Origin of the sequence: Marinobacter sp. UBA2688 (assembly GCF_002352785.1) — a bacterium.
In the GTDB taxonomy this organism is placed as follows: Bacteria; Pseudomonadota; Gammaproteobacteria; order Pseudomonadales; family Oleiphilaceae; genus Marinobacter; species Marinobacter salarius.
Genome location: NZ_DELU01000021.1, coordinates 31,272 through 88,049, shown reverse-complemented (window position 1 = coordinate 88,049; position 56,778 = coordinate 31,272). Strand labels below are relative to the sequence as shown.

Annotated in this window: 58 protein-coding genes (1 of these 58 cut by a window edge); 12 read left to right on the top strand and 46 right to left on the bottom strand. The window is 58.4% G+C overall.

All coding sequences use genetic code 11. The features are described 5' to 3' along the window. A protein-coding gene (locus tag B3M52_RS09860) for a hypothetical protein (protein WP_075194757.1) crosses the window boundary here: on the bottom strand, positions 1 to 37 show its start. It extends 878 nt beyond the left edge of the window; the window shows 37 of its 915 coding nt (coding positions 1–37); its start codon is at positions 35 to 37; the stop codon falls past the left edge of the window. 229 nt (positions 38 to 266) lie between these two features. On the opposite strand from B3M52_RS09860, the gene B3M52_RS09855 reads away from it, so the two are divergent. Then, on the top strand, positions 267 to 881 hold the full coding sequence (locus B3M52_RS09855) for a riboflavin synthase (RefSeq protein WP_041333724.1): 615 nt from the start codon (positions 267 to 269) through the stop codon (positions 879 to 881). Here B3M52_RS09855 and B3M52_RS09850 read toward each other — a convergent pair. From B3M52_RS09850 to B3M52_RS09825, 6 genes are all read right to left on the bottom strand, one after another. Continuing rightward, positions 860 to 2,002 carry a class I SAM-dependent methyltransferase gene (locus tag B3M52_RS09850; protein WP_075194756.1) on the bottom strand — a complete coding sequence of 381 codons (1,143 nt, stop codon included), beginning with the start codon at positions 2,000 to 2,002 and terminating at the stop codon, positions 860 to 862. The two genes, B3M52_RS09855 and B3M52_RS09850, sit on opposite strands and share 22 nt — an antisense overlap. Positions 2,003 to 2,166: 164 nt before the next feature. Next, positions 2,167 to 3,018, bottom strand: a complete 852-nt coding sequence (locus B3M52_RS09845; protein ID WP_041333720.1) for a UDP-2,3-diacylglucosamine diphosphatase — start codon at positions 3,016 to 3,018, stop codon at positions 2,167 to 2,169. 82 nt (positions 3,019 to 3,100) lie between these two features. Then, positions 3,101 to 4,147 (bottom strand): class I SAM-dependent methyltransferase, encoded by a 1,047-nt coding sequence (locus tag B3M52_RS09840; protein WP_036204936.1) that lies wholly within the window; start codon positions 4,145 to 4,147, stop codon positions 3,101 to 3,103. A gap of 107 nt (positions 4,148 to 4,254) precedes the next feature. Then, the gene (locus tag B3M52_RS09835; RefSeq protein ID WP_164732115.1) at positions 4,255 to 4,428 is read right to left on the bottom strand and encodes a hypothetical protein; all 174 of its coding nucleotides are present in this window, start codon (positions 4,426 to 4,428) and stop codon (positions 4,255 to 4,257) included. A gap of 124 nt (positions 4,429 to 4,552) precedes the next feature. Further along, on the bottom strand, positions 4,553 to 5,230 hold the full coding sequence (gene can / locus B3M52_RS09830; RefSeq protein ID WP_036204933.1) for a carbonate dehydratase: 678 nt from the start codon (positions 5,228 to 5,230) through the stop codon (positions 4,553 to 4,555). Positions 5,231 to 5,295: 65 nt separating this feature from the next. After that, the gene (locus tag B3M52_RS09825; protein ID WP_036204931.1) at positions 5,296 to 10,182 is read right to left on the bottom strand and encodes an NAD-glutamate dehydrogenase; all 4,887 of its coding nucleotides are present in this window, start codon (positions 10,180 to 10,182) and stop codon (positions 5,296 to 5,298) included. 144 nt (positions 10,183 to 10,326) lie between these two features. On the opposite strand from B3M52_RS09825, the gene B3M52_RS09820 reads away from it, so the two are divergent. The 6 genes from B3M52_RS09820 to B3M52_RS09795 are packed head-to-tail and all read left to right on the top strand — an operon-like array spanning position 10,327 to position 17,299. After that, entirely contained in the window at positions 10,327 to 11,289 is a 963-nt protein-coding gene (locus B3M52_RS09820; RefSeq protein WP_036204929.1) for an AAA family ATPase, read from the top strand. Between the two features lie 10 nt (positions 11,290 to 11,299). Next, entirely contained in the window at positions 11,300 to 12,244 is a 945-nt protein-coding gene (locus B3M52_RS09815; RefSeq protein ID WP_041333713.1) for a DUF58 domain-containing protein, read from the top strand. A gap of 19 nt (positions 12,245 to 12,263) precedes the next feature. Continuing rightward, on the top strand, positions 12,264 to 12,734 hold the full coding sequence (locus B3M52_RS09810; protein WP_075194755.1) for a DUF4381 domain-containing protein: 471 nt from the start codon (positions 12,264 to 12,266) through the stop codon (positions 12,732 to 12,734). Further along, a complete protein-coding gene (locus B3M52_RS09805; protein ID WP_075194754.1) occupies positions 12,728 to 13,750 on the top strand; it encodes a vWA domain-containing protein in 1,023 nt (340 codons plus the stop codon). The genes B3M52_RS09810 and B3M52_RS09805 overlap by 7 nt, the downstream gene beginning before the upstream one ends. After that, a complete protein-coding gene (locus tag B3M52_RS09800) occupies positions 13,743 to 15,554 on the top strand; it encodes a vWA domain-containing protein (protein WP_178380759.1) in 1,812 nt (603 codons plus the stop codon). Before B3M52_RS09805 ends, B3M52_RS09800 begins: the two co-directional genes overlap by 8 nt. Further along, the gene (locus tag B3M52_RS09795) at positions 15,548 to 17,299 is read left to right on the top strand and encodes a BatD family protein (RefSeq protein WP_075194753.1); all 1,752 of its coding nucleotides are present in this window, start codon (positions 15,548 to 15,550) and stop codon (positions 17,297 to 17,299) included. The genes B3M52_RS09800 and B3M52_RS09795 overlap by 7 nt, the downstream gene beginning before the upstream one ends. A gap of 4 nt (positions 17,300 to 17,303) precedes the next feature. Here the strand turns inward: B3M52_RS09795 and ccmI are convergent, their stop codons facing one another. Genes ccmI through ccmA form a run of 9 tightly spaced genes read right to left on the bottom strand, consistent with a single transcriptional unit; the run spans position 17,304 to position 24,528 of the window. Further along, the gene (ccmI, locus tag B3M52_RS09790; RefSeq protein ID WP_041333707.1) at positions 17,304 to 18,581 is read right to left on the bottom strand and encodes a c-type cytochrome biogenesis protein CcmI; all 1,278 of its coding nucleotides are present in this window, start codon (positions 18,579 to 18,581) and stop codon (positions 17,304 to 17,306) included. A gap of 42 nt (positions 18,582 to 18,623) precedes the next feature. Beyond that, complete coding sequence (locus B3M52_RS09785; RefSeq protein ID WP_075194752.1) at positions 18,624 to 19,103, bottom strand: cytochrome c-type biogenesis protein; 480 nt, start codon at positions 19,101 to 19,103, stop codon at positions 18,624 to 18,626. Further along, positions 19,103 to 19,639, bottom strand: a complete 537-nt coding sequence (locus B3M52_RS09780; RefSeq protein ID WP_075194751.1) for a DsbE family thiol:disulfide interchange protein — start codon at positions 19,637 to 19,639, stop codon at positions 19,103 to 19,105. Before B3M52_RS09780 ends, B3M52_RS09785 begins: the two co-directional genes overlap by 1 nt. Continuing rightward, positions 19,636 to 21,648 carry a heme lyase CcmF/NrfE family subunit gene (locus B3M52_RS09775; protein ID WP_075194750.1) on the bottom strand — a complete coding sequence of 671 codons (2,013 nt, stop codon included), beginning with the start codon at positions 21,646 to 21,648 and terminating at the stop codon, positions 19,636 to 19,638. The genes B3M52_RS09780 and B3M52_RS09775 overlap by 4 nt, the downstream gene beginning before the upstream one ends. A 38-nt stretch (positions 21,649 to 21,686) precedes the next feature. Next, positions 21,687 to 22,163 (bottom strand): cytochrome c maturation protein CcmE, encoded by a 477-nt coding sequence (gene ccmE, locus B3M52_RS09770; RefSeq protein WP_075194749.1) that lies wholly within the window; start codon positions 22,161 to 22,163, stop codon positions 21,687 to 21,689. A gap of 14 nt (positions 22,164 to 22,177) precedes the next feature. Beyond that, positions 22,178 to 22,405 carry a heme exporter protein CcmD gene (gene ccmD, locus B3M52_RS09765; RefSeq protein WP_036204894.1) on the bottom strand — a complete coding sequence of 76 codons (228 nt, stop codon included), beginning with the start codon at positions 22,403 to 22,405 and terminating at the stop codon, positions 22,178 to 22,180. Between the two features lie 4 nt (positions 22,406 to 22,409). Then, positions 22,410 to 23,156: a heme ABC transporter permease gene (locus B3M52_RS09760; RefSeq protein ID WP_227544358.1), complete on the bottom strand. Its 747-nt coding sequence runs from the start codon at positions 23,154 to 23,156 to the stop codon at positions 22,410 to 22,412. Between the two features lie 18 nt (positions 23,157 to 23,174). Next, complete coding sequence (ccmB, locus tag B3M52_RS09755; RefSeq protein ID WP_371915652.1) at positions 23,175 to 23,906, bottom strand: heme exporter protein CcmB; 732 nt, start codon at positions 23,904 to 23,906, stop codon at positions 23,175 to 23,177. Further along, the gene (gene ccmA / locus B3M52_RS09750; RefSeq protein ID WP_036204889.1) at positions 23,890 to 24,528 is read right to left on the bottom strand and encodes a cytochrome c biogenesis heme-transporting ATPase CcmA; all 639 of its coding nucleotides are present in this window, start codon (positions 24,526 to 24,528) and stop codon (positions 23,890 to 23,892) included. Before ccmA ends, ccmB begins: the two co-directional genes overlap by 17 nt. Positions 24,529 to 24,637: 109 nt before the next feature. On the opposite strand from ccmA, the gene B3M52_RS09745 reads away from it, so the two are divergent. Both B3M52_RS09745 and B3M52_RS09740 read left to right on the top strand, forming a co-directional pair. Further along, on the top strand, positions 24,638 to 26,011 hold the full coding sequence (locus B3M52_RS09745; RefSeq protein WP_256713535.1) for a flagellar hook-length control protein FliK: 1,374 nt from the start codon (positions 24,638 to 24,640) through the stop codon (positions 26,009 to 26,011). Continuing rightward, positions 26,008 to 26,310, top strand: a complete 303-nt coding sequence (locus tag B3M52_RS09740; protein WP_075194746.1) for an EscU/YscU/HrcU family type III secretion system export apparatus switch protein — start codon at positions 26,008 to 26,010, stop codon at positions 26,308 to 26,310. The genes B3M52_RS09745 and B3M52_RS09740 overlap by 4 nt, the downstream gene beginning before the upstream one ends. Positions 26,311 to 26,327: 17 nt before the next feature. Here the strand turns inward: B3M52_RS09740 and B3M52_RS09735 are convergent, their stop codons facing one another. The 14 genes from B3M52_RS09735 to flhA form a co-directional block, all read right to left on the bottom strand. After that, entirely contained in the window at positions 26,328 to 26,720 is a 393-nt protein-coding gene (locus B3M52_RS09735) for a DUF2802 domain-containing protein (RefSeq protein WP_007153947.1), read from the bottom strand. A 68-nt stretch (positions 26,721 to 26,788) separates the two neighbouring features. After that, positions 26,789 to 27,277 (bottom strand): chemotaxis protein CheW, encoded by a 489-nt coding sequence (locus tag B3M52_RS09730; protein ID WP_007153948.1) that lies wholly within the window; start codon positions 27,275 to 27,277, stop codon positions 26,789 to 26,791. Positions 27,278 to 27,409: 132 nt separating this feature from the next. Then, positions 27,410 to 28,198 (bottom strand): chemotaxis protein CheW, encoded by a 789-nt coding sequence (locus B3M52_RS09725; RefSeq protein ID WP_075194745.1) that lies wholly within the window; start codon positions 28,196 to 28,198, stop codon positions 27,410 to 27,412. Next, positions 28,191 to 28,988, bottom strand: coding sequence for a ParA family protein (locus B3M52_RS09720; protein WP_041336586.1), 798 nt, complete (start codon positions 28,986 to 28,988; stop codon positions 28,191 to 28,193). The genes B3M52_RS09725 and B3M52_RS09720 overlap by 8 nt, the downstream gene beginning before the upstream one ends. Positions 28,989 to 29,234: 246 nt before the next feature. Then, positions 29,235 to 30,017 carry a flagellar motor protein MotD gene (motD, locus tag B3M52_RS09715; protein ID WP_075194744.1) on the bottom strand — a complete coding sequence of 261 codons (783 nt, stop codon included), beginning with the start codon at positions 30,015 to 30,017 and terminating at the stop codon, positions 29,235 to 29,237. 39 nt (positions 30,018 to 30,056) lie between these two features. Further along, on the bottom strand, positions 30,057 to 30,794 hold the full coding sequence (locus tag B3M52_RS09710) for a flagellar motor protein (RefSeq protein ID WP_007153952.1): 738 nt from the start codon (positions 30,792 to 30,794) through the stop codon (positions 30,057 to 30,059). Next, positions 30,794 to 31,939, bottom strand: coding sequence for a protein-glutamate methylesterase/protein-glutamine glutaminase (locus tag B3M52_RS09705; protein ID WP_041333682.1), 1,146 nt, complete (start codon positions 31,937 to 31,939; stop codon positions 30,794 to 30,796). The genes B3M52_RS09710 and B3M52_RS09705 overlap by 1 nt, the downstream gene beginning before the upstream one ends. 32 nt (positions 31,940 to 31,971) lie before the next feature. Continuing rightward, positions 31,972 to 34,137 carry a chemotaxis protein CheA gene (locus B3M52_RS09700; protein WP_075194743.1) on the bottom strand — a complete coding sequence of 722 codons (2,166 nt, stop codon included), beginning with the start codon at positions 34,135 to 34,137 and terminating at the stop codon, positions 31,972 to 31,974. A 17-nt stretch (positions 34,138 to 34,154) separates the two neighbouring features. Next, on the bottom strand, positions 34,155 to 34,943 hold the full coding sequence (locus B3M52_RS09695; RefSeq protein ID WP_036204866.1) for a protein phosphatase CheZ: 789 nt from the start codon (positions 34,941 to 34,943) through the stop codon (positions 34,155 to 34,157). A 21-nt stretch (positions 34,944 to 34,964) separates the two neighbouring features. Next, positions 34,965 to 35,348, bottom strand: coding sequence for a chemotaxis response regulator CheY (gene cheY / locus B3M52_RS09690; protein WP_036204864.1), 384 nt, complete (start codon positions 35,346 to 35,348; stop codon positions 34,965 to 34,967). A gap of 176 nt (positions 35,349 to 35,524) precedes the next feature. Then, entirely contained in the window at positions 35,525 to 36,256 is a 732-nt protein-coding gene (locus B3M52_RS09685; RefSeq protein ID WP_036204862.1) for an RNA polymerase sigma factor FliA, read from the bottom strand. 30 nt (positions 36,257 to 36,286) lie between these two features. Further along, positions 36,287 to 37,099 carry a MinD/ParA family protein gene (locus tag B3M52_RS09680; protein ID WP_036204860.1) on the bottom strand — a complete coding sequence of 271 codons (813 nt, stop codon included), beginning with the start codon at positions 37,097 to 37,099 and terminating at the stop codon, positions 36,287 to 36,289. A gap of 46 nt (positions 37,100 to 37,145) precedes the next feature. Continuing rightward, a complete protein-coding gene (flhF, locus tag B3M52_RS09675; protein WP_075194742.1) occupies positions 37,146 to 38,441 on the bottom strand; it encodes a flagellar biosynthesis protein FlhF in 1,296 nt (431 codons plus the stop codon). A gap of 60 nt (positions 38,442 to 38,501) precedes the next feature. Then, positions 38,502 to 40,676: a flagellar biosynthesis protein FlhA gene (flhA, locus tag B3M52_RS09670; protein WP_036204858.1), complete on the bottom strand. Its 2,175-nt coding sequence runs from the start codon at positions 40,674 to 40,676 to the stop codon at positions 38,502 to 38,504. A 225-nt stretch (positions 40,677 to 40,901) separates the two neighbouring features. Between flhA and upp the strand changes: the two genes are divergently transcribed. The 3 genes from upp to B3M52_RS09655 are packed head-to-tail and all read left to right on the top strand — an operon-like array spanning position 40,902 to position 43,655. Beyond that, a complete protein-coding gene (gene upp / locus B3M52_RS09665; protein ID WP_036204856.1) occupies positions 40,902 to 41,540 on the top strand; it encodes a uracil phosphoribosyltransferase in 639 nt (212 codons plus the stop codon). 2 nt (positions 41,541 to 41,542) lie between these two features. After that, entirely contained in the window at positions 41,543 to 42,799 is a 1,257-nt protein-coding gene (locus B3M52_RS09660; protein ID WP_007153962.1) for a uracil-xanthine permease family protein, read from the top strand. Next, positions 42,780 to 43,655, top strand: a complete 876-nt coding sequence (locus tag B3M52_RS09655) for a class I SAM-dependent methyltransferase (protein ID WP_227544166.1) — start codon at positions 42,780 to 42,782, stop codon at positions 43,653 to 43,655. Before B3M52_RS09660 ends, B3M52_RS09655 begins: the two co-directional genes overlap by 20 nt. A 366-nt stretch (positions 43,656 to 44,021) precedes the next feature. On the opposite strand, the gene flhB is transcribed toward B3M52_RS09655, so the two are convergent. The 16 genes from flhB to B3M52_RS09575 form a co-directional block, all read right to left on the bottom strand. After that, positions 44,022 to 45,158: a flagellar biosynthesis protein FlhB gene (gene flhB / locus B3M52_RS09650; protein ID WP_036204851.1), complete on the bottom strand. Its 1,137-nt coding sequence runs from the start codon at positions 45,156 to 45,158 to the stop codon at positions 44,022 to 44,024. 15 nt (positions 45,159 to 45,173) lie between these two features. Beyond that, the gene (fliR, locus tag B3M52_RS09645) at positions 45,174 to 45,956 is read right to left on the bottom strand and encodes a flagellar biosynthetic protein FliR (RefSeq protein WP_036204848.1); all 783 of its coding nucleotides are present in this window, start codon (positions 45,954 to 45,956) and stop codon (positions 45,174 to 45,176) included. A 6-nt stretch (positions 45,957 to 45,962) separates the two neighbouring features. Continuing rightward, a complete protein-coding gene (gene fliQ, locus B3M52_RS09640) occupies positions 45,963 to 46,232 on the bottom strand; it encodes a flagellar biosynthesis protein FliQ (protein ID WP_007155167.1) in 270 nt (89 codons plus the stop codon). 13 nt (positions 46,233 to 46,245) lie between these two features. Next, complete coding sequence (fliP, locus tag B3M52_RS09635; protein ID WP_051946660.1) at positions 46,246 to 47,010, bottom strand: flagellar type III secretion system pore protein FliP; 765 nt, start codon at positions 47,008 to 47,010, stop codon at positions 46,246 to 46,248. 1 nt (position 47,011) lies between these two features. Further along, entirely contained in the window at positions 47,012 to 47,428 is a 417-nt protein-coding gene (gene fliO / locus B3M52_RS09630) for a flagellar biosynthetic protein FliO (protein ID WP_051946792.1), read from the bottom strand. 64 nt (positions 47,429 to 47,492) lie between these two features. Beyond that, positions 47,493 to 48,008: a flagellar motor switch protein FliN gene (fliN, locus tag B3M52_RS09625; protein WP_036204846.1), complete on the bottom strand. Its 516-nt coding sequence runs from the start codon at positions 48,006 to 48,008 to the stop codon at positions 47,493 to 47,495. Then, complete coding sequence (gene fliM, locus B3M52_RS09620; RefSeq protein WP_007155171.1) at positions 48,001 to 48,999, bottom strand: flagellar motor switch protein FliM; 999 nt, start codon at positions 48,997 to 48,999, stop codon at positions 48,001 to 48,003. Before fliM ends, fliN begins: the two co-directional genes overlap by 8 nt. A gap of 103 nt (positions 49,000 to 49,102) precedes the next feature. Beyond that, the gene (locus tag B3M52_RS09615) at positions 49,103 to 49,612 is read right to left on the bottom strand and encodes a flagellar basal body-associated FliL family protein (protein WP_036204845.1); all 510 of its coding nucleotides are present in this window, start codon (positions 49,610 to 49,612) and stop codon (positions 49,103 to 49,105) included. Positions 49,613 to 49,779: 167 nt separating this feature from the next. Further along, positions 49,780 to 50,997, bottom strand: a complete 1,218-nt coding sequence (locus B3M52_RS09610) for a flagellar hook-length control protein FliK (protein WP_075194740.1) — start codon at positions 50,995 to 50,997, stop codon at positions 49,780 to 49,782. A 129-nt stretch (positions 50,998 to 51,126) separates the two neighbouring features. Then, on the bottom strand, positions 51,127 to 51,471 hold the full coding sequence (locus B3M52_RS09605) for an Hpt domain-containing protein (protein ID WP_036204841.1): 345 nt from the start codon (positions 51,469 to 51,471) through the stop codon (positions 51,127 to 51,129). After that, entirely contained in the window at positions 51,468 to 53,234 is a 1,767-nt protein-coding gene (locus tag B3M52_RS09600; RefSeq protein WP_036204839.1) for an ATP-binding SpoIIE family protein phosphatase, read from the bottom strand. The genes B3M52_RS09605 and B3M52_RS09600 overlap by 4 nt, the downstream gene beginning before the upstream one ends. Positions 53,235 to 53,266: 32 nt before the next feature. Next, complete coding sequence (locus tag B3M52_RS09595) at positions 53,267 to 53,572, bottom strand: STAS domain-containing protein (RefSeq protein ID WP_036204837.1); 306 nt, start codon at positions 53,570 to 53,572, stop codon at positions 53,267 to 53,269. Positions 53,573 to 53,696: 124 nt separating this feature from the next. Next, positions 53,697 to 54,137, bottom strand: a complete 441-nt coding sequence (gene fliJ, locus B3M52_RS09590) for a flagellar export protein FliJ (protein WP_075194739.1) — start codon at positions 54,135 to 54,137, stop codon at positions 53,697 to 53,699. Further along, on the bottom strand, positions 54,137 to 55,528 hold the full coding sequence (fliI, locus tag B3M52_RS09585; RefSeq protein WP_227517887.1) for a flagellar protein export ATPase FliI: 1,392 nt from the start codon (positions 55,526 to 55,528) through the stop codon (positions 54,137 to 54,139). Before fliI ends, fliJ begins: the two co-directional genes overlap by 1 nt. Then, entirely contained in the window at positions 55,500 to 56,351 is an 852-nt protein-coding gene (locus B3M52_RS09580; protein WP_036204831.1) for a flagellar assembly protein FliH, read from the bottom strand. The genes fliI and B3M52_RS09580 overlap by 29 nt, the downstream gene beginning before the upstream one ends. Beyond that, positions 56,351 to 56,778 (bottom strand): FliG C-terminal domain-containing protein (locus B3M52_RS09575; RefSeq protein ID WP_286749456.1); only part of this gene is annotated, 428 nt, incomplete at its 5' end. The genes B3M52_RS09580 and B3M52_RS09575, both read right to left, overlap by 1 nt.

Here is a 56,778-nt window from a genome sequence, read left to right as displayed (position 1 = left end):
CGATGGTTCTCTGACGTACGTTTTCGTTCTCTGCCATGGTTGATTGTCCGTCATGGATCACCGGGCCAATAGCTGTCATCGACACCCTGCCCTTACCGTTTATCGGCCAACGGCCCGGATCCTTGAGTCACAGAGACATGCCTGAGCGTGCCTGAGCATACCTGAGATGGTCACGATGGCTTGGCACCGACCCACAGGATCGCTATCCTTGCGACCATCAAGTGTGGCCCTATACGGCTACAGACACCAGTCGTCGAGGTTGAGACATGTTTACAGGCATTGTTCAGGGTATTGCCATCGTTGACGAGATTTCTGCCGTGCCCGGTCTGAGCACCTTCAGCATCCGCTTTCCGGAAAATCAGGCTCACAACGTGACCATTGGTGCGTCAGTGTCCATCGACGGCACCTGCCTGACGGTAACGCGACAGGAAGGCCAAAATCTTTATTTCGATGCCATGCAGGAAACGCTGCGCCTGACCACCCTGGGAAAGCTGAAGCCAGGGGATCGCATCAATTTCGAACGTGCGGCCCGGATAGGCGACGAAATCGGCGGGCACCTCCTCTCCGGCCACGTGCACACCACGGCCGATATCGTCGCGATCGACCGCCCCGAGAACAATTGCACCATCGAATTCGAGGTGCCGCAGGCATGGGCTCGCTATATCTTTCCCAAAGGCTACATCGCCATCAACGGCGCCAGCCTGACCATTGGCGACGTCAATGATAATCGCTTCAACGTTCACCTGATCCCCGAGACCCTGCGGGCAACCACCTTTGCCGATATGACGGTCGGCGACCGGGTTAACATCGAGATCGACAGTCAGACCCAGACCATCGTTGATACGCTGGCACGCATGGGTTACGACCGGCCACCCTCCTGAACAGAGGCTTCGAACACCACAAACTTTGGGTCTGCATCGAGTTGTCGCACCTGGCCAAAGTAGTGACGGAGACTGCGGTGATAACCCAGGTGCCGATTCCCCACCAGCAACATACATCCGCCAGGGGACAGGTGCCGAGCCACCTGACTGAAGAGACGAAGGGCAATATGGTCACCGACCACACCGCCTTCATGAAATGGCGGGTTTAACAGCACCAGATCATAACGGTCAGCCGCCTCCGGAATACCATCACTGTGATAAAAGCTCGCGACAGCGTCCGGGAAAGCCGTCAGGATATTTTGACGTGCGCTGGCAACCGCCTGACTGGAAACGTCCGCGAACGCAATCTCAAGCGCCGGATTACGGGCCAGGGCCGTCAGCCCAAGCACACCGTTTCCGCAAGCCAGATCCAGTACCCGTGCTCCAGGGGCGAGATCCGCAATCTTCCGCTCAATGACCGGCAGCAGCAACCGCGAACCGATATCCAGCTTTGCTCTGGCGAACACCGCTGGCATACCCGATAGCTCGTACCGGGACGACAACCTGTATCCCCGCCAGAAATCCGGCCACTCCCGCAACGTATCCTCACCCCGGGCGGCAACCACCACCCTCGCTTTTTTGCGCGCGGGACAGACTTCCCGGGTGTTGACCAGTTCCCCAAACACATCAGCGCTGTGTGACGGCAGGTGCTTGATCATGCCACCGGCAATCAGCTTGCCTTCGGGTGCCAGAACGCTGTTCACCCACCGCAACAGGCACGCCAGGTAGTCCAGTTGCCGGGGAATCCTCATAACAACAAGATCGAAGGGCCCTTCCGGCAGCTCCAGCCAGCTCTTTGGTGCCGGAATAGACAGATCGGCCGGAGCATTAATAACCAAGGATTCAGAGAGGAGACAGCTATCGGCAAAGGAAACAGGGAAGAAAGGCGCCAGACCCAGGGTCAAAGCCCCAAACTGGTCGTCAATGATCAACACCCGTGGGTGGCTCTGCGGCGTGCAACGCCCCAGAACCTGCTCCAGCAACTGCTCATCAGCGGCGTCCCAGGCCCGAAGGGTGTGGCCTCCACCGGGGCGTTTCAGGGGCAAGCGCCCGCCACTGAATGTTAGAACCTCACTTGTCATTTTAGGCATCCGCATCGTCATTCAGAAAACTGCGGACATTCTAGGCTGATTACTCTAGAAATTAACCCTACTCTGAAAGAACGATTTCAGGTTGCTCCGTTTGTTGTGGTAGCAAACCTTCTTGCCCCTCACCCCAGGGGCTTTTTTATGCCCGAAAAAAACCGCTATTTTGGCGTCGCATTGATGCTTTCGATAAACGCAGGCGACAGAACGTCGATGACGGGGCGCTGGCCGCCGCTGAACTCAGGGGCGGGCTGTGCAGGCTCCGAAGCAAGGATGCCCGGCTGTTCGGACCAGTGCAGGATATCCAGCTTACCATCGTGCCTCTCCACCAGCGCCGTACAGTGTTCCACCCAGTCACCGTCGTTGCAGTAGAGTCCTTCCTGACTGCGCAGAAAGCCAGCGGAGTGGATGTGACCACATATAAAACCGTCATAGTGTCCGCGTTCTGCCGCCGTCAGAGCAGCCAGTTCGAAGCGTCGAATGAATGACCGCGCCTTGCCGATACGGCTTTTGACCCAGGCCGCCAGGGACCAGTATGGCTTGCGGCGTAAGCGCCGCCAGGCATTGAACCAGCGGTTCAGGCGCAGCAGAAGGCCATGAGCCCTATCGCCTACCAGCAGCATCAAGGGGCTGCAGCGCACCACCTGATCAAACTGGTCGCCATGGCAGACCACGAACCGGCGACCGTCCGCCGTCGTGTGAATGGCTTTTTGCTTCAACTCGATACCTGCCAACGTCTGGCCGCAGAAGTGCCGCAGAAATTCATCGTGATTGCCAGGCACATAAACCACCCGCGTGCCGGCAGCGGCAATAGCCATAAACCGCCTCACAACCGCCTGATGGCTTTCCGGGAAGTGCACCCGCCGTTGCATAGCGATCAGATCAACGATATCCCCGACCAGGTACAGGGTCTCACAGCTAACGTTGTCGAGAAAATCCAGAAGGTAGTCCGCCTGACAATCGGCGGATCCCAGGTGAACATCGGAAATGAAAACGCTCCGGTACTGATGCATCGGCTTCCCCCACCGGCCTGCTCAAGGATTATTCATACCTTGTCCGATGGCAATGACGACCGTATGACAGCCAGACGACAATTCAGTGACGGCGGGCGCTCCACACCGTGAAGCGTCGGTCGCCGGCGATCGTCTTGACCGGCCCGACGTGACGACGGATCAGTGCTTCATAGGGAAGAAACGTGTTCGCCACCAGGCGCAACTCACCGCCGGGCTCCAGGTGCTTTGCCACACCCTGCAGGAACCGCTCAGTCATGGATGTATCGGTACGGATACCGGTATGGAATGGCGGATTAGTGACAACTGCAGCGTAGCGGCCGTCGACGCCGGACAACCCGTCGGAGGCGTGAATCAAGCCATCCACGCCCGCCTCCCGGTAGGTCGCACGAGCACAGGCAACGGCCTGGAACTGCACGTCTACGCCGTCGACCGGAAAAACGCCCTGCTCCGTGGCTCGTTGGTGCAACTGCAACCAGGTGCCGATAACACCTGCGCCGCAGGCAAAATCCAGCACGGGTCCTTTTTCCAGCGGTGAGTCAGCAAGGGTTTGCAACAGCATGGCGGTACCATCATCCAGCTCACCGTCACTGAATATACCCGGCAAGCCGGCCATCCTGAAGCCAACTCCCTCGCACTCAACCGGATGCCACTGAAGCCAACGTTGAAGGTCAAACACTGGGCGCCTGGGCAGGCTATCGGCTTGCCAGACCTGGCAGTGGCGGGCACTGTCTGCCTTCGATGCTTGCGGTGCAAACTCCTTCAGCTGCTTCACAGCGCCTGCAATACCTTCTTTCTTTTCGCCCACCAAGACCAGTCGAGCACCTTCGGCCGCCAGCCAAAGTGCCAACTCAAGCCTTACCGACAACTCAACTCGGGCCTTGGGGAGGAACACCACCAGGGTATCGGCCATGCCCGATGACAACTCCGGCGCATCATAGCCAAAAGCCGCCGTCCAGCCACTGACGGCCAGCAGTTGTTGGTAATTGCCAAAGTGTTCGGAAATCGTCAGTCCCCGGTCCGGCAACCGGGGAAGCAACGCGGGATCGACCATGCCAATAATGGCCAGGCGACCACGCAACAGATTCTGGTTCTTGAGCAGGACTTCGTGGGAATTAGGCAGTGCAGACATTGATCAGCGTATCCCGGCGTTCGTATCAGGCGGGATACTCTAACCGGAATTGAGCCCTGAGTCTTGGCCCGGGCGGTCAGAAACCGGCAGATTACAACTCCGGCCTCCTACTTGTAGCGGGCAACCGTGTTGGCTCGCAAAGCGTCTTCTGGCGACATACCCCAATCTTCCACTGATTCCGGCTGCGGCGTCGTTTCACTGGTGCGGCGACGAGCCTGGGTGGACTGCGTCGTTTTGCGCTGACTCATGGCACTGAGCGCTTTTTGAACGATCTCTCGCATGGTTAACCTCCTGATATGTTACGAATTCAGTGTAACAATCCTTCAGGAGGTTAACTGTGATGACGTGCCGGGTCAGAAAGTGACGCCTGTCACGAATAATTGACACAATTTGACATTTTTTGCGTCAATTTTTATGGCGACCCGCACGGACCGGCCTCAACACCAGTTCATCAATGCTGTTTTGTTTGACTGCCTCGTGATCGGCCTCGGAGCTAATGGACAGCCCCATATCCCGAAGGATGCCGTCGGCCACGTCGTAGACGAATCCGTGCACGGTCAACGCCTGCCCACGACGCCAGGCCTCCTGCACAATGTTGTTTTGACAGACATGGCCAACCTGCTCCACCACGTTCAACTCGCACAGGCGGTCCACGCGGTCCTGATCGGTCGCCAGGCCATCAAGAATGCCCTGGTGTTTGTCTCGAACGTCCTGAACATGCCGCAACCAGTTCGAAATCACGCCAAAGCCCTCATTGTTCAGGGCCGCCTTAACTCCCCCGCAGCCATAATGACCAACGACGAGGACATGCTTGACCTTAAGCACGTCAACGGCGAACTGAAGTACCGATAGGCAATTGAAGTCTGTGTGTACCACCACATTGGCCACGTTTCGGTGCACAAACAGCTCACCAGGCATCAGGTCAACAATCTGATTGGCCGGTACCCGACTGTCCGCGCAGCCAATCCAGAGGTACTCTGGTGCCTGCTGGTTGGACAGGCGGTCAAAAAACTGGGGGTCCTGGCTCTTGATGCCATCGGCCCAGGCCTTGTTATTGTCCAGCAAATGATCAAGCTGCCCCATCAAACCTCCTCCTAATGATCAACATTGCCCAGAATTGAACGGCAATCCGCGACATAAATCAATCATCAACTGGTCTGAGTCAGGTCGGAGTCGTGATGTTCGTGCATGGTGCTCTGAGCCAGATCCAGTAGCTCTCGCAACGCCACGGAAAACATCGCATATTCCGGTTCACGCACCCCTTTGAGTTCCGTCAGCATGGACTTCCAGCGGCTTATCATGGTGCTGTGCCGCGCCATCCAGTTATCAACAGCACCGCTGACATCCCCAGGCTTGGCAGCCAGCCTGAGTACACCCGTGGTCAACGCCCTCTGTTGCCAATCCAGGTCCTCACGGAAACTCTCCCTCGCAAGGGCCTGCCAGTGAGACGCGGGCACCAGGGCAGCAATGGCGTTGGCAAACCAGTTCAGGTCCAGCTTGTCGCCGAGATCGTAATAGAGGTTGGCGACGGTTTTCAGAGGCATGCCCGTTGCCTCGCGGGCCTCGATGATGCCGAGAGACGAATAGAGGTAGCTGGTACCTGCCGCCACAGAGGCCAGATCTTCCGGCAAGCCAGACTCGACCAGTTCGTTATGGCGTTTTTTCCAATCAGCACAAGCCTGTTCGCCGAGATAATCCGGCAGGTCGGCCGTGATCTTCCAGACGCTGTCGGCGAAACGCTCCATATGGCTCTGAATACCAAGTTCTGCCCGGCGGTTGCGCAGCAGCCAGCGAACAGCTCGGCGAATCAGTCGCATCAGGTCACCCATCAGATCCATCTGAACCTTGGCCGGGATAAAGTAATCCAGGTATTCCACCTTGTCCCACCAAGTGTCCAGCCGGAAGACATCACGAGCGATGATCCAGGCCAACGCAATCGACGCCGCGTCGGCCCCGGTTGACTGCTTCAACCGCTCCACGAAGGTGATCCCCATGTGGTTGACCATGTCGTTGGCAATCTGCGTCGCAATGATCTCACGGCGCAATTGGTGCTCACCCAGCTCTTTGGAGAACTTGCGGGTCAGGTCCTGAGGAAACACCTTGTACATTTCCCCAGCCAACAGGGGCTCATCCGGCAAACTGCTGTCGATCAGGGTCTGCTTCAGATCCCCCTTGACGTAGGAAATCAGCACGGACAGTTCCGGACGGGTTAACCCTTTCTTGTCCAGCTTACGCTCGGACAGGGTTTCGTCGTCAGGCAGGAATTCCAGACTGCGATTCAGCTTGCCCTCGCTTTCCATGGTGTTCATCAGCCGGCGGTATTCTTCGAGCCGGGTAATGGCCCCCACACTGGCAATACTGATGGCCTGGGTCTGCCGATAATTGTTCTTGAGCACCAGGGCGGCCACATCATCCGTCATTTCCTCCAGCATGATGTTGCGCTGTTTATCCGTTAGATCCCCCATCGCAACCGCCTGGTTCAGGAGGATCTTCATGTTCACTTCGTGGTCGGAGCAATCCACACCGCCGGAGTTGTCGATGAAGTCGGTATTGAGCCGGCCGCCGCGTAGCGCGAACTCGATACGCCCGAACTGCGTCAGGCCCAGGTTCCCACCTTCGCCCACAATCTTGCAGCGCAGCTCAGAACCGTTGATACGAACCGCATCGTTGGCCTTGTCCCCAACGTCCCCGTGGGACTCGCCCTGACCCTTGACGTAGGTTCCAATGCCACCCACCCAAAGCAGGTCAGCCTGGGCCTTCAGAATGTGGGTAATCAACATGTTGGGCGGCACCCGGTCGGATTTAATCCCCAGTAGTTTCTTCATTTCCGGGCTGACTGGAATGGATTTGGCGCTGCGATTAAAGATGCCACCACCTTTGGAAATCAGGCTGGTGTCGTAATCAGTCCAGGACGAGCGTGGTAGCTCGAACAAACGCTTACGCTCTTTGTAGCTTTTCGCCGCGTCCGGCGCCGGATCGATAAAAATATGCACATGGTTGAAGGCGGCGACCAACTTTGTCTTTTCCGATGAAAGCAGGCCGTTGCCGAACACGTCTCCCGCCATATCACCGATACCGATGGCGGTGAACTCATCCAGGGCCGGGTTGATGCCCAGCTCGCGGAAATGGCGTTCCACGGACACCCAGGCACCACGGGCGGTTATGCCCATTTTCTTGTGGTCATAACCGTTGCTGCCACCGGAGGCAAAAGCATCCCCCATCCAGAAGCCATACTCTGCCGCCAGACCATTGGCGATGTCCGAGAAGGTTGCAGTCCCCTTGTCCGCAGCCACAACCAGGTAATGGTCATCCTCATCGTGACGAATCACCGACGCTGGCGGCTGGATACCGGCGTCCACCAGGTTGTCGGTAATGTCCAGCAGGCCACGGATGAACGTTTTATAGGCCTCGATACCCTCGGCCTGGAAGGCCTCGCGATCCGACATGTCCGGAAGGCGTTTAGCCACGAAACCGCCCTTGGCACCGACTGGCACGATCACCGCGTTCTTGACCTGCTGGGCTTTCACCAGCCCGAGAATCTCGGTGCGATAGTCCTCGAAACGGTCGGACCAGCGCAAGCCCCCTCGGGCCACCTTGCCACCACGCAGATGCACGCCCTCAACCCGCGGTGAGTAGACGAAAATCTCGAACATGGGCATGGGCAGCGGCATATCCGGAATGCGGGAGGGGTCGAATTTCACACTGATATAGGGCTTTGTCTTACCTTCGCCGTCGGGCTGGTAATAGTTGGTACGCAGGGTAGCCTGCATCAGTTCCAGGAACAGGCGCAGGACCCGGTCTTCACTCAGGTTCTCTACCTCATCCAGCCCGGCGTTGAACTCGATCTCAAGCTTCTGTTGCGCAGCCGCACTTTTGCCCTCGCTCTGGTAACGCTCCGGATTGAAGCGCACCTCAAAGAATTCCAGCAACAACCGCGTCAGGTCCACATGGTTGACCAGGGTGTTGGAGATAAAGGTCTGGCTGTTGGAAAAGCGGATCTGACGCATGTAACGGGCGAAGGTCCGCAGCAAGGCGATCTCCCGCCAGCTCATGTAGGAGGACAGCAGCAGCCTGTTGAAGGCGTCATTCTCGGCATCGCCGTACCACACGCGACGGAACAGATCCTCGAAAATAGGCCGGATACGATGGATATCCACCACTTTCCCACTGTGCGCCTGCAGGGTGAAGTCGTGTATCCATACGGTCTTGCCTTTCCGGTCACTGACTTCAAAGGGGTGCTCGCCGATCACCCGGAAACCCAGATTGTCGAATATGGGCATCACATCGGACAGCGGTAGCGGCTCATCCGGGTAGAAAAGCTTAAAGTGAAGCGTACTCTCATCCTCTTCCAGAGCCCGATAGAAGCTCATGGTGAGATGCTTTTCCTCAGCTGCGCCGGAGATATGCTCAAGATCAATGGCAGCACGCCGGGGCGAGAACATGTCTTTGTAACTGGCAGGGAAACCGCCAGAGTACACACGGAACATCTCGTTACCCTGCTCTTCGCCATAGGCCTCGGTCAGCGCTTCCAGCAGGCCATCACGCCAGGACTGTGCCAGCCCGATCACCTTGTCACGAATCTCGGAAATCGGAAGCTGCCGGTTTTCCACCTGGGGCACCCGTATCGTGAACTGCACCCGCGCCAGAACCGATTCGGAAAAGTGGGTCACAAATTCGATGTCTTCGGCACCCAGGGTCTCCAGCAACTCCTGTTCGACCTTCAGGCGCAACTCGGTGTTGTAGATATCCCGGGGGAAGAACGCCAGGCAGGTCACGAACTGGCCATACACGTCTTCCCGCATGAACAGCTCGATACGACGACGTTCCTGAATATAGAGAATGCTCTTGGCGACGGACAGCAGCTCGCCCGGCTCTATCTGGAACAGTTCGTCCCGGGGATACACCGTGAGGATCTGATCCAGTTCCTTGCCCGCGTAGTCATCACGCAGGAACCCCGACCGCCGCATGACCGTCTGGAACTTGCGGCGCAGCAGGGGAATTTCATCCGGGCGCTCGTTGTAGACCCGTGAGGTATACAACCCCAGGAAACGGCGCTCGCCGACCACCTCGCCCTTGCTGTTGAACTTCTTGACGGCGATGTAGTCCGGATAGGCCGGACGGTGAACCCGTGAACGCTGGGCCGACTTCGCGAAAATGAAGATATCATCGGTGCGGGTCATTTCATGCCGGGTGCGCTGTGGCAATTCATTGAGCCGAACGCGATCCGGGCGCTCGTTGTTCACCCGCAGGATGCCCAGTTCGGAATTCTCCACACGGCGGACCACCAACCCGCTCTTGTCCTTGGCGAAATCGTATTCGTCGTAGCCAAGGAAGGTGAAGTGGTCCTTGACCAGCCACGCCAGGAAGGCCTTCGCCTCTTCCTTTTCCTCCTCGTCGATACCGGCCGTGGTATTATCCAGCTCCCGGCTGATTTCATTGACTTTTTCAGTCACAATCGGGAAGTCACTGACCGCTATTCGGACTTCATGAAGAATGGTTTGCAGCACCTCTTCAAGCGATCTCAGGTCTTCCGGGCTGCTATGCCGGTCAATCTCCAGCACAATGAACGCCTCGTAGCTGGCATTGGCGGACTTCTTTTTCGGAGGATGCAGTTTTTTCAGTTTGCCCTGAGTGTCCCGCTCCACCTGAAGTATGGAGTGCTGAATCGAGTGGGTACCGATTTCCCGCTGGTTGATGGCAATTCGCAGGGAATCGATTAGAAACGGCATGTTCGGATGAAGAATAAAAATGACAGTATGCGTTGACTGCCAGCCATCACTTTCGAGGTCCGGATTGAACACGGACACAGGGGTTTCCTCGGCGGACCGTTTCTGAAGAAATTGCCAGGCCGCGAGGATAGCCCCATAGGTATCGGAAAATCGTCGACTTATAAGTTCTTCAAGAGGAATGTGAGCATAATGCTGCTTCGCGAATTCACTGATCTTTTTCGCTTCGGTTTTCGCTATTTTTTCAGCGAAAGCTTCGTCCAGCTGTTGGAAAAACTGTTCCTTGCTGGCGATCGTCAGCGCATTCATAGTCGACCTCTGTGAGTGTGAAATAAACGTAATCGGTGTACCGTCACATAAGCATAGTCAAAGCCTTGATTTTTGCCCCACAGATGCGAAAACTGCGGCATCTACTTACGCGAACCGTCTCTGCAGTAGGAGTGGACACCCCCCATGGCATTACAGCATACGTTTGGAGAGCTCAGGTCTCAGTTAGCAAAAAGGATTATTGGCCAGGAAAAACTGGTGGACCGTTTGCTGATTGCCCTGTTGGCCGATGGCCACCTGCTGGTTGAGGGCGCTCCCGGCCTGGCAAAAACCACCGCCATCAAGGCCCTCGCCGACCACCTCGAAGGCGACTTTCACCGTATCCAGTTCACCCCGGACCTGCTGCCATCCGACGTCACCGGCAGTGAGATCTACCGAGCCGAAACCGGGCAATTCGAGTTCCAGCATGGCCCGATCTTCCATAACCTGGTGCTGGCTGATGAAATTAACCGGGCTCCGGCCAAGGTACAGTCAGCGTTACTCGAAGCCATGGGCGAACGCCAGGTCAGTGTCGGCATGCGCACCTTCCCGCTGGATCGCCTGTTCATGGTAATGGCCACCCAGAACCCCATCGAACAGGAAGGCACCTACCCCCTGCCTGAAGCCCAGCTCGACCGGTTCCTGATGCATGTAGTGATTGACTATCCGTCCGCCGTGGCCGAAAAAGAGATTCTTCACCTGGCGCGCAACGACTACCGCCGTGGGCAGGTGGCCGCTGAAGTCCGCCTGACGGCCGACCAGGTTTTCGAAGCCCGGCATGCGGTTTCCGACATCTATATGTCAGAGCCCGTCGAGCAATACCTGCTGGCTTTGGTGCTGGCCACCCGTGACCCGGCGTCACTCGACCCGGAACTGGCCCGCTGGACTGCCTTCGGAGCCAGCCCACGAGGCACCATCGCGCTGGACCGCTGCGCCAGAGCCATGGCGTGGCTGGAAGGACGGGACTACGTCAGCCCGGACGATGTGAGGAACATTGCCTTCGACGTTCTTCGCCATCGTATTTTGCTGACCTTCGAAGCCGAAGCCGAAGGCCTGACTGCAGATGCTATTATCCAGCGCCTGATAGACCGCGTTCCGGTAACAGCCTGACACCGTGACCATGACGCCCGAAGAGCCAGCGACTCATATTCCCCTTTCCGGTCTCATTCGCCTGCAGGCAGATGCCCGCGCATTGAAGTTGCCTGCTGCGCGCCCGGTAAGATCCCGGCAGGCCGGCCTGCAACGCTCTCCCCGGCGCGGGCGGGGCATGGCCTTTGCTGAAGTGCGCCAGTATCAGCCCGGGGACGATATCCGCAGCATCGACTGGCGGGTGACCGCCCGACGGCAGTCGCCGCACACAAAGCTCTACGAGGAAGAGCGCGAGCGCCCCGTGCTCCTGCTTTGCGACCTCGGGCCTTCACTGTTTTTCGCCAGCACCGGTGCCTACAAACAGGTCCGCGGCGCCCAGATTGCCGGTATCCTGGCCTGGCTTGCCCTTTGGTCTGGCGATCAGGTGGGAGGAATCGTTTTCAACGGCAACGAACTCACCGTACAGCGCCCGGCGCGGCGCAAGAAATCGGTACTGCAGTTCCTCGACACCGTGGCAAGGCAGCAAAGAAGCACGCGCGACTCAAGCGCCGTTGCGGCCGCCGGCGTGGAAAACGCCACCCTGGATACCGCCCTGCGGGAAGCTCGCCGTGTGGCCCACACCGGTAGCCGCATTTTCGTCATCAGTGACTTCCTGACCATTACCTCAGAAACGTCGCGGCTACTCGGTTCACTGGCACGTCACAACACGGTCAGCGCACTGAGAGTTGTTGACCCATTGGAGCTGAAGTTACCTGAAAGCGGTCGTTTCGCCATTGCCGGCGAGGACGGACCGGTGTGGTTCGATAGCAGCAACCCCCGCTTCCAGAGGGCCTATGCAGACAAGGTTCGCCAGCATACAGAGGCCCTTGAGGAGTGCTTTCGAACGGCGGGTGTACAGCCCGCCAGCGTCATGACCGGCGATCAGCCAGCGTTGGCGTTGCAGGCACTGCTTGGCCCCCGGGGGCACATCGGATGACAGGAACCGCAAAGACCCCATGATGCAACAGGACCCACTGAGCCAGCTCAGAGACATTCACCTGCCACAATCCGGAGGCTTCTGGCCACCGGCGCCCGGCTGGTGGTTGCTGATAGCTATCGCAATTGCCCTGGGCATTCTGGCGTTTGTGCTGATCCGACGAAAACGGCGCAAAAACCGCTGGCTGAAAACCGCCATTACAGAATTGAACCGACTGGAGCAGGCCGCAACACCCAACAGCCAATGGTTCGGCGCGCTGAACGCTCTACTGAAACAAGCCGCGCGTATCCGCTACCCTGAACGCCTCCCGGAATCCCTGTCCGGCGAACCCTGGGTTCGCTTTCTTCTGGAAACCAGCCCGAAGGATCGCATTGCCTCACGCCCGGTGGTGGAAGCCATGGTGAACAGCAGTTGGCAACCAACCCCCGAGTGCCATACCAGTGATGCTGTCGCGTTCGCCCGTGTCTGGCTGGGAGGCCAAAAATGCTGAGCCTTGCGTTTCCATGGGCCCTGCTACTGGCTCTGGTGCCCCTGATAATCCGTTTACGCAAACGCAGTGCTCAGACTGTGGAGGCACCTGTTTTTCCGGTCGGGCATTGGTTATCGGACCTGCCGGGTGTCAGCCGTAGCGGCAGCCACGCCCCCCTTTGGCAGCAACTGGCACTGTTGCTGATCTGGCTGCTGCTGGTCGTGGCCCTGGCGCGCCCCCAACACGTCGGCGAACAGGTACAGTTGCCGGTCAGCGGTCGTGACCTGCTTCTGGCAGTGGATATTTCCCCGTCAATGGACGAACAGGACATGGTCATCCAGGGCCGCAGCATAAACCGACTACAGGCGGTGAAGCGCGTGCTGGATGACTTTATCCAGCGCCGTGAAGGTGACCGCCTGGGGCTGCTGTTGTTCGGTACGGAACCCTATATCCAGGCGCCGCTGACCTTTGACCTCGCCACCGTTCGCACGCTGCTGCATGAAGCCGGTATCGGCATGGCCGGGCGGGCCACGGCCATCGGCGACGCCCTTGGTCTGGCGGTCAAACGCCTTCGTGATCGCCCCCAGGAACAACGCGTGGTGATCTTGCTGACCGATGGCGCCAACACCGCTGGTGAGATCGCGCCGGACAAGGCGGCGGAGATTGCAAAAGCCGCTGGCGTACGCATCTACACCATCGGGATTGGTGCCGAAACCATGGTTCAGCGTGGGCTGCTCGGCTCGCGCCGGGTCAACCCATCCCGCGACCTCGATGAGGGTTTGCTGACGCGAATTGCCCAGCAGACCGGCGGTGAGTACTTCCGGGCCCGCAGTCTGCCCGAGCTGGAACTGATCTACGAAAGCATCAACCAGCTCGAACCCATCGAACTGGAAGGCAAACACTATCGACCGGTGACTGAACTGTACGTCTGGCCCGCCGGAATTGCCGTCCTGATCTGGCTGCTACTCCAGAGCGCCAGAGTGGCCAGCAACCGGCTTGAGACCAGAAACAACGCACGGGGAGGGAATCATGGCTGATTTTCACTTCCTGCGCCCACTGTGGCTGCTGTTACTTCTTGTCGCCCTTGTCCTGCCGTTGGTATTCAAACGCGTCCGCCAGAGCGACAGTGGCTGGAGCCGCGTGATACCGCCGCAACTGCTGCGCCCACTGATCAGTCAGTCTGGCGCAGCGGGCGGTCAAAAACGCTCGCCCGTATTGCCGGTCGTTGCCGCCCTCGTGGTGCTTGCCGTTGCCCTCGCCGGCCCGTCGTGGCGCAAGGCGCCCACGCCACTGCAACAACAGAATGACAGCCTCGTTATCGTGCTGGACCTGTCGCTGTCAATGCTTTCTACCGATGTAACGCCCGACCGCCTGACCGTGGCCAAGCGCAAGATTCGCGATATTCTGAAAGCACGGGAGGGAAGCCTGACCGCCCTGGTGGTCTATGCCGCGGACGCTCATGCGGTCACACCGCTGACGGATGACAGCAATACCATCGAGGGCATGCTGGAGGTACTCGAACCGGTGATCATGCCCGCTGCAGGAAACCGAACCGATCTCGGCATACAACGTGGCCTTGACCTGCTGGAACAGGGCGCCCCGGGGACGGGGCGACTGTTACTGATTGCAGACAATGTGGACGAGCGTTACCTTCCTCGCATCAGCGATACCCTGACGGGCAGTCGGTTCGCGCTCAGCACCCTGACCGTTGGTACTTCAGAGGGTGGCCCAATACCGCTGGCACGCCAAGGATTCATTCGTGATGGCGGCGACATCGTGATTACCCGTGCGGACCCCGCAGGCATGGCGGAACTGGCGAAAAGCAATGGTGGAGACAGTCATAGCCTGACCATTACGGACGAGGACATCCGCAGCCTGGAGCTGCGCCCCATTGACTCGGACAACTGGCAAGACAGCGAGCGCGACCTGACGGTCAACCGCTGGCAGGATGATGGCTACTGGCTATTGTGGCTGGCCGCGCCACTGGCATTGCTCGGCTGGCGTCGCGGTGCCATGGTGGCGGTACTGCTAACACTTTTGCCCCTCACCCCACGTCCCGCAATGGCCATGGACTGGGACGCCCTTTGGTCCCGGGAGGATCAGCGTGCGCCCGCGCTGATCGAAGAAGACCCGGAACAGGCAGCCAGGATTCTCGACAATCCCCAGTGGCGTGGTAGCGCACTCTATCGCTCAGGTGACTATGAGTCCGCAGCGGGCGCGTTCGCCAGCGAAGACACGCCCAGGGCAAGCTACAACCGCGGCAACGCCCTGGCCCGTGCCGGCAAGCTGGAAGAAGCCCTCGAGGCCTACGAGAATGTGCTGGCGATGCAACCTGGACATGAAGACGCCTTGTTCAACCGTGACCTGGTGAAACAGCTGCTGGAGCAGCAACAGAACCAATCCAGCGGGGACGGCAGTGAATCGTCAGATCAGGACGGCAATCAACAGCAGCAGGGTAACCAGCAGAACTCACAGAATGGGTCGGATACTCAGAACCAGGACGGCGACCCGTCAGATCAGGCCGGGCAGAACCAGCCGGATAATCAACACAATGGACAGCAAAAGAACGAGCCAGAGGATAGCCAACGGAACGGCCAAAGCGACCAACAGGAAAAGCAGGAGGAGAGCGCTCAACAACGCCAACGTGATGCCGACGCTTCAGCGAGCGACGGACAAACATCCAGGGCACCGGCGGAGCTTGATACTTCCCCGCTGACCCAGGGACAGGAACAATGGCTCCGGCGCGTGCCCGATAATCCGGGCGGACTGTTGAGGCGCAAATTCCTGCAACAATACCAGGAACGAGAAACACCATCTGACGAGGGCGATACACCATGGTAAGCCGGCTGACCGGTCCGTTTATTCTGATACTGCTGCTTGTCACCATGGCAGGACCGGCCATGGCAGCCAACGATCTGACCGTCGAACCCGACAGAACCCGTCTTTACGAGGGCGAAGTGCTTACCCTGAGCGTCAAGGGCAGCACCAAAATCGATATCAATCTGGGAAACCTGTTCGATTTCGACTTGTCGAGTCTGCCAAAACCGGACATCGAAAAGGTAGAAGACGACTTCGAAATTCTCGCCCGCAACCAGCAATACTCCATTCGCACCGTCAACAATGAAATGGTGGGCGAGATCACATGGACGTACCAGCTCGCGCCCAAAAAGACCGGTGAATTGACCATTCCGCCCCTGAGCTTCCGAGATTCCCGTTCAACCCCCGTCACCATTGAGGTTATCAGCGGCACCCCACCCGATCAGGAGACCGAGGTCCAAAGAGACAGCTTTATCGAGCTGGCCGCGGACAAGGACGAAGTGTACGTTCAGGAACAGCTGGTGCTCACCATCAAGCTGTTTTTCACCGGCAACCTCATTCGCGGCGAGCTCTCCGAACCGGAGCACCCGAATGCCATTGTCGAATCGCTGGGCAAGCAGAGCGAGTACACCCGCTACCGGGACGGTGTTCGCTATCGTGTGGTTGAGCGCCGTTACGCATTGTTTCCCCAAAGAGAAGGACAGCTCAGTCTGCAGCCCATCCGCTTTGAGGGCCAGGCCCGGAATGAACAGGGCCAATTGAAGTTTCTCCGCGACAGCGCCAACCTGTTTGATATCACCGTCAAGGGTGTGCCAGCGGAATTCAGCGGAGACACCTGGTTGCCCGCCCGCACGCTGGAGCTGGCCCAGTCCGGACTGCCACGAAACCAGAACCTGACAGCGGGCCAGAACCTTACCAGAAGCCTCACCATGAGGGCGGAGGGCCTACCTGCCGAATCCCTGCCGCCGTTCCCGGAACAGACACCCGATAGCATACGGGCTTACCCGGAAAAGCCCGAGCGCACGACCACACCCGGCACCGAAGGGCTGACTTCGACACTGACCCAGACCACGGCACTGGTGCCCGTGCAGCCTGGAAAATTAACCTTACCCGAGATCCGGATCCCCTGGTGGGATACTGAAAGCGACAGCGAAAAAGTAGCGGTTATTCCAGCACATACGCTGGTCGTTGAGGGGATACCCGGCCAGATCGACTCGGTGCCCAGTAATCCGGAAGACGCGTCGGAAACGGACACCAGGACCAACGATGACCCGGTATCAGGTGAGCCTGACGGAGAATCCGGCGCTGGCTTCTGGCCGTTGGCCACCCTGGCCGTTGTGGTGGGTTGGCTGATCACTCTGGCGGCCTGGTGGTACAGCAGGCATCGCACCAGTGCTGGCAAGGTCGTGGCGAGTCAGGGAGACAACCGGGAAAAGGTGCTATTCCGGGATCTGTGCGAGGCAGCGCAGGCGGGATCGCCCAAAACGACCGACCTGCTTGTACGCTGGATGTCTCAAAGGCATCCGGAACGCACCTTCCAAAGCGTAACGGATGTGAACCGGTTTCTGGACGACACGGAACTGGCCGCCGAGATCGAACAGCTTCAGCAGCGATTATTCGGGACACCCGGTGAATCGGCCACGTCAGAGCCCTGGCAGGGAGAACGGCTTGTGGCAGCGCTCATCCGCGTGCGTGGAACCGCCGGTGAATCAGCTCCCGGGGATCAGCTGCCGCCGCTCTACCCGCAGGGCCTGAGCACCAGCCGGTGACAGATTACTGCACCAGTTGGGTGTCAATCACCAGGGTGACAGGCTCGTTTTCGCCTTCACCCACTGGCACCGGCTGATCCACCTCGCCCTGCCAGTCTCCTGCCTGGGGCCTGGCGTTGCCAGAGCGTGACAGGCGCGCTTGCAGGCGCACTTCACCCGCCTCCGACAGCTTTGCATTCGCGGACATATTGAAGCGGTCGTCCAATCGGATCTCCATCGGTAACTGGCCCGCACTCAGCCGTGCCACAGCCAGAGGTGGCCCGCCCTGAACATTCGCGCGACGCGCCAGAACAAACAGGGTGGTGTCGTCAGGAATCTCGCCCTGGAATGCTTCGTCTATTTCCACCTGGACGGTTACGCCGGCCCCGGATACCTCTGACGGCTGCTCCTGCGGCATCTCCCGACCCAGGCGCTGATAGGCCTGTTCAATGCCCTGGCGGATGGACGTAATCTGGGGATGATTGGGCGCCACCGACACAATGCGCTCCCAATACCGGATCGCCTCCTCAAAGTTCTGCTGGCTGAAGGCATGGATGCCGAGCAGGCCGAGGGAATTGACCTCGTCGGGATTCAGCGACCTGGCTTTTTCAATGGCGTTCGACACCTCTGGGTTGAGGTCACCCTCACTCAGGAAAAATGCAGCCTGGGCTGACAATCCCCAGGCGACAGCTTTACCGCTCTCATCGTCCTCAATACTCTCTGCCAGCCGTTCGAAGGCCCACGCCGCATCCTCATACTGCTCGATGCGCATATAGCTACGCCCCAGCATGGCCCAGCCCTCGGTGTTCTCCGGATTGTCCTCCAACCGCTCGCGAAGCTGGGCCGTCAGTTCCTGCATCTGGCCCAGGCGATCGCTGTCGGCTGCCATCATTTCCTGCATGGCGCGGAACTGCTCGACGTCGTCCATGGCGCCCCACTGTCCGTACAGGTATACCGCAGCGGCGGGAATAACCGCGAGGCTGGCAATCGCAATGACGATGGCGCTTTTCCCGCCCCTGGCCCGATCCGGTGAAGCAATAACACCACGCTCAGCATCCGGGACATCATCAAGCATACTGCCGGCCAGCTCTTCCCGGAGCTGTTGATAGCTTTCCTCGTCCAGCGCGCCGGCTTCAAACTCGCGATCCAGTTCCGCCATTCGGCTGCGATATGCCAACAGGTTCTGGTTGCGCAGATCCATTTCCGCGCGCCGGCCGGAACGGTGCAGGAACAACGGCGCCACCACAAACGCCAGGGCAAGTACGATTAATACAGCGGCCGTCAGCCAGAAGGTCTGTGTCATAGAACGGTCATTAATCCGGTTGAGAAAGAGTGTTGTTTGAAGTCAGGTGCGGCTGGAGTCATCGCCATCGAGCATTCTGGATGCCCGTGCACGCTCTTCGTCGGTCAGGGCTGGCTCGTCCTGGCCGGCCCTGCGGGAACGGATGACAATCCCGGCCACCACCATCAGGCCACCCAGGACCACAATGGCTGGCGTTGCCCACAGCAGGATGGTGCGGCTATCCACCTCCGGCTTGTATCGCACGAATTCACCAAAGCGGTCGACCAGTGCTCCGACAATTTCCTCGTTGCTGGCGCCATCAGACATCATCCGGTACACCTCGTCGCGCATGTCCTTGGAAATCGGCGCATTGGAATCGGCGATGTTCTGGTTCTGGCACTTCGGGCAACGCAACTCCGAAATCAGGGTCTGGAACCTCTGCTCCTGCGCCTGAGTATCAAACCCGTAAACGTCTCGGGCATCCGCTACCGACATCGGCGCAATTGTCATCAGTAGCAGCCATGCAAACACCGGGCGCCACATCAGATCTTCCCCCTGAACCGGTCGACGATGGGCTTGATGTCCTGCTCCCATACTTTTTCGTTGACCACGCCAACATGGCGGTAACGCACAATACCTTCGGCATCAATGACATAGGTTTCCGGCGCGCCATAAACCCCCAGGTCAAACCCGAGGCTGCCACGGGGATCGTAGATCGACACCTGATACGGGTCGCCCAACCGATCAAGCCAGACCAGTGCATCATCCCGGTTGTCCTTATAGTTAAGGCCAACGATACGCACGCCTTTCTCTTCCGCCAGCCAGACCAGATCACCATGCTCATCCCGGCAGGCCGGGCACCAGGTACCCCAGACATTCAGCAGGGACACATGCCCTTCAAAAACCTCACGAGTCAGCTCGCGACTTTCGTTGTGGAGATCCGTCAACAAAAACTCGGGCACCGGTTTGCCGATCAACGCCGACTCGAGTTTGTTGGGGTCTTTGCCAATACCGGCGAACAGGACCACTCCGAGTACCACAGCGAGGATCAACGGCGTGAACAGCAGCAGCCGCTTCATGACGACGCTTCTACCGGGTCTGCTCCGCGCTCACCGCCTGCGTTCGGTGCCTTGGCCTTACCGTTTTCCGCAACCTTGTCGCGAATGCGATAGCGGCGGTCCGAAATGGCCAGGAAGCCACCAGCGGCCATAAACAGTGCCCCCAACCACAACCAGCGGACCAGCGGTTTGTATTGAAGCCGGATCGCCCAGGCATCGTCAGACACCCGTTCACCGATGGCGACAAAAATATCCCGGAACAGGCCGCCGTCAATACCAGCCTCGGTCATGGTGTTACGTTGAACCATGTATCGGCGCTTCTCCGGGTATAGCGTGGATATCAGACCACCATCCGAATCGTAAACGTCAAAACGACCGTATTCCGCGGTGAAGTTCTGCCCTCTTCGGTTGCCAATTTCGGCAAACGCAACCCGATAATCACCCACCATCGCGGTGTCCCCGGGCGACATGCGTACGTCCCGCTCGATACCGTAGTTGGACGCGACCGTCGCACCCGCCATGGTGATGGCCAGCCCCAGATGCCCGAACACCATGCCGTAGTAACTGCGGGATTGACGCCTGAGGCCGTGGAGGCGCCCATTCCGTGACCCGGACTTTTCCCAGAGATCCCAAAAGGTGGCCACCGTAATCCACATCGCTGAGAACAGGCCCCCAAACGCCCAGGGCTCGAACGTGCCGTACCCAACCAGCACAGCACTGGTCCCGATCATACTGACAGCCAAAGGCCACAGCAGTTTGCGGCCCAGCCAGCCGCCGTCGGTTTTCTTCCAGCGGGAGAATATACCTGCCCCCAACAGCAAGCCGGCGGCAATTCCAAGGGGGCTGAAGGTCAGATTGAAGAAGGGTTCACCGATGGATAGCCGCCCCATGTCCAGGTAGTCCAGAACCAATGGATAAAGAGTCCCCACCAACACCAACAGGGTTGCGGCAACCAGCAACACATTGTTCATCAGCAGGAAGATTTCACGGGACAGGCTGCCGTAACGGGAGCGCACATGCACCACCGGCGCCCTGAACGCGTACAGGGTCAGGCTCGAAACAATCGTAATCGCCAGTAGCGCCAGCAGAAATGTCCCCCGGTCGGGGTCTGAGGCGAAGGCGTGGACAGAGGTCAGCACCCCGGAACGCACCAGGAAGGTTCCCAGCAGGCTCAGGGCGAAGGTTACGATGGCCAGCAGCACGGTCCAACTCTTGAATACGCCGCGCTTCTCGGTGACAGCCAGACTGTGCATCAGCGCCGTTCCCGACAACCAGGGCAGCAGCGAGGCGTTCTCGACCGGGTCCCAGAACCACCAGCCGCCCCAACCCAGTTCGTAATAGGCCCACCAGCTACCCAGGGCAATGCCCAGGGAAAGGAAAGCCCAGGCCACTGTGGTCCAGGGGCGGGACCAACGAGCCCAGGCCGCATCCAGTTTGCCATTGATCAGCGCGGCAATGGCGAAAGCAAAGGCCACGGAGAAGCCCACATACCCCATGTACAACATGGGTGGATGCACGATCAGCCCGAAATCCTGCAACAGCGGGTTCAGGTCGGCGCCATCGGCCGGCACATTGGGGAGCGTACGATCGAAAGGATTGGAGGTCATGATGGTAAACAACAGGAAGCCCACCGTGACCATACCAAGCACCGACAACACCTGGGACACCATCACCGACGGCAGGCGCCGGCTGAATATGGCGACCGCCAGCGTCCAGCCAACAAGCATCAGCACCCAGAGCAGCAGCGAGCCTTCATGGCCGCCCCACACCGCGCTGAATTTGTAGTACCAGGGCAACATGCTATTGCTGTTGTTGGCGACATAGGCCACGGAAAAGTCATCGGTCACAAACGCGTGAGTCAGAAGACCAAAGGCCAGGGCAACGAAGACGAACAGGCCCGCTGACAGCGGCCGGGCGAAGGCCAGCAATTGGTCACGCCCCGTCACCGAGCCCACCAGGGGGACCACGGAAAGGAGCACTGCCAGCAACAGCGCGAGTATCAGGGCGATCTGTCCGAGTTCCGGATACATCAGGATTCTCCAACTCTCTTAAACGTGGGCCAGCAACGCTAGTAACCGGCGCTGGATTCACCGGCTGTCGCAGGCATGGCGGCCCGCTTGCCGGCGGCCTTTTCCAGGGCGTCGTTCACTTCCGGTGGCATGTAATTCTCGTCGTGCTTTGCCAGCACCTGGTCCGCGACAAAACGGCCATTACCGTCCATGCGCCCCATGGCGACAACGCCCTGCCCTTCGGCAAACAGGTCCGGCAGGATCCCGGTGTATTCCACCAATACCGATGAGGTAAAGTCCGTTACCTTGAACTCCACTTTCAGGCTTTCCGGATCACGCTGCACAGTCCCTTCTTCCACCATGCCGCCGGCACGGATGCGGACGTCCACCGGCGCTTCGCCAGCGGCAATTTGGCTTGGGTCGTAAAACAGGTTGATATTCTGCCGCAGCGCGTAGGTCGTCAGGGCCACGGCCACCGACACCCCGACAAGGAGAAAAAGGACAATGGTAAGCCGTTTTTTTCGGATCGGGTGCATGTTTGATCTACCAGTCAGTCTTGAGAAGATTCGATTCGGGTAAAGCTGGCCGCCGCCGGGCGCTCGTCCACCGACGGAGCGGGGGCCATACGGCGTCGCTGTTGCGCAATTACGACCCGCCGCTGACGCAGCGACCACCACGTCATGACTCCCATCAGCAGGAAAAACACCGCATAGCATGCCCAGACATACGGGCCGTGGCCGCCCATCGCCAGAAAAGCACCAAAAGAGTCGAAGGCCATTGCGTCAGTTCTCCCGTGCCTGAACCAGTTCTTTTACCCAGCGGGTGCGGCCTTCACGCGCCAAAATGTTGGTCTGCATACGCAGACAGGCGAGCCAGCCAAATATCAGATAAAGCCCCAATACCGAGAGCAACAGGGGCACCCACATTTCCGCGGGCATACTGGGCTTTTCCGTGAGCTTGAACGTCGCTGGCTGGTGCAGGGTATTCCACCACTCTACGGAATACTTAATGATCGGTATGTTAACCACCCCCACCAGTACCAGCACGGCAACGGCACGTGCCGAGGATTTCTCATCGGAGATGGCCGCTCCCAACGCCATCACCCCAAAATAAAGAAACAGCAAGATCAGCATCGAGGTAAGCCGGGCATCCCAGATCCACCAGGTTCCCCAGGTGGGCTTACCCCAAACCGCACCGGTAAACAGGGCCAGGAAGGTCAACACTGCACCAACCGGTGCCACGGCCTTGACGAAAACATCGGCCAGTTTCATACGCCAAACCAGCGTAACCAACGCCGCAACGGCCATCATGATATACACCGACTGGGCCAGAAACGCAGACGGTACGTGAATGAAAATGATGCGATAACTATTACCCTGCAGGTAATCCTGTGGCGCAAACCCCAACCCCCAGACAATACCGGTCAAAAACAGGGCCGCCCCCGCCACAAGCAGCCAGGGCATCAGTGTTGAGGCAATGCCGAAGAACCATTTTGGCGACCCCAGCTTGTGAAAGATTTGCCACATCAGGTTGTTACCTTTTTACCTTTAACTGTTGGACAGACTGATCCTCAGGGCCGCCGCCGATGCAAACGGCGCCAGTGTCAGCGCCAATACCAGAAACGCCCCCATCAACGCGAGCTGTCCACCCACCGGCGCGCTCTCAGACGCAGCCATTACCGTGCCTGTGCCAAAAATCAGCACCGGAATGTACAGCGGAATGATCAGCAGGGACAAGAGCACGCCTGCCGATCTCAGTCCGAGGGTCAATGCCGCACCAATGGAACCGATCAAGCTGAGGACCGGTGTTCCGATCAGCAGCGTTAGACACAGAATGGCAACAGAGTTCCCCTCAAGATGCACCATCACCCCCAGAACAGGCGCCAGCATCACCAGTGGCAGGCCAGTGAGTACCCAATGGGCCAGTGACTTCGCCAGTACCAGCAAAAACAGCGGCTGGGGCTGCAGTACCAGTTGCTCAAGCGTGCCGTCGTCGAAATCATGACGGAAAAGATGATCCAGTGACAATAACACGGACAGCAAGGCCGCAACCCACAGGATACCGCTACCCGCCTCCCGCAGGAATGATACTTCGGGGCTAACCCCGAGGGGGAAAAGCGTTACGACCATGACGAAAAAAAGTAGCGGATTGAGCAGATCCTGGGGCTGGCGAAAGGCGGTTTTCAAATCCCGCGAGAATACGGCTTTCATGGCCGACAATACGCTTACCGACTCCTCCGGTGTACGAACAGGAAGCCTGGCTTCAGAGGCCATGGTCATGACTGCCCCCCAGGGTAATTCGGTGCATCGAAGGCAGATTAAGGTCGTGGTGTGTGGTCACTACGATCGCGCCACCACTTGCGACCCGGTCCACCAGCAATCGCTCGAGAGCAGCCACACCGTGGGCATCAATGGCGGTAAATATCTCATCCAGAATCCACAGGGGTTCATCTGCAACCAGTAATCTGGCGAGTGCCACCCGACGTTGCTGCCCGGCGGAAAGGTTACGACTGGGTACGTTCTGGAAACCACCCAGGCCGGTGCCTTCCAATGCCTGCCAGAGCACCTTATCGGTCACATACCGACGCCCGGCCATCAGGGCGCGGAGATTTTCCATGGGGGTAAGCAACGGTTTGATACCCGGGCGATGGCCAAGGTAGAGCATATTGCGGAGGAATTCCTCCCGGTAGGTATGACGAGGCCTTCCTCGCCAGAGCAGGTCACCACTGTAACTGTCGTTCAGTCCGGCAAGAATTCTAAGCAACGTAGTCTTGCCAGAGCCGTTAGGCCCCTCGACACGGGTCAGAGTACCGGGCAGTATGGAGACAGAGAGATCCCGGAACAGTATCCGGTCATCACGCTCACATTGCAGATTGACAGCCTGTAGTAACGGCTCAGACATCGGGGCCCCAGAGCTGGTGTACACTTTACTGACCCGGCGGGTTCAGACGTTCGGAAAGGCAATACTTACCGGCGGGGCGTATTATAGCGAAAGCGCCTCAGGAATACTCTTGTCTGACATCAAATCAGTGGCAATGAAATTACCAAACGGTAACCCCACACCACCACCCAAAACCGAGTCACCGGCGCCGATCGCTCAGCGGCCAGCCAGCGGACAACCTTCGGCGGTACTGGACGCGGCCTCTGCCCGTGTGCAGCTCGACCAGCTCAAGCTTGCCAATCGCGAGGCAACACTCGCTCGGGTGGCAGACGTGATCAACCGACAATCCTCTGCCGGCGCGCAGTTGTTGCTGGAAGTTCGCGGCCAGTCGCTGACCGTTCAGGCGGCTATTGGAGACACATCCCTGGAAACCGGTGACTGGGTCAAGATCATGCGTGCGGGCAATGAACTGCAACTGATGGGGAAGCTGGCCCAGGCGCCGGAAACCACGATCTCCCGGGCGCTGGCGCAGCGCCTGCCCTGGCAACAGTCCGTTGATGCCGGCCTTGCCAGAATTCTGACAACGCTGACCGGCGGTGCGAGACCCGACAGCGTTGCGCCCACTGGAACCCCCATCAACAATCCACCACAGCCACTTCCCCAACCGGTGAGGCAGGCTATTGAACAACTGATATCACGGCTGCCGTCCAGCCAGTCACTGACGCCAGGTGCCGGAACTCAACCCGGTGCGGCCGGCCAGTTGCGGCAGTGGGTCGAGGAAAGCGGGCTGTTCGCCGAATCGCGGCTGGCGAGGGCGCCCCAGGCCGCCCTACCCGATCTCAAGCTGGCTATCGGCCGGGTGATTACCGCCTTGCTCGCACAACAGGGGAGCGGCCCCGACGCCTTCAACCGCTTTACACCGCTGGCAAGTCCGGAACTGGTGCAGGCACCGCTTCAGTTCCCCAATACGTTTCCACCTCCGCCACCACAGGGGTCTGCCGAACCCACAGCTGGGCAAATGCTCAGGCTGCTGGCTGGCATGCTCAATCGTATTACCGTGAATCAGTTACACAGCCAGATACTCTCCACACGGACCACCGCCGAGGCGCCAACACCGGTATCAACCATGCTGCTTGAGCTCCCCTGGCTGAACCCCAACAACGAACCACGGATCGCCCAGTTGCGAATCGAACAGGATCCGGCAGACAGCGGCCAGAAAACCTCTGGCACCCCCCGGGCAACGGAATGGCGTCTTTCACTGGCCATGGATCTGGATGAGGCCGGGCCTTTGCATTTTGATGTATCGCTGCGGCAGGATCAGGTGTCTGCGCAGGTGTGGGCGGAGAAGCAGTCCACGCTGCGTCAGGTGCGGGAAGATCTGCCGCAATTACGAAAGGGCCTTTCGGATATCGGCCTGGATGTGGTGGACCTGGAGTGCCGGAGAGGGACACCAAGGGGTGCAAACACCCGTCTTGAGCACCGGCTGGTGGACACGCGGGTATGAGAAAAGATCATCAAAACACAGATTCACCGGCGGCGGTGGCACTGAAATACGATGGCGAACGGGCTCCAGTCATTGCGGCGAGCGGTACCCACGAACTGGCGGAGGAAATCATCCGCATTGCCCGTGAGCATAATGTGCCGCTGTACGAAAATCCGGAGCTGGCCAGCATACTGGCGCGACTGGAACTGAACGACGAAATCCCGGAGACACTCTACCGGGTGGTGGCTGAAATTCTTGCCTTTGCCTTCAATCTTCAGGGCCGTACGCCAGAGGACGCCGGACGGCCCCGTGAAGATTAGACAGATAAACCCTTAGGTCAGGCCGCCTGGCGCTTGCGGAGCGCTGATACCAGTTCGGCTTCCGGCCGTGAAATGCCACAGGTATTCATCAGGTCGTCGATATCCGCCCCCAGGTCCACTAACCTTGAGGCCTCATCGTAGGAAATCCTTAACGGATCGTTCTGGCGCATTTCGTCAAGCATACCGCGCAATTCATGAAGCTGGCGCTCGCAGGTGACCACTCGCTGCCCAACCCCCATACTGCCACTGGCTGTTGCGTGGAGCTCGCGGCCAAGGGTTTCGCAGCGCTCTTTCATTTGCTCCCGAAGTTTTCGGTTTTCACGGCGTAGCATCATACCCTGGGCGAACAGTAGGCACAGGGCAGCGGCTGTCAGAAGCCACGGGGCCAGGGAAGAGATTTCTGCAAACATGATGGACGTCCTCGGTTAGTTGAAACCACGGGGCGTCCATCCAGCCTGCTGTCCGGCCAAAGCCGGCATTACAGTGAGGAGATTTCAGCCCATTCGTGGTCTGACAACATCTTGTCGAACTCGACCAATATGATCAGTTCGCCGTTCTTGTTACACACCCCCTGGATGAACTTGGCGCTTTCCTCGTTCCCCACATTGGGCGCGGTCTCAATTTCACTGGCTTTCAGGTACACCACCTCGGCAACCGAATCCACCAGGATACCCATCACCTGGTTGGACGACTCCATGACCACAATGCGTGTCGCGTCAGTGACTTCCGCATCCGCCAGGCCAAAGCGACGGCGGGTGTCGATAACGGTGACCACATTGCCCCGCAGGTTGATGATGCCCAGAACGTAATCCGGGGCACCTGGAACCGGCGCAATCTCGGTGTATCGCAACACTTCCTGAATCTGCATGACGTCAATGCCATAGGTTTCGTCATCCAGCCTGAAGGTCACGTACTGCAGTACCTGATCATCCTGGGCCTGATTTTGCTGTCCGCTCGGGGATGCCATAGCCTTGTATCTCCTGTTCGGCTGCCCGGCGGGCAGCCTGATCGTCAAAAATTCATCATCAGTGCCCAATACTATAGTTCAGGGCACAAACCGTGCCAGCAGAGCACGGTTTCATTCGGTAACCGGAAATTGCTAACTCAGGTCGAGGTGGTGTTCCCGCTCAGCCCGGACCAGCAAGTCCGCCATGGTTTTAACATCAATCAGTGCGCACATGTGGTCGATGACCGTGCCCGCCAGCCAAGGTCGCTTGCTGCGGGCCGTCCGCCAGCGTACTTCATCCGGTTTCAGGGTAAACGACTGCGCGACATCGTCACAGGCCAAACCCCACTCACTGCTGTCCAGCCGGATCACGAAGCGATAGTTGTCCCGTGCGTCCTCCGGTGCCCGGCCCGCCATAATCCATTCCGCCGTATCCACCACTCTGAGATTACGTTCCCGGTCCGGGCGCATGCCCATATACCAGCGGGGGCTGCCGGGGATCGGCTTCACCGGCTCTTCTATTCGATGAATGGCGCCGAGCAGTATCAACGGCACCGCCAGCTGCAGCCCTGCCACCGTGAAGATCAGGCATTCGAACGGTTTGTCTGACCATTCCGGCCGCCCCGGGGGCTCCACCTCAGGAGGCGACGGAATATCGGCGGCCTGTTTGTGCTCAACCGGGGGCGACTCCACCTCCGGTGCTTTTTCCGCCACCGGGGCCGGTGTTACCGGCTTTTGCAACTCAGACTTCGCCTCCGCGACCGGACGGGCCACAATGGGCGCAGGCTTCAGCGCGATGCGAGTGCGTTCACGAGCCACCGGTTTTGGCGGTTCCGGTTCCTCACGCAGAGCGCTATCTGTCGCCGTATGCAGCAGTTCGTCCAGATAGCTGGCAATGGCGGAGCCAGGGTCCGCCACCTGTGTCATTTTTTTGTCAGCCATGCCGACGCTCCGCCACCGAGCGTGTTATTTCCTGTAGATCACTCAGCAGGCGGGCATATCCCCGAACACCATGGGTTTCAGCATCCATGGATGATGGGGTAATCCCGGCCTGGCTGGCATCGCGGAACTTGGTGTCCACTGGAATGGCGAAGCGCCATAGCGTATCGCTGTGGGTCTTTCTCAACTGGTTAAGACTTTTTACCGATGCCTGCGTTCGCCGGTCAAACAGCGTCGGTACAATGGTGTAGGAAAGCTGGTTCTTCTGGGAGCGCATGATCATGGTGAGCGTGTGCAGCATTCGCTCAAGGCCTTTGATGGCAAGAAACTCGGTCTGAACCGGAATGATCAGGTGTTGTGCGGCGGCAAGCGCGTTCACCATCAGCACGCCGAGCGATGGGGTGTTGTCCAGCAGGACGTAGTCGAAATCGTCCCACAACTGGGTCAGGGCCCGGGATACAATCAGTCCCATGCCTTCAACACCGACCATTCTCCGTTCGAGAGTTGCCAGCGCTGTGCTGGCCGGCAACAGGGATAGCCCCGGACAGCTGGTTTCGGTAATCAACTGGGCCGGCAAACCATCCGGTACTTTACCCTGGTGCTGGAACAGATCGAACACACTGTGGGCAATGGTATCCGGGTCGTACCCGAACCAGCTGGTCAATGATCCGTGAGGGTCCAGGTCGACCACCAGAACGCGCTTGCCGCTCTCGGCCAAGAGGCCACCCAGGGCGACAACCGATGTGGTTTTGCCCACACCGCCTTTTTGATTGGCTACTGCCCAGATGCGCACGCTGTGCACTCCATATCCGTCACCAAATTCATTGCCAACCTCGTCACCACACTGATTCTCCAGAAATGCCCGTTCCGGAAACGTCGCACGCATACCGAGTTATCGGCCACGATCCGCTCAACTTGAAAACAATCCGGCAAGCGCTTGCCGGGATCTAAAGATGTACAGACGTTAATACAGATATTGTGCCAACTCGCCTATAGGCACCTTCCGCCATGACTCCGCAACGTGATGATCAGAAAGGTGTCATCGCATCGCGCCACGGATACTGGCGTCGCGGGAGATCAGCAGGACCACGCGTCGATTGCGACGGCGGCCTTCCTCGGTATCGTTGCGGGCCACCGGTTGGTGCTCACCGTAACCGACAGCGGCCAGCCGTTCGGCCTCAACACCCTCCATCGACAACATGCGCACAACTGCCGCTGATCGCGCAGCGGACAGCTCCCAGTTGGAGGGGAAGGCACTGGTGTTTATCGGGCGGTTATCCGTGAAGCCCTCAACCCGGATGGCGTTATCCCGGTTGCGGAGTACAGCAGCGATTCTCTCCACCACGTCGAAGGCATCGTAATGGGGCTCGGCATCACCACTGCCGAAAAGCAGGCTGTTGCGAAGACTGAGCTCCAACCACTCGTCGCTGGTTTCCAGTGTAACCACACCCTGATTGATCAGTTCGTCAAACTCCAAAGCCAACTGGTCCGCCATGGCACGCAGCGCTTCGGTGCGCCCTTCTGCACTCATGGAGGGGTTTTGCGGAGCTTCGGTCACCGGCGGGTTAATCACATCCTCGGCCGCCTGCGGCGTCGAACGTCGGGGCTGATCACCCACTTCGATAGGCTGAAAGGAGCGCTGGGGGGCATTGAAGACGCCAGTCAGAGTTTCAGAGAGCACCTTGTACTTGCCCTCGTTCACCGACGACACGGAATACATTACGACAAAGAACGCGAACAACAAGGTGATGAAGTCGGCGTAGGAAATCAGCCAGCGTTCCTTGTTGTGAAGATCGTCATCCTGCCGCCTGCGTCGTCTCATCAACTTACCCCTTTGCCAGGTGCCGGCACTACACCGGCACTACAGGAAGCCCCGCAGGCGCAGCTCGATGGATTTAGGGTTCTCGCCATCGGCAATGGCGATGATGCCGTCGATCATCATGTCTTCATAACGGGTGCGTTCCCGCAGAATCCCTCGCAACTTGTTGGCAACCGGGAAGAACAGCAGGTTCGCCAGAGCAACACCGTAGATGGTGGCCACGAACGCAGTGGCGATACCGCTGCCAAGTGACTGGGGGTCTTCGAGGTTGGTCATCACCTGAATAAGCCCCATCACCGCGCCAATGATGCCAATGGTCGGCGAATAGCCACCCATGGCCTCAAACACCCGGGCGGACTCCAGATCCCGCTGTTCACGGGACTCCAGGTCCACCTCCATAATGCTACGGATGGTTTCTGTCTCAGCGCCGTCCACCAGCAGTTGCAGCCCTTTACGGGCAAAGCGCTCAGATTCCTTCTCAGCCAACCCTTCCAGCCCCAGCAAACCCTGCTTACGGGCCTTGACGCTCCAGTCGATGACTTTGCCGATACCATCTTCCAGACTGATGTAGGGGGGAAAGAACACCCAGCGCACCTGGGAAAAGGCCCGCTTTAACAGCGGCCAGGAGGTCTGGAGAATAGTGGCTGCAAGCGTACCACCAATCACGATCAGCGCGGCCGGGCCATTGAACAGCGAGCTGATGGCGCCACCTTCCAGCAGGTTTCCACCGAGAATCGCCACAAAGGCAAGAATGACGCCCAGCAGGCTGAGAATATCCATCAGCTCACCCCATCCGCCAGGCGGGGACCAATGTCATCGAGCGCGAGGATTTCGTCAGACAACCCGGCCTTGGCCACGGCCATGGGCATACCGTAGATCACCGAGGTTTTTTCGTCCTGGGACCAGATATCGGAGCCTGACTGCTTCATCAGGCGACAGCCTTCCTTTCCATCCGAGCCCATACCCGTCAGGATCAGGCCCAGGGTCTTGCCGGGAAAACTCCTGGCCAGGGAGCCGAACGTCACATCCACACAGGGCTTGTAGTTAAGCCGGTCATCTCCGGGAAGAATCCTGACCCTGCCCTGGCCACCCCGGTTTTCAATCATCATCTGCTTGCCCCCGGGGGCCAGCAACGCAACGCCCGGCTTCAGCATTTCGCCGTCTTCAGCCTGGCGTACCTGAATCTGGCACAGCTTGTTCAGGCGCTCGGCAAACGCCGGGGTAAAACTGGCCGGCATATGCTGAACGAGTACCACAGGCGCGGGAAACCCGGCCGGTAACGCCATTAGTACACGTTGCAAGGCCACCGGGCCGCCGGTGGACGTGCCGATGGCAACCACACTGTAGTGTTTCGCAGGCCCGCGGCGAATCGAACGACGGGCCGGTGCTTCAGGCTCTGGGGCGCTGGGGCGAGAGGACCTGTCCGATACCGCCGGCCGCTCGGGCACGCTGCGCCTTGCCGGTGCAGGGCTACGGGGCGAAGGCGGCGGAGCGGTGGGAGGCGGCGCCGACGGTTTTGCACCAGGGCGACTGCCAGCGACATCCAGTACACGCTCAATGAGTATTTTTTGAAGCTGACTGGAATCCCGGGCAATTTCCTCAAAATTCTTGGGCAGGAAATCAACGGCACCTGCCTCAAGGGCATCCAGGGTCACCCGGGCACCCTCGTAGGTGAGGGAGGAGAACATCAATACCGGCGCCGGCTGTCGCTTCATGATCTCACGGACGGCGCTGATACCGTCCATGACGGGCATCTCGTAGTCCATGGTGATGACGTCAGGCCTCAGCTTTTCAGCCAGCTCGACACCTTCGCGCCCATTGGTGGCCACGCCAACCACCTTGATCTGACCGGAAGCGGTCAGGATTTCCGTCAGTCGCTTGCGGAAAAAACCTGAATCATCAACGACCAGGACAGAAACCGTCATCCATTTCTCCTAAACCTGGGCCCGCCGCAACGTTATTTGCCGTAGTTTTGCAGCAGGCTCGGAACATCAATAATGAGTGCAATACGACCGTCGCCAGTGATGGTCGCACCCGCCATACCCGGCGTTCCCTGAAGGGCCCGGCCCAGGGGCTTGATCACCACCTCTTCCTGCCCGATCAGCTGATCCACCACAAAACCGACGCGCCGCGTTCCCATCGCCACGATAACCACGTGGGCGTTTTCTGGTTCCGGCTGCCCAGCGGCGCCTTTGACCAGCCATCGCTTGATGTGGAACAACGGGAAGACTTTGTCTCGAACCACGATGCATTCACGGCCATCCACAATGTTCTTCTTGCTGAGGTCCAGATGGAAAATCTCGACCACGTTCACCAGTGGCAGCGCGAAGGATTGGTCGCCAAGCATGATCATCAGGGTAGGCATGATGGCCAGGGTCAGCGGCACCTTGATGACGATGCGAGACCCTTTGCCCAGCTCCGACTCGACGCTCAGCTGCCCGTTGAGCTGACTGATCTTGGTTTTCACCACGTCCATGCCAACGCCACGACCGGACACATCCGATATCTGATCCTTGGTGGAGAACCCGGCGGAGAAAATCAGGTTGTAGCACTCGGTGTTGGTCAGTCGGTCAGCGGCATCCTGTTCGTAGATGCCCTTTTCGACCGCTTTTCGGCGCAGTACATCCGGATCCATACCAGCACCGTCGTCTTCGATGGACAACAGGATGTGGTCGCCTTCCTGCTCAGCCGACAGCGTCACACGACCCTGACGAGGCTTGCCCGCCTTTTCACGAACATCGGGTGCCTCTATACCGTGATCAACCGAGTTGCGAACAAGATGGACCAGAGGATCGGACAGCGCCTCGACCAGGTTCTTGTCCAGGTCGGTCTCTTCGCCGTGCATCTCAAGGTTGATTTCTTTCTTCAGGCTGCGTGCCAGGTCGCGAACCACCCGCGGGAAGCGGCCAAATACTTTCTTGATGGGCTGCATCCGCGTTGCCATCACCGCTGACTGAAGATCGGTGGTCACCACGTCCAGGTTGGAGACGGCTTTGTGCATATGCTCGTCTTCACTCTGGGCGCCCAGACGCTGCAACCGGTTACGCACCAACACCAGTTCACCCACCATATTCATGATGTCGTCCAGGCGCTTGGTATCCACCCGCACCGAAGTTTCAGCCACTGGTGCATTCGCATCCCGTGCCGGCATCGCGGGCGTTACGCCTGCCTTGCCATTATCCGCAGGCGCTTTTTCGGGCTTACCAGTCGGTTGCGCGGGCTTGTCAGCCTTGGCACTGGGAGACGTGGCCGACGGCTGCTTTGCAGCAGGCCCAGGGGCCGGCTTGGCAGTTTCTGCCGTAGGGCTACCACCCTTGCCGTGCAGGTCATCCAGCAACTTTTCGAACTCGTCGTCCGAAATCAGGTCGTCGCCACCCTTGCTATCACTGGCCTCATCACTGGTAACCTTGTCGCCCGAGGCATCCTGGCTGTCAGGGGCTGCCTTGCCGGTTTCAGGCGGGCCTGAGAACTGGCCCTTGCCATGCAATTGGTCCAGCAGGGCCTCGAATTCATCATCGGAGATGTCGTCTCCGCTCCCTCCGTCACCGCCTGAAGATTCATTGCCGTCGTCACTGGAAACCGGAGCGCTGCTGGTCTTTTCCTCTTCCAGGGCATCCAGCAACCGCTCGAATTCGTCGTCGGTAATATCACCGCCATCGTCTCCAGAACTGGCTTCGTTGCTCTCGTTCTGTTCTTCGCGAGCGACCGCTGCGTTTGCTGGCGACGACTCCCCTGCCGGCTGCGCCAATGCGTCCAGAGCGGCAATCAGTTCCTCGGGAGCTGGCGTCGGTTCCTCGTGGTGGCGAACCTGTTCAAACATGGCATTGACGTGATCCAGGGCTTCCAGCACCACGTCCATCAGTTCCGAGTCTACCTTGCGCTTGTGGTTGCGCAGGATATCGAAGACGTTCTCCGCGGAATGACAGCAGTTCACCAGGGCATCGAGTTGCAGAAACCCAGCGCCGCCTTTTACGGTGTGAAAGCCTCGGAAGATGGCGTTGAGCAGATCGCTGTCGTCCGGGTTTTGTTCCAGGTCGACCAGTTGCTCCGACAGCTTTTCGAGTATCTCGCCTGCCTCAACAAGGAAGTCCTGCAGGATCTCTTCATCGGCATCAAGCGCCATGCGTTACCCTCTCTTACTCAGAAACCGAGACTGGACAGAAGATCATCAACATCGTCCTGTCCCGATACTACGTCTTCGCGTTCTTCGGCCTTGATCTGTGGACCAACACCCTGTTCCGCCGATATCTTTTCCCGCTCTTCCAGTTCATGCACGGTGCCGGTCATCTGGTCCACATGACTCGCCATCACTACCAGGCTCAACAGATGCTCTTCCACCTCTTTAACCAGAGTGGTGACCTTTTGGATCACCTGCCCAGTGAGGTCCTGGAAATCCTGGGCCAGAAGAATTTCCGACAAGTTGTCGTACATCGCCCCGGCATCGGTATTCAGGGTCACGAAAAACGTGTCGATACGGGCATAGAGCTCACGAAATTCAGCCGGCGCCATCTCGCGGCGACGCAGTTTCTGCCACTGGTCTCTCAGCTCGGCGGCCTCGTCGCGGAGGGCGCTGGCCTTGGGCATAGCCTCCTCAACCAGATCCATGGTCCGATTGGCCGCTTTACCGGTCATCTGAACCACGTACTCAAGGCGATCCGACGCATCGGTCATCTTCGACAGAGCTTCTGACTGTTCGGCGTTACGGGGATCGATCTGGAAATTGCGGATCGCCTCGTGGAGGCTGCGGGTCAAGCGGCCGACTTCCCGATACAGGCTCTGGTCCCTCACCTCGCTCAATTCATTGATCAGCGTCATCGCGCGGCCATAATCCCCGGCGTTAACCTGTTCAACCAACTCGGCCGCCTGGCTGCGGAGTTTCTCCGTGACCTCCGGGTCGAGCCCCTGTGGGTCTTTTTTTCTATTGCTCATGGGAGCCGTCCGACCTCTGAATTACTGGATGCGTTCGAAGATCTTCTCAATCTTCTCCTTGAGTACGGCTGCCGTGAAGGGCTTGACCACGTAGCCGTTCACACCGGCCTGCGCAGCAGCGACAATCTGGTCGCGCTTCGCCTCGGCGGTCACCATGAGCACAGGCAGGGTTTTCAGGCTGTCATCGGCACGGACTTCCTTGAGCAGATCGAGTCCGGACATCCCTGGCATATTCCAGTCGGTTACCAGAAAATCGTATTTGCCGCTCCTGAGCATAGGCAGTGCTGTATTGCCGTCGTCTGCTTCGTCAGTGTTGGTAAAACCGAGATCGCGAAGCAGGTTCTTAATGATCCGTCGCATTGTGGAGAAGTCATCCACAATCAGGATTTTCATGTTCTTGTCCAATGGGACCTCCAGTTAAAAACGCCCGGAATTCGTTTTTGGCTTCCGGCTCACAGTCTAGCAGGCCGGTAGTTTAACCGCTTATTGTGTGGCCTTTGAGCCGGTTGTAAAGCACCGGTTACCAAAAGGCTACAGTAAAGAATGCCTGGTAACGCCGTTCAATGGGACTGGCGGCCTGTTCAGCTCTGCCAACCAGTAAGACGCCCCCGCAGACGGAGCGCGGCCTGGCTGTGAATCTGGCTGACCCGGCTTTCACTGACACCCAACACAGCACCAATTTCCTTCAGGTTCAATTCTTCCTGATAGTAAAGGCTGAGCACCAGCTTTTCTCGCTCGGGCAGGTCACCAATCGCAGCTGCCAGGCTCTTCCGGAAGTTGTCAGACGCCAAGCCATCCAACGGGTTATCACTGTCCTCTGTTTCTTCTATCGGCAGCTCGCCGGATTCATTGAGCTCATCCAGGCTAAAAAGTCGGCCACTGTTAGCATCGCTCAGGGAGGAATAGTATTCGTCGAGGTCCAGCCCCAGCTCCTCGGCTACTTCCGAGTCTTGAGCTTCCCGACCCAGGCGGTCCTCGACAGCCTTGATGGCTTTGGCAATGCGGCGGGAGTTCCTGTGGACGGATCGAGGTACCCAGTCACCTTTGCGAATTTCATCTACCATGGCTCCGCGAATCCGGATCCCGGCGTATGTCTCAAAGGTAGCCCCCTTGTCGGAACTGTATCGCTGTGCAGCTTCCAACAAGCCAATCATGCCTGCCTGCATAAGGTCATCCAGTTGGACAGATGCCGGCAGCCGCGCCATGAGGTGAAGCGCTATTTTTTTGACCAGCGGGGCCTGCTCCTCAACGAGCTGGGAAGGTCCTCGTGTACCCGTCCGGTTGTAGGTTCCAAGTTCTTTCGCCAATGTCATGTATCCGGCTATTCAGTGACAGGATCAAAATCAGACTTCGACGAGCCGCTCCACAAAGAATTCCAGATGTCCCCGGGGCGATGATGGCAGCGGCCAGCTATCCACTTTCTCCGCGAGGCTCTTGATCGCCAACGATGCTTTTGCCCGCGGATAGGCATCCAGCACGGCACGCTGGCGCTGTACCGCTTTTTTTACGGCCTCGTCATACGGCACCATACCCACATATTGTAGTGCCACATCAAGAAAGCGCTCGGTAACCCGGGTCAGTTTTTCAAACAGATGGCGACCTTCCTGCTCATTCCTGACCTGATTGGCCAGTATACGGAAGCGGTTGGTGCCGTAATCCCGGTTCATAAGCTTTATAAGGGCGTAGGCATCGGTGATAGAGGTAGGTTCATCACAGACAACCAGTAATAGTTCCTGTGAGGCTCGGAGGAAACTGACCACCGATTCGGAAATACCCGCAGCGGTATCAACGATCAGCACATCGATCTGGTCACCCAGTTCGCTGAACGCGTTGATCAGGCCAGCGTGCTCCAGATTGGAAAGCTGGGTCATGCGTTGGGTACCTGAGGACGCGGGCACGATTTTGATGCCACCGGGGCCGTTGACCAACACATCCCGAAGGTCACATTCCCCGGCGATGACGTCCTGGATATTACGATTGGCGGTAATGCCAAGCAGAACGTCAATGTTGGCAAGGCCCAGGTCGGCATCGAGCAGCACCACCCGCCGTCCCATTTGTGCTAGGGCGATGCCAAGGTTCACTGATACGTTGCTCTTGCCAACGCCCCCTTTCCCGCCGGAAACGGCAATCACCTGTACCGGATGTGGTTTGCTCATACTGACTCTGATCTCTTGCCGCGTTTAACCGCAGGCTGTGTTGTTTTTAAACAGCGACTGCCTGTTGCTGCTGGAGTTTCTTCAGCCTCTCCACGGCCAACCGCACCAGCGGAATGGACTCAGCGTGGTGCAGGTCTTCCGGGATTTTCTGCCCGTCGGTGTAATACGCCACCGGCAATCCCGTTTCCATGACGAATCCCAGCGATTCACCCAGGGTCAGTGCTTCATCGATTTTGGTCATCACACAACCCGTAAGATTTGCCATCTTATAGCAATGCCAAACGGATTTCATGATGCGCGGCTGACTGGTTGCCGAAACCACCAGATGGGTTCGAATCCGATGGTGACTGCGAGCCAGCTCCATAAGCTGCTCCTCGTAGCCCTTGTCGGTGCTGGTCAGGCCAGCGGTATCAATCAACACCAGGTGCCGGTCCGACAGTTCGTCCAGTATGTCGTCCAGGGAATGGGTTTCGTCCACAACCCGAACCGGAACGTTCAGTATGCGCCCGAACACAAATAGTTGCTCATGGGCCGCGACCCGATAGCGATCGGTGGTGACCAGCGCCAGAGAGTCGGCGCCGTGGCGCAGCACATAGTGCGCGGCCAGCTTGCCGATGGTCGTCGTCTTGCCGGACCCGGTTGGGCCCACCAGGGCGTAGACACCGCCCTCATCCGCCCATTCAGTACGTGCGGTCTTCACACCGGCGGCCAGCATTTTCAGAGACTGCTTCCAGCCATCCTCAAGCCGGCCTGCGCGGTGGCGCCGGGACAGAGAGTTGGCGAGCTCCAGCCCGAGACCAAACTCCTGCAACCTCTCAGACAGCCTCTGCTGTACTGCGTTAACCGCTGTTTGTTCGGGTTCACCGCCATTCCGGGCACTGACCAGGTCACGGAGGGAACTGATCTCCGCACGCATTTGCGCCAGCTCTCCGGAATAGGCAGCGCTGGCAGCGGTAGGCTCTTCAACCACCATGTCATCGTCGGCCAGCGATTCTTTCGACAAGCCAGCGTGGCCGAAGCCCCCACCCGCAACCGCATTACCATAGGTCGCGCGCTTTTCCCGCACTTCCCGAATACGATCGCGAGAGCGGCCGAGTTCGTCCTCCAGGCGGCGATGCTGTTCCGCCTGCATTTCGGCTAGCCGTGAGCCATTGGTGGCTTCCCGCGCAGCGTCACCGAGGCGTTGGCGCGCCATGTTTTCGTCATAATCGAGCGCTGTCACAATTTCGACGCCACCATCCACACGACGATTGGAAAGGATTACGGCATCGGGACCCATCTGATCCCGCACCTGACGCAGTGCCTCTGCCATGCTTTGGGCAAAAAACCGCTTAACTTTCATAATGATGCTTCCTCCCCGGTCAGCGCTTTCCAGCGCCTTCCGCCTTTCCAGCCGCGGTCTTTACTGACCGACGGATGCGACAATAGTGATCTGTTTGTTATCCGGAATTTCCTGGTACGACAGTACATGCAGACGCTCTACTCCGTAGCTGGCAAATTTCGCCAGTACCGGGCGCAAGGGCCCTGAAACCAATAGAATCGCCGGCTTGCCCAACATCTCCTGGCGCTGAACGCTGTCCTGGAGCGACCGCTGAAGCTTCTCAACCATATTTGGCTCCAGCACCAGCCCGATGTCTTCCTGACCGCCGGATTGTTGACTCTGCTGCATGGACTTCAGCAATAACTGTTCCAAGTCTGGATCCAGAGTGATCACCGGGATCTCTGTGTCGTTGCCACAGATACTCTGGACAATCATCCGGCGCAGTGACTGGCGGGCAACCGTGGTCAGCAGCTTCGGGTCCTGGCTCTTCGGATGAACGTTCACGATCGCTTCGGCAATAGAGCGCATGTCACGGATCGGCACTTCCTCTTTCAGCAGGTTCTGCAGCACCTTCAGCAGCAGGCTGATGGAAATGGTGGTGGGTACCAGTTCTTCCGCCAGCTTTGGAGATACTTTCTCGAGCTGTTCCAGCCACTTCTGGACTTCCTCATGGCCAAGCAGTTCGTGGGCGTGTTTCTGGAGGATCTGGTTGAGGTGTGTTGCCACTACGGTACTGGCGTCCACGACGGTATAACCGAGGGTCTGTGCCTGGTCTTTCTTGTCCGGTTCGATCCAACTGGCGTCCAGGCCAAAGGCGGGGTCTTTGCCCTCTATCCCCTCGATCTTGCCGAACACCTGACCTGGGTCTATCGCCAGTTCACGGTCCGGATGGATTTCTGCCTCGGCAATGGTCACCCCCATCAGGGTGATGCGATAAACATTGGGCATCAGGTCGAGGTTGTCGCGAATATGGACCGAAGGCATCAGGAAGCCCAGATCCTGTGAGAGCTTTTTGCGAACGCCCTTGATGCGGCTGAGAAGCTGACCACCCTGGGACTTATCCACCAGGGGAATCAGGCGATAGCCCACCTCCAGGCCCACGACATCCACGGTGGCCACATCGTCCCAACCGAGTTCCCGGGTTTCCCCCGGCGGCGGCAGCTGGGCACTGTGTTCACCGCCCTCACCACCGGGCGGCAGGTCGCGCCCCGGGCCTGCCGGACGGGCACCACCGCCCCGGACCGGGAACACACCATCTTCCTCAACGGTCTGGCGCTCCTGTTGCCATATGTACCAGGCAATACCACCGGCAATCGCGCCCAGACCAAGGAATGCCACGTGCGGCATGCCAGGAATCAGGCCAAGGATGATGAGGATAACGGCAGCGATACCCAGCGCCTTGGGAGCGTTGAACATTTGTTGCAGTATCTGCCCGCCCATGTCCTGGCTGGACGTTACCCGGGTAACCATGATCGCTGCAGACGTCGACAGCAACAGTGACGGAATCTGTGCCACCAGGCCGTCACCAATGGTCAGTAGTGCGTAGTTCTGTGTAGCGGTACCAAAATCGAGACTGTGCTGAAGCATACCGATGGCAATGCCACCGATCAGGTTGATGGCCAGGATCAACAGGCCGGCAATGGCGTCGCCCTTGACGAATTTACTGGCGCCGTCCATGGAGCCGTAGAAATCGGCCTCCTGGGCGATTTCAGCCCGGCGATGCTTGGCTTCTTCCTGGTTGATAAGACCGGCATTAAGGTCGGCATCGATAGCCATCTGCTTACCCGGCATGGCATCCAGGGTGAAACGCGCGCTGACTTCAGACACCCGGCCGGCACCTTTGGTGACCACCAGGAAGTTGATGATCATGAGAATGGCGAAGACCACCAGGCCAACCGCGTAGTTACCGCCGATGAGGACCGCGCCGAACGATTCGATCACCTTACCGGCCGCATCACCGCCCTCATGGCCGTTGAGCAGAACAATCCGCGTGGAGGCAACGTTGAGCGCCAGCCTCAACAGTGTTGCCACCAACAACACTGTCGGAAAGGAGGCAAACTCCATCGGCCGCAAGGCGTAGACACACACCAGCAGGATCACGATCGACAAGGTGATGTTGAAGGTGAAGAAAACGTCCAGCATGAACGCCGGCATGGGGAGAATCATCATGCCCAGCAATCCCATCAACATCACGGGAATGCCGATATTACCCCGCGTCAGGGATTTGACATTATTGAGGACTAGCGCTCGGTCCATGCCGGGAAACTCTCCGATTGGCGGTTAACCGCAGGGGTGTGCGGGTCGTTTTTTTGACGCAGACGCATCGTTTGACGGGGTATTCGCAAGATCCGTACCACCCCTTACGGCTTTTCTTGTCACCGCGCCTGACGGACTCGGCAAGATACGGTATCCTTGCGCCATTTGCTGGCGTCTTTACTGCGCCCACAACCACATCATCGACCCAGACGCAAAGGTGAGCCCATGCCAATTCACGAGGTCAAGCACCCCCTTATCCGCCATAAACTCGGCCTGATGCGCCGCTCAGACATCAGCACCAAGAATTTCCGGGAGCTGGCTCAGGAAGTCGGTGCCCTGTTGACGTACGAGGCCACCAAAGACTTCTCGCTGCAGAAGAAAACCATTGAAGGCTGGGCGGGCCCGGTGGAAATTGAACAGATCCAGGGCAAGAAAATCACCATCGTGCCAATCCTGCGGGCCGGCCTGGGTATGCTGGACGGCGTGCTCACCCTGATTCCTGGTGCCCGGGTAAGCGTCGTGGGCCAGGTACGCAACGAGGAAACCCTGGAAGCCAGCACCTATCTTGAAAAGCTGGTAGGCGAACTGGATGAGCGCATGGCGATGATCATCGACCCCATGCTGGCCACCGGCGGTTCCATGATCTCTACCATCGACCTGCTGAAGAAAGCCGGTAGCAACGAGATCCGCGCCCTGGTTCTGGTTGCAGCGCCGGAAGGCGTGGAAAAGGTGCTGGAGAAACATCCAGATGTGTCGATCTACACCGCATCAATCGATGACAGGCTGAATGAAAAAGGCTACATCCTTCCGGGGCTTGGCGACGCCGGCGACAAAATCTTCGGCACCAAGCAGAAGGACGTTTAATCATGCAGGACCATAGCACCGACCCGGTCTGGAAACAGGCCATTGCCGGCTCACAGATGCTGCTGGTGGCTTTTGGCGCACTGGTACTGATGCCTCTGATTACCGGCCTCGACCCCAACGTTGCGTTGTTCACCGCCGGTATTGGCACGCTGATTTTCCACATCGTCACCGGCGGCCAGATTCCCATTTTCCTGGCTTCATCCTTCGCCTTTATCGCCCCGATCATTGCCGCCAAGGGGCGCTTCGGCCTTGAGGAGACACTCGGTGGCCTGATGGCTGCGGGCATCCTCTATATCATTTTAAGTGGCGCGGTACGTCTGCGCGGTACCGGTTTCATCACCCGCCTGCTGCCCCCGGTGGTCATCGGTCCGGTGATCATGGTCATCGGCCTTGGCCTGGCGCCGGTGGCTGTCCACATGGCGTCCGGCCGCACCGGCGATGGCGCGCAACAACTGGTGCCCTACGACACCGCTATCTGGATTGCGATGATCTCCCTGGCCGTGACCGTGATTATGGCGGTCTGGTCCAGCGGCATCTTCCGCCTGATCCCGATAATGTTCGGCATTATTGTCGGGTACATTCTGTCGGCCTTTGCCGGCATCGTGGACCTGTCACCCATCACCAACGCGCCCTGGTTCGCCATCCCCAACTTTGTGGCGCCGGAGTTCAGCTGGGCAGCCATCCTGTTCATGATTCCCGTGGCCATCGCACCGGCCATTGAACACATTGGCGACATCCTCGCCATCGGTACCGTTACCCGCAAAAACTATCTGGAGAAGCCCGGCCTGCACCGCACCCTGCTGGGCGATGGCCTTGCCACCAGTGCTGCCTCAGCCCTTGGTGGCCCACCCAACACCACCTATTCAGAGGTTACGGGCGCGGTGGTGCTGACCAAGAACTTTAATCCCAAAGTCATGATCTGGGCGGCGTGCATTGCCATCGTGCTGGCGTTCATCGGCAAGTTCGGCGCAGCACTGCAAACCATCCCGGCGCCGGTGATGGGCGGCATCCTGTGCCTGCTGTTCGGCTCTATTGCCGTTGTCGGTCTGAATACCCTGATTCGTCACCAGGTCGACCTGTCGCAGGCACGCAACCTGGTCATCGTTGCCGTCACTCTGGTCTTCGGGATTGGTGGCATGGCGATTGGTAACCTGGAGGGCATCGCCCTTTGCGCGGTGGTTGCCATAGCCCTCAACCTGATCCTGCCAGGCAAAGGCGAAGCATGGGGCGCAAGGATTCATGAGAAAGACACCCACTGACGGCCGACCCATGAAAATGGCTGACAGCTCCGGCATCAGCTTTACCGCCCTCTATACCGGTGCCGTATGGCACCGGTACGGCCTTTCCGACGACGTGCTTGCGACGGATCAGGGGCGCTGGCTGTATCACCTGATGACGCCCTTCGAGGTCGGCAGCAAAACACTCATCGGCGGCAACATCCGCACCTTCCTGCTGCAGCGCCACATGATCATCGATCACCTGATAGAACAGGCCCTCGAACGTGGCGTCACCCAGGTTCTGGAAATTGCCTGCGGAATGTCTCCAAGGGGCATCCGCTTGCGGGAAAAGCACCCACACCTCCATATGGTGGAAGCCGACCTCCCTGACATGGCCACCAAAAAAGCCGCACGACTCCTGGCCTCCGGCCGCCTGGGCGATCACCATCAGGTAATGCCCATCGATATCCTGGCGGAATCCGGTGAACAGACGCTGGAGGCGGTTTTCGAGAGAGTGTTCGACAGCAAAGAACCGGTGGTTGTCGTCACCGAAGGACTGACCAGTTATTTTTCCTTGCCGGTTATTTCCGAATTCTGGAAACGCCTGGCGGCACTGCTGCAACAGCGCCCGGGTTCGGTCTACCTGTCTGAAAGCTACCTGATGCCGAACCAGCCGCTGCTACGCGGTGCCCTGAAATCTCTCGGTGGACTGCTAAGCACGGTTACCCGCAGTGATGTCAGCTTCCACTTCCTGCACGACCAGCAAGCTGCTGAGCACTTCGGTGCCTGCGGCTTTCCCTCCGTTACCGTCCACAACCCTGCTAACCTCTACGGCCAACTTCCAATTCCGGAGAGCCGCCGTGATCCTATGGTTCGGGTTATTGAGGCCTCGGTGTAACCTGCTTTTAGCCTTCCGGTTTGGCGTTAACGGGTGTGCGAAAGGGACTCCCAAAAAACGCCCGTGAATACGTCCCTGTAGGGCTCGGTCGCGCCATCCATGGCGCTCCACGTTTTTGGGAGCCCCTTCCCCACACCCTCTCGGGCAACATCGATATCGCAAGCAAAGTAAGTAATCAGATTGGTCCTATTGTGATATCTGTGATGACAGAAGTGGCTCTGCGGGTGGGCTGCCCAAAACTGTACGGAGCCATGGATGGCGGAGTCCAAGCGTCACATGGATGTGCCGAAGGAGCGTGTTTTGGGCAGCCCACCCGCAGAGCCACCTCCCCCAAACCATCAGGCTAGACAGCAGGCCAGCACCAAGCTACACATCGCGCCGCAAATCCGAAGGAATCGGAAACTTCGGCATCTGGGGCTTCTCGCCCCGTCCCTTACGGAATTGACGAAGCTGGAACACATAGGCAAGCACCTGGGCGATCGCCATGTACAGGCCATCCGGGATTTCACCCCCGATGTCAGTGTTGTGGTAAACCGCCCGCGCCAAGGGTGGCGTGCGGAGAATCTCCACTTTGTTCTCGCGGGCAATCTCCATGATCTTGAAGGCCGTTTCGTCCGACCCTTTCGCCACCACAATCGGCGCCGCCATCTTCTTTTGATCGTACTTCAAAGCCACCGCATAATGCGTCGGGTTAGTGATCACCACATCCGCGCCCGGCACATCCTGCATCATCCGACGTTGAGCCATCTCACGCTGCAACTGACGGATCTTGCCCTTCACTTCCGGCTTGCCTTCCGTATCCTTGTATTCGTCTTTCACCTCCTGCTTGGTCATGCGCAGCTTTTTCTGGTGATCAAAGATCTGGAACGGCACGTCGATCGCGGCAATGACGATGGTGGCACAGGCAAGGATGAAAAAGCTCCAGGCCATGGTCCACACAACATGCTCCATGGCCGATCTCGCAGGCTCTTCAGCGATGCTAAGCAGGTCATCCGTACGCAGGTTCAATATCAGGATCGCTACCGCCATCACCAGGCCGACTTTCAGGATGGCTTTGACCAGTTCAATCAGCGAACGCATGGAGAACATGCGCTTGAGACCTTTGAGAGGGTCCATTCTATTGAGCTTGGGGGCGATGGCTTTTCCGCTGACCAGCAGACCACCAATACCAATCGAGCCTGCGACTGCAGCGACGAGCAAGAGGATCAGCAAGGGCGCCAGGGACAGGGCGGCCTCCTTGGTGGAGGCAATCAGCTGGACGCTCATATGCCGGGTGTCGAAGATGGCGGAGCGCTCCAACACGAAGCTGTCGCGCATGATACTTTCCAGGGAAGCGCCCATTGACGCGCCAAACATCAGCAGGCCGCCGGCACCAGCCAACAGAACAGCCATGGTCGCCAGTTCCTTGGAACGCGCAGTCTGGCCGTCCTCCCTGGCTTTCTCAAGCCTTCGGGGGGTGGCCTCTTCGGTTTTTTCCTGGCTGTTGTCGTTTTCTTCGGCCATGGTTTTCCGTCGTTACTAAGGCTGCCCTTGCAGGTTTCGCATGAACTCAAACGTCTCCCGGGTGTACTGCTCGAAATGTGGCAGAAAATTGGCGTGCAGCACCCATATGGCAAATAAACCAAAAATCAGGCCAATCGGAAAACCCAGGGCAAAAATGTTCATCTGGGGAGCAGCACGTGTCATAACCCCAAAGGAAATATTCACGATAAACACGGCAGTGACAGCAGGAAGGGCCAGCAATATAGCGGACACAAATATCCAGCTGATGCGATGGGCAAGCTGCCACACACCAGTCTGCCCCAAACCTTCCAGGCCAATGGGGATGGTACGGAAGCTCTCTATGAAAACTTCGAACGCCACCAGGTGCCCGTTCATCGCCAGATACAGCAAAGTAATGGTGATGGTGTAGATCTGCGCCAGCACCGGCACACTCACGCCGTTGGCCGGATCAACCATGGAGGCAAAACCAAGCCCCATTTGCATGGCGATCATCTGGCCGGCCACAACAAACAGCTGGAACAGGGCCGTCAGGGCAAATCCCATACCCACACCGATGAGGATCTGCTGCAAGGTGATCACAACCCCGTCAGCACTGAATGCATCCACCTGAGGCACGGGCGGGATCATGGGCACTACCAAGATAGTGATAATAAGAGCGAGCCCTAAACGAACCCGTGCCGGGACAAGCTGGGTGCCGATAAAGGGAATGACCATCATGAAGCTGGCCAGCCGGAACAGCGGCCACAGGTGTTGACCTACCCACTGGTTGATCAGGTCGGCTGATATCTCCGTGGGCATGCCGGGTCAGCCGATCAGGTAAGGAATGCTGGTGATCAGCCGGTTTGCATGATCAAGGAGCTGGGTCAGCATCCACGGACCAGCAACGATAATGGTGATCAGTGTCACCAGCAGCCGGGGCAGGAAGCTGAGGGTCTGTTCGTTGATCTGGGTGGCGGCCTGGAAGGTACTGACCACAAGACCAATCACCAGGCCTGGCCCAATAATCAGGCTTGCCAACAGCACGATCATCCACAGAGCTTCACGCAGAATGTCGATAACGGTTTCGGGTGTCATGGTCGGCTCTCCCCTATATCCCGTAACTGGCGGCCAGCGTGCCCATGATCAGGGCCCAGCCGTCCACCAGCACAAACAGCATGATTTTGAACGGTAGTGAAATGATGATCGGAGACAACATCATCATACCCATCGCCATCAGTACGCTGGCGACCACCATGTCGATAATCAGAAACGGAATAAACAGGATGAATCCGATCTGGAACGCGGTTTTCAGTTCGCTGGTCACGAAGGCCGGCAGCAGCACCCAAAAAGAGACGTCTTCAGCGGTGTCGTATTCTTCGTCGGCGATACGCATGAACAGGCCCAGGTCGCTCTCCCGGGTTTGTGCCAGCATGAACTTCCGGAAGGGCTGACTGGCCTGCTCAACCGCCTCCAACGAGCTGAGTTCTTCCTGCATGTACGGCTGCAGAGCCACTTCGTTCACCTCTTCCAGGACCGGCTTCATGATGAAGATGGTCAGGAACAGTGTCAGGCCGAGAAGGATCTGGTTGGAAGGCGTGGACTGCAGCCCAAGAGCCTGACGCAGGATTGCGAACACCACGATGATGCGGGTGAACGACGTCATCATCATCAGCATGGCAGGCAGGAACGTCAGCGCCGTCATCAGCGCCAGGATTTGCAGGGATACGGAGTATTCCTGAACGCCCTCTTCCTCGCCCGGCGTTACCGTAAAGGCCGGAATACCGGGTATATCCGCCAGCGCAGTGGGCGCCCAGGCCGTAAGAATGAAAAGGGTCAGTAACGCCAGGATGCGCCCGGACACAGGTACCGCCATGTCAGGAACCTTCCTTCGATGAAGAACCGGAGCCCCAGGATTTCCCGATCATGCCTTGGAGTTTACGGGCGAAATCACTGGACACAGGATCACCGGCACTGACGACCGGCTCATCAAACACATGCAAAGTGCGAATGGCTGAAGGCGTAACACCAATCAGAATCTGTTTGCCACCGACTTCGACCAGGGCAATCCGCTCACGCGTGCCCATGGGCATCACCGAAACCACCTTGATAGCCCGGGTGTTGCCGCCCGTCATCCCGCTCATGCGACGCACAATCCAGGCACAACCAAAGATAATGGCAATCACCGCCAGCAGGCCCACGCCCAGCGTCAGCATGGTGGCCACGGTATCCGGTGCGCTGGCAACTTCCCGGGCCGGCCCTTCCTGCTCCTGAGCGCGCGTCAAGGCAGGCATAAAGGCCGCCAGTAACACGCCGGGAACGCCATAACGGACAGCAAAACGATGCACCCGCACCATCCTATTTCTGCAACCGCTTAATGCGTTCGCCGGGGCTGATGACGTCCGTCAGGCGGATGCCGAACTTCTCGTTCACCATGACCACTTCGCCGTGGGCAATCAGGGTGCCATTGACCAGCACGTCCAGCGGCTCACCCGCCAGCCGGTCCAGTTCAATGACCGAGCCCTGATTCAACTGCAACAGGTTGCGAATCGGAATCTGGGTGTTACCCACTTCCATGGAAATGGTCACGGGAATATCGAGGATGACATCCAGGTCCGGTGCGGGACCAGTGCCCTGGCTGAAGTTCGATCCCTCCGGAAACTCTTCCATAGGTGCCGCACGGACATTATCTTTGGCGTCGTCGCTGCCGTCATCGTCGTCGGTTTCTCCAGCCTCTGCCATGGCCGCAGCCCACTCGTCCTCGCGGCCATCTTCGTCGGCATCCCCCGACTCTTCCATGGCGGATTCCCACTCGGCGGCAAGCTTCTCGTCTTCGCTGAGTTCCTGCTCGTCTTTCTTATCGTCGTCAGCCATTGCGTCCCACCTTCAGTTGTTTTTTCACTTTGGGCACCGTCGCCCGGTCATGAATCCTTAGCGCCAGCTTGCCATCACGGGTTCCCATCGTGGCTTTGTAGACCGGAATGCCATTGGCAGTCAGGGTCAGTAACTCGGGGATTTCCACGGGGATGATGTCACCTTCCTTCAGTTTGGCAATATCGCGAAGAGAAATGCGTCGGCGGCAAACCGTGGTGTTAATGGGAACATTCACGTCCTTGATATCTTCCTGAAGCGCACTGACCCAGCGTTCATCCACGTCGTCAATGTCGCTCTGGACGCCAGCGTCCAGCACATCCCTTATGGGTTCAATCATGGAGTACGGCAGCGCCATGTGCAGCTCGCCACCACCACCATCAAGCTCAATGTGGAAGGTGCTCACAACCACCACCTCACTGGGGCTGACGATGTTGGCCATGGCCGGGTTGACTTCGGAACTGAGGTACTCGAAATCCACCTTCAACACCGCATGCCAGGCTTCCCGCATGTCATGAAACACCTGGTCAAGCACCATCTGTACGATACGGGTTTCCGTCGGGGTAAATTCGCGGCCCTCGATTTTGGCGTGTCGGCCTTCCCCGCCGAAGAAGTTGTCCACCAGCTTGAAGACCAGCTTGGCGTCCAGCACAAACAGCGAAGTCCCCCGAAGCGGGCGAACCTTGCAGAGGTTGAGGCTGGTGGGCACGTACAGGGTGTGGATGTACTCGCCGAACTTCATGATCTGAACACCACCGGTGGACACATCGGCGTTGCGGCGCAACAGATTGAACAGGCTGATCCGGGTATAGCGGGCGAAACGCTCGTTGATCATTTCCAGTGTGGGCATCCTGCCACGGACAATGCGGTCCTGGCTGGCAAGGTCGTAGGACTTGATACCGGCTTCGTCGGTTTCATCATAGGTATCAATGTCGCCGTCATCCACACCATGGAGGAGCGCGTCAATTTCGTCCTGTGACAGTAAGTCCTGCATACGTTTCTCTGCCTGTGATGTCCGCCCTACCGGGCGCTGTTGCATTCTTTAGCTTGCCCTAGATTGTCTCTAGTACATTGCTAATGCATTTCTAACGCATTCTCTACTGAACGACAAAGTTCCTGAACAGCACGGCCAGCAAGGGCGGCTCCCCTTCCTGTTCTAGCGCGCTGTTAACGGTCGCCAGCATATCATCGGCCAGCGCCTTCCGGCCTTCCGGCGTCTGTAACTCGTTAAAGTCCCTGCCACCGAGTACGCCGATCAGTTTGCTGCGAAGCAATGGCATATGCTGGTTGGCCGCAGCCAGTGCTGCCGGGTCCTGAGCCTCGAAAGCCAGATATACCTGGGCATAGCGTTGCCGCCCTTCGGCCTGCACTGTCGTGACCAGGGCCTTCTCCAGCACCGTGTAGGTGCTGGGCACAAACACTTCAACCTGCTCCGAGCTGTCTTCCTGTTCTGCATCAGCCATGCCCGGGATGCCACCGCCCAGAAACCACATGGTACCAACGACTGACAACCCGACCGCCAGAACAATCACCACGGTCAGCATCAGTATCAGTTTGAGCTTGCCTTTCTTTGCCGGCGCCTCAGGGGGCGCATTGTTTTCAGCCATAACGTAGGTCTGCCAGAAATCCGTCAACCGGAACGGTTATAAAGAGGTTTAAGCAAAGGACGGGCCAGATAACCCCATCCTCCCTATCAGAACAGCAGTTTAGCGTTGCTGGGGAGGATGGGCAAAGGGAGAGTGATGCAGAATCATCAGGTGAAGGGGTGCCGAGGTCAGGCGAAGATATCAACTTCGCCTTTCCAAGTCAGATCAAGGGATTCAGATGGAAGATCCTGTTCGTCCAGGCCGCCATCGGCAAGTACTGCCCTCTCGTCCTTGCTGCCCTCCCCGGCATTGTCCTCGCCGGCTTGCTGCTGCGATGAATCACTGACGTCAAACTGGTCCAGTGACAGTCCCTGCTCACTCAGCATGTCCCTGAGACGGTGGCTGTGCAGTTCAAGCTGGTCCCGCACGGCCTGGTTGGCGGAATGAACGGTAATGTGTGCCTGCTCCTGCTGAACCTGAACCCTGACTTCCATGGGCCCCATATCAGGCGGTGTGAGATGTATTTCGGCGACAGACATATTTCGTGCTGTCAGCCAGGTCAGCTTTCCGACGAGCTTGTCCCCCCACTCCGCGTGACTGACCGGTACATCAATAGAGGTGGTATACCCTCGCAAGTTGGCGACCTCTGCAGGCAGCTTTGCCGTATTCGGATTGGCCAGCTGCTGGTTAGCCAACTCTGCAGCGGCCTGGAAACGCACCGCGCCTTGCAGCGATGGGGTTTCCTGAGGACGCGATGCGTCTGCCGCCACACCCGACAACAAAGCGTCGGTCAATGCCAGGCCCGGCGCAGCGCCTGAACCACTTCCCTGCACTGTCGACAGGGCCTGTTTGCCTGCGGTATTGCCAGGCAGGCCTGCAATCATTCCGGCAAATGCTTGCACACCCGGCAGTGCGCCACTACCGGCACCCGGGTTGCCGCCCGACACTGCCGTGGTGTTCCCCCCCGCCGGCATCAGCAGAGCCTGAAGTTCAGCGAATGTCAGGGGAACAACCTCCTTCGGCGCCTCCTGATCCGCTAACGATGGAGACTCAGCTTCCCCAGATGGAGCGGCCTCCTCTTTTTCTGCAGTCGGTTTTTCCGGAGCCCCTTCCTTGCCCTGAACCTCCGAGTTGTCAGCCTGGGCATTGGTTCGCGGTTCCTCAGGGTCATCGGCGGGTTTGCTTTCGCTTTTGTCCCGGCCGGCCTGGTCGGCACGGCCAGTATCCTCGGCCCGAGCCTGATCACGCTTTTCAGCCTGTTTTCGATCGATTCGTTGCTGCTCCTCACGAGACACGGAATCAAACGGACTATCGCCGTTTTTTTCCCGATTGCCTGAGACGCTTTTCGAACCGTTATCGGCCTGTGGACCCTGTGGGGAAGCCTGGGGAAGAACCATTTGGGACATGGCAACCTCTTGCCGCTTTTACTGGATGACGGTGGAATCTGAACGCTGCAGACGCCCTTTCAGTGCGCTAATCCTGCTTTTCAGCGCACCTGTACGGTATCAAAGCAAAAGCGATGCCATTCGTTCACGTCACGCAATAAAACGCTTGAGTGTGCCCTCAACCTGTCGGAATTCATTCTCGATGTCGTCGAGCATTGCTCCGGCCTGTGACAATTGATTGTCGCGGCCCGCCTTTTCCGCCTCGAAACAAAGTTCGCCCAGTCGAGGGGCACCAATATTGATGCAACTGCCTTTGAAGCTGTGAGCGGATTTTGCGAACGCGTCAGCATCCGATTTTTCCAGTGCCGACCGCAGATGCGCAATACGGTCAGAGGAATCATGGAGGTAAGTATTGATCAGAATGTCGAACTCATTCTCCATGACTTCCTGCAACTCGGCCAACGCTTCTTCATCAAGGTGTGGTTTGTCCGTCATGACCAACCCCCTGGTTGTTGGGTGATACTGCCCTCACGGCCAGTAACCTCAGAAAAATACCAATCATATACAATTTCAGCCTTGGTGCCATGTTCCCGGTAATTCAGGGAACGCCCAATTTTTTGTAACAACAGCAAACCTCTGCCTGAATAGCGGCGCTCATCTTCGGCCTCCGGACGCACACTGCTGAAATCAAAGCCACTGCCACTGTCTTCGCAGACAATAACCAGCTGCCCGCCCCTGTCTGTCATGGTATGGGTCAACGTAAAGCGTATAAAGTGGCCCGCCACATCGGCCAGCCTCCGCTCACGTTCAGCGTAGTAGTGCCCGAATCCGTCGGGTGTCGCCTTCCAGTCCGAGCACAAGCCAAGCACACCGTGTTCCAGTGCGTTGCTGTACAGCTCAGACAACAGCGTATATATCTCGCCACTCTTCCGGCGCAGCCCCGGCACCTCCATGCAGATATGCAGCAGCAAAGGCAGGGGGCTGAACTGCCCCAGGGTTCGATCCTGAACCTCGTACACACAGCGCCACTCCGACGGCCCCTCCAGTGCGGACTGGGGCAGTCGATCGGAAATACCAACCAGTTCCGCGTCTTCCGCCATTCGCAGGCTGATCAACGTCAGGTCGTCCTGTTCAGGCTGATTTCCGGTAAAGGTACGAATGCCGGCCATAATGGTTTCAAACGGTGACCCCTGTCGGCTCATTTCGTCGAGAGAGCGGGCAAGGCGCTGCTCTCCATACATCTCACCCTGATGGTTCTCAGCCTCCATCACACCGTCTGTCATCATCAGCAAGGTATCACCCGGCTCGGTATGGAACACATCCATACCCGCATCAAACCGTGCACTGCCGAGCACCCCCAAGGGCAGGTGCCGTGAAACAATGGTTTCACGCGCTCCATCCTTTCTCAGTAACACTCCGTCAGGGAGCCCTCCATTCCAGATCTGCAGCTGGTTCAGGTGAAAATCCGCCTGGATCATGGCTGCACAACAGAACATTCCGGTGGGCAGTATCCGGCCCAGTTTCTGGTTGATCTCCCGGAGTACATCGCTGCCACTGAATCCCTTGCTGGTCATGCCGTAGAAAATTTCCGCCACGGGCATGGCGCCGATGGCGGCCGGCAGGCCATGACCAGTGAAATCCCCAATCAGTATTTGCATGCCGCCAGCCGGGCGTGGACAGGCGAACAGCACGTCGCCGTTGAAAATTGACATTGGCGACGCATGAAAGCGGATATTGGGCGCGTCCAGACAACCGGTATGGGCAACGTTGTCAAACACCCGCTTCGCAACCTTCTGCTCTTCCAATAGCGTGCTGTTGCGTTCGCGAATCAGATCCCGGTGATGGCTCAGGGTGCGGTGCATCAACCGCATGCGATTGAAGGCGTTAATCTTGGCTTCAATGATGATGCGATTGTAGGGTTTGGTCAGAAAATCGTCGCCGCCAGCCTCCAGGCAACGAGCCAGGGCGCCGGCGTCCGACAATGATGTCAGGAAAATCAGGGGAACCAACTGCTCTCCCGCCAGCACCTTGATCTGCCGGGCGGCCTCCATCCCATCCATAACCGGCATCAATGCATCCAGCAGGACGATGTCTGGCGCAGACTTGCGGAAAATATTGACGGCTTCCAGTCCGTTTTCGGCGTCTTCAACCTCGTGACCAAGGCGGCGCAACAGGGTTTTGAGTATCAGACGATCACTGTGGCTGTCATCGGCAATGAGAATCCGGAGTGGCCGGTTTTCTGGGAGTGGATCATCCACATCGGGCCTCCGTGACGTCTTCCCCGGGTGATTCAGCGAATCGCGAACAATTGTTCAAAGTTGGAGATTGACAGAATACGACGCACATCGCTGTTGCAGTTTTCGATGCGAATCCGGGCACGGTCACCCCCCGCGTAGTCACGCAGCAACAGCAACATGCCTAGGGCGGAACTGTCGAGGTAGGTGGTGTCCGAAAGATCGACGACAAAGCAGCTCACCTTTTCGTCGCCATGTTCGTACGCATCACGAAACGCCTGATGGGTGCTGAAATCGAAACGCCCTTCAATTTTTATGGTCAGGGTCTGGCCATCGTCACTGCGATGCGTATGAATCGGCATTCCGGAGCCTCCATGGTATGCGTGCCGGGTAACGGGAAATGACAGGTGTGCCCAGAGCACCCTGACATAAAGGATAGCTTACAACACCGAATTTGCATCCGCCGTTTGCCATTTGGCAACCCGCTCAGCGCCGCCTCGCCAGTATCCGCCCGGCGGCTTCGTCCATTTGCTTCTGGTCCCTGACATCCTGCTCCCGCTGCTCGTGCCGGCGACAGGTTTCAATGTACTTTTCCATTCCCCGGCGCCGCTCCCAGGCCCTCTGCCATTCTTCCCGGCACGCCTGGAGCCGTTCTGCCGCCTGTGTCAGCAGTTTCTGCTGTTGCACAATCACCTGATCCAACTGGGCTATAAACGCCTGCCAGCCCTGGAGGCGAGCAACAGACACCACACCTTTCTGGCTACTGCGGATCTGTTCCCGGTATTCCCGCTGATACCGCTCAAGGTTTTCTATCTGCTGGCGCTGGGCTTCATGATGCTGCTGTGCTTCCGCCATTTTTTCCAAAGCGGCCTTTTCTTTACGTTCTTCCAGAGTGAGCACGACCGAAAGGCGCTGGGACCTGAGCATCACCTACCACCTCCATCGGCCTGTGGCGGGGTCTTGGGGCGATCGGGAGAGCGTCTTTCCGGCACCACCGCAAGCAACTGCTGGATGCTGTCCTCCAACGGTGCGCTTTCGTTCAACCCCTGCTGGAGGAACTGTCCCATGTTGCCGATATGGGTGATGGCAAAATCGGTTTCAGGATCTGATCCTTTTACATAGGCCCCGACACTGATCAGGTCCCTGGCCTGCTGATAGCGGGAGTAGACCTGTTTGAAGCGCTGGGCGCGGGCAAAATGTTCGGTCTCGGTCACCTGCGGCATTACCCGGCTGATGGACGCCTCCACATCGATGGCGGGGTAATGGCCTTCTTCCGCCAATCGCCGGGACAGCACAATGTGGCCATCCAGGATCGCCCGCGCGGCGTCCGCGATAGGATCCTGCTGGTCATCGCCTTCCGTCAGTACGGTATAGAATGCAGTAATAGAGCCACCACCAGGCCTGCCATTGCCGGTACGCTCCACCAGTTGCGGCAATTTGGCGAAGACCGAAGGCGGATAGCCCTTGGTGGCTGGAGGCTCGCCGACGGCCAGGGCAATTTCCCGCTGGGCCTGTGCATAGCGGGTCAATGAATCCATCAACAGCAATACCCGCTTGCCCTGATCCCGGTAGTATTCCGCAATCCGGGTGGTCAGCATGGCAGCACGCAGGCGCATCAGTGGTGAGTCATCGGCGGGGGAGGCAACCACAACAGAGCGGGCAAGCCCTTCGTCCCCAAGGATATCCTCAATGAACTCTTTAACCTCACGGCCCCGTTCGCCGATCAGGCCAACCACCGTGATATCCGCGTTGGTGAAGCGGGTCATCATACCCAAGAGAACACTCTTGCCAACGCCGCTGCCGGCAAACAGGCCCAGGCGCTGCCCCTGGCCGACGGTCATCAGTGAATTGATAGCCCGGATACCCACATCCATGGACTGACGCACCGGCGCACGGTCCAGCGGGTTGATGATATCGCCACTGAGAGACACGCGGGCCTCCGCCTGCAGCGGGCCCTTGCCGTCCAGTGGCTCGCCGTTGCCGTTGACCACCCGCCCCAGCAACTCCGGGCCGACCGGCACCCGGCTGGCTACCGACAACGGCACCACCCTGGCTCCAGGGCGCAACCCCTCTATGGCCGTAAGCGGCATCAGATAGACACGGTCATCCTCAAAACCCACCACTTCCGCTTCCACGGTGCCGGCGCCCTGCCCGGTAATCACGCAGCGGTCGCCGACCACCATGGGGCAACCCACACATTCCAGGGTAAGGCCTACCATGCGCGTCAGCCGCCCGGACAGTTCCGGCTGGGGGTCTTCGGTAAAGTAATCCTGCAGTCGTGTCAGGCGTTCAGCCAGGTGTGCTGTCATGGCCTTCATCCTCGTCGGAGTCAAGCACATCGTGCCGGAAGTCGGTCAGATCGCCCATCATGGCATCAAGCTCTTCCCCCTCACCGGCGGATTCGGTGTCCAGTTGGCGGTCCAGCATGCCCTGAACGGCCTTCTGGAAGCGTTTTTCCACCGTGAAGTCCACCAGGCTGTGGCGGGTTTCCAGCTTGCAACCGCCCCGAAGAACAGAAGCATCTTCGACAATGGAGGTCGCCGCCTCGAACCTGTCGGCAACCTCACTGACCCATTGATAGTCATCCGGATGAATATGGATGCGCACGTTTTCCGTTGTAGATGGTAGCGCCGTCATCGCCTTGCGGACCACGTCGGTAATGTGGGAAGAATCCAACGACAGCTCCCGGAAAACCACGGAGCGCGCAAGAACGGTCGTCAGATTGACCAACGCCGTTTCCACCTCGTCTTCATGGCGTTTGATTGGTTCCAGTAATTCGCCAAGCAAATGCTCCAGCCGGTCCAGCTTGGCATCCACCTCCTTGCGGGTGTCCGCCAGGCCTTCCTCCGCGCCCTGCTCGCGGCCCTCGGCAAGCCCTGCTTCAAAGCCTTCCCGGTGCCCCTGCTCACGACCTTCGCTCAGCCCCGCCTGATACCCTGCGTCACGGCCTTCCGCATGACCGTCTTCACGGGCCGCCTGGCGGATCTCCTCAATATCAGCGGCGGTCAACGGCTTTACGTCGCGGTCTTCTTCCTGCGCGATTTCATTGCCGCGCGCATCCAACAGCGGAAGCTCCCAACGCTCGTAGGCCGTGAGGTTTTCCTTGGGAATGCGATCGAGGTTGCGACGGGGATCTTTCATCACATCATTTCTTCGCCAGCACCACCAAGGGTGATCTCACCAGCTTCAGCCATACGACGGGCAATGGTAATAATGTCCTTCTGGGCAGACTCCACTTCACTGACCCGTACCGGCCCCTTGGCCTCCAGGTCATCCTGCAGAAGTTCTGCGGCCCGCTTGGACATGTTCTTGAAGATTTTCTCCTGAACGGCGTCATCGGCGCCCTTGAGCGCGACGACCAGCACCTCGGAAGACACTTCCCGCAGCAACGCCTGAATACCACGGTCGTCAATGTCCTTGAGGTTATCGAAGACAAACATCAAGTCCTCGATTGTGGACGCCAGGTCCGGGTCCATGTCCTTGATGGAATCCATCAGGCCGCCTTCAACGCTGCGATCCATGAAGTTCATGATGTCAGCCGCCCGTTTGACCCCGCCGATGCGGCTGG

Bases quoted from the DNA above. Each gene is read 5' to 3' on its own strand.
- fliI (WP_227517887.1), bottom strand. From the start codon at position 55,528: ATGAAGGCCATGACAGCACACCTGGCTGAACGCCTGACACGACTGCAG.
- B3M52_RS09605 (WP_036204841.1), bottom strand. From the start codon at position 51,471: ATGACGGACAAACCACACCTTGATGAAGAAGCGTTGGCCGAGTTGCAG.
- B3M52_RS09850 (WP_075194756.1), bottom strand. From the start codon at position 2,002: ATGACAAGTGAGGTTCTAACATTCAGTGGCGGGCGCTTGCCCCTGAAA.
- B3M52_RS09705 (WP_041333682.1), bottom strand. From the start codon at position 31,939: ATGACGGTTTCTGTCCTGGTCGTTGATGATTCAGGTTTTTTCCGCAAG.
- ccmA (WP_036204889.1), bottom strand. From the start codon at position 24,528: ATGTCTGAGCCGTTACTACAGGCTGTCAATCTGCAATGTGAGCGTGAT.
- ccmD (WP_036204894.1), bottom strand. From the start codon at position 22,405: ATGGCCTTCGACTCTTTTGGTGCTTTTCTGGCGATGGGCGGCCACGGC.
- B3M52_RS09680 (WP_036204860.1), bottom strand. From the start codon at position 37,099: ATGAGCAAACCACATCCGGTACAGGTGATTGCCGTTTCCGGCGGGAAA.
- fliQ (WP_007155167.1), bottom strand. From the start codon at position 46,232: ATGACACCCGAAACCGTTATCGACATTCTGCGTGAAGCTCTGTGGATG.
- B3M52_RS09740 (WP_075194746.1), top strand. From the start codon at position 26,008: ATGAGAAAAGATCATCAAAACACAGATTCACCGGCGGCGGTGGCACTG.
- B3M52_RS09800 (WP_178380759.1), top strand. From the start codon at position 13,743: ATGGCTGATTTTCACTTCCTGCGCCCACTGTGGCTGCTGTTACTTCTT.
- flhB (WP_036204851.1), bottom strand. From the start codon at position 45,158: ATGGCCGAAGAAAACGACAACAGCCAGGAAAAAACCGAAGAGGCCACC.
- B3M52_RS09825 (WP_036204931.1), bottom strand. From the start codon at position 10,182: ATGAATGCGCTGACGATCGCCAGCAAGGAACAGTTTTTCCAACAGCTG.
- B3M52_RS09780 (WP_075194751.1), bottom strand. From the start codon at position 19,639: ATGAAGCGGCTGCTGCTGTTCACGCCGTTGATCCTCGCTGTGGTACTC.
- B3M52_RS09785 (WP_075194752.1), bottom strand. From the start codon at position 19,103: ATGTGGCGCCCGGTGTTTGCATGGCTGCTACTGATGACAATTGCGCCG.
- flhF (WP_075194742.1), bottom strand. From the start codon at position 38,441: ATGAAAGTTAAGCGGTTTTTTGCCCAAAGCATGGCAGAGGCACTGCGT.
- fliP (WP_051946660.1), bottom strand. From the start codon at position 47,010: ATGGCGGTACCTGTGTCCGGGCGCATCCTGGCGTTACTGACCCTTTTC.
- ccmE (WP_075194749.1), bottom strand. From the start codon at position 22,163: ATGCACCCGATCCGAAAAAAACGGCTTACCATTGTCCTTTTTCTCCTT.
- fliR (WP_036204848.1), bottom strand. From the start codon at position 45,956: ATGCCCACGGAGATATCAGCCGACCTGATCAACCAGTGGGTAGGTCAA.
- B3M52_RS09695 (WP_036204866.1), bottom strand. From the start codon at position 34,943: ATGAGCAATAGAAAAAAAGACCCACAGGGGCTCGACCCGGAGGTCACG.
- fliJ (WP_075194739.1), bottom strand. From the start codon at position 54,137: ATGCTCAGGTCCCAGCGCCTTTCGGTCGTGCTCACTCTGGAAGAACGT.
- B3M52_RS09840 (WP_036204936.1), bottom strand. From the start codon at position 4,147: ATGTCTGCACTGCCTAATTCCCACGAAGTCCTGCTCAAGAACCAGAAT.
- B3M52_RS09615 (WP_036204845.1), bottom strand. From the start codon at position 49,612: ATGGCTGAAAACAATGCGCCCCCTGAGGCGCCGGCAAAGAAAGGCAAG.
- B3M52_RS09805 (WP_075194754.1), top strand. From the start codon at position 12,728: ATGCTGAGCCTTGCGTTTCCATGGGCCCTGCTACTGGCTCTGGTGCCC.
- fliM (WP_007155171.1), bottom strand. From the start codon at position 48,999: ATGCAGGACTTACTGTCACAGGACGAAATTGACGCGCTCCTCCATGGT.
- B3M52_RS09735 (WP_007153947.1), bottom strand. From the start codon at position 26,720: ATGTTTGCAGAAATCTCTTCCCTGGCCCCGTGGCTTCTGACAGCCGCT.
- B3M52_RS09725 (WP_075194745.1), bottom strand. From the start codon at position 28,198: ATGGCTGACAAAAAAATGACACAGGTGGCGGACCCTGGCTCCGCCATT.
- ccmB (WP_371915652.1), bottom strand. From the start codon at position 23,906: ATGACCATGGCCTCTGAAGCCAGGCTTCCTGTTCGTACACCGGAGGAG.
- upp (WP_036204856.1), top strand. From the start codon at position 40,902: ATGCCAATTCACGAGGTCAAGCACCCCCTTATCCGCCATAAACTCGGC.
- B3M52_RS09775 (WP_075194750.1), bottom strand. From the start codon at position 21,648: ATGTATCCGGAACTCGGACAGATCGCCCTGATACTCGCGCTGTTGCTG.
- B3M52_RS09700 (WP_075194743.1), bottom strand. From the start codon at position 34,137: ATGGCGCTTGATGCCGATGAAGAGATCCTGCAGGACTTCCTTGTTGAG.
- B3M52_RS09845 (WP_041333720.1), bottom strand. From the start codon at position 3,018: ATGCATCAGTACCGGAGCGTTTTCATTTCCGATGTTCACCTGGGATCC.
- B3M52_RS09730 (WP_007153948.1), bottom strand. From the start codon at position 27,277: ATGGCATCCCCGAGCGGACAGCAAAATCAGGCCCAGGATGATCAGGTA.
- B3M52_RS09795 (WP_075194753.1), top strand. From the start codon at position 15,548: ATGGTAAGCCGGCTGACCGGTCCGTTTATTCTGATACTGCTGCTTGTC.
- can (WP_036204933.1), bottom strand. From the start codon at position 5,230: ATGGGGCAGCTTGATCATTTGCTGGACAATAACAAGGCCTGGGCCGAT.
- fliO (WP_051946792.1), bottom strand. From the start codon at position 47,428: ATGCCTGCCTTGACGCGCGCTCAGGAGCAGGAAGGGCCGGCCCGGGAA.
- B3M52_RS09655 (WP_227544166.1), top strand. From the start codon at position 42,780: ATGAGAAAGACACCCACTGACGGCCGACCCATGAAAATGGCTGACAGC.
- B3M52_RS09835 (WP_164732115.1), bottom strand. From the start codon at position 4,428: ATGCGAGAGATCGTTCAAAAAGCGCTCAGTGCCATGAGTCAGCGCAAA.
- B3M52_RS09595 (WP_036204837.1), bottom strand. From the start codon at position 53,572: ATGCCGATTCATACGCATCGCAGTGACGATGGCCAGACCCTGACCATA.
- motD (WP_075194744.1), bottom strand. From the start codon at position 30,017: ATGAGACGACGCAGGCGGCAGGATGACGATCTTCACAACAAGGAACGC.
- B3M52_RS09810 (WP_075194755.1), top strand. From the start codon at position 12,264: ATGATGCAACAGGACCCACTGAGCCAGCTCAGAGACATTCACCTGCCA.
- B3M52_RS09815 (WP_041333713.1), top strand. From the start codon at position 11,300: ATGACGCCCGAAGAGCCAGCGACTCATATTCCCCTTTCCGGTCTCATT.
- B3M52_RS09660 (WP_007153962.1), top strand. From the start codon at position 41,543: ATGCAGGACCATAGCACCGACCCGGTCTGGAAACAGGCCATTGCCGGC.
- B3M52_RS09580 (WP_036204831.1), bottom strand. From the start codon at position 56,351: ATGAAAGATCCCCGTCGCAACCTCGATCGCATTCCCAAGGAAAACCTC.
- fliN (WP_036204846.1), bottom strand. From the start codon at position 48,008: ATGGCTGACGACGATAAGAAAGACGAGCAGGAACTCAGCGAAGACGAG.
- flhA (WP_036204858.1), bottom strand. From the start codon at position 40,676: ATGGACCGAGCGCTAGTCCTCAATAATGTCAAATCCCTGACGCGGGGT.
- B3M52_RS09855 (WP_041333724.1), top strand. From the start codon at position 267: ATGTTTACAGGCATTGTTCAGGGTATTGCCATCGTTGACGAGATTTCT.
- B3M52_RS09685 (WP_036204862.1), bottom strand. From the start codon at position 36,256: ATGACATTGGCGAAAGAACTTGGAACCTACAACCGGACGGGTACACGA.
- ccmI (WP_041333707.1), bottom strand. From the start codon at position 18,581: ATGACACAGACCTTCTGGCTGACGGCCGCTGTATTAATCGTACTTGCC.
- B3M52_RS09710 (WP_007153952.1), bottom strand. From the start codon at position 30,794: ATGGATATTCTCAGCCTGCTGGGCGTCATTCTTGCCTTTGTGGCGATT.
- B3M52_RS09820 (WP_036204929.1), top strand. From the start codon at position 10,327: ATGGCATTACAGCATACGTTTGGAGAGCTCAGGTCTCAGTTAGCAAAA.
- B3M52_RS09610 (WP_075194740.1), bottom strand. From the start codon at position 50,997: ATGTCCCAAATGGTTCTTCCCCAGGCTTCCCCACAGGGTCCACAGGCC.